This window comes from Lysinibacillus zambalensis, assembly GCF_040183165.1.
Classification (GTDB): domain Bacteria; phylum Bacillota; class Bacilli; order Bacillales_A; family Planococcaceae; genus Lysinibacillus; species Lysinibacillus zambalensis.
This window is the reverse complement of sequence record NZ_JBEGDG010000029.1, coordinates 1-43,276: the sequence shown is the minus strand read 5'-3', so window position 1 is coordinate 43,276 and position 43,276 is coordinate 1. Positions and strand designations below refer to the sequence as shown.

The 43,276-nt window shown below is 37.9% G+C and carries 31 protein-coding genes and 1 riboswitch; of the genes, 18 read left to right on the top strand and 13 right to left on the bottom strand.

What is annotated here, in order from left to right; translation table 11 throughout:
- Positions 1-395: 395 nt before the first annotated feature.
- From ABNX05_RS23540 to ABNX05_RS23530, 3 genes are all read left to right on the top strand, one after another.
- Complete coding sequence (locus tag ABNX05_RS23540; protein ID WP_349661916.1) at positions 396-1,964, top strand: sensor domain-containing diguanylate cyclase; 1,569 nt, start codon at positions 396-398, stop codon at positions 1,962-1,964.
- 209 nt (positions 1,965-2,173) lie between these two features.
- Positions 2,174-2,365: a hypothetical protein gene (locus ABNX05_RS23535; protein WP_349661915.1), complete on the top strand. Its 192-nt coding sequence runs from the start codon at positions 2,174-2,176 to the stop codon at positions 2,363-2,365.
- A gap of 297 nt (positions 2,366-2,662) precedes the next feature.
- Positions 2,663-7,069 (top strand): S-layer homology domain-containing protein, encoded by a 4,407-nt coding sequence (locus ABNX05_RS23530; protein ID WP_349661914.1) that lies wholly within the window; start codon positions 2,663-2,665, stop codon positions 7,067-7,069.
- Positions 7,070-7,136: 67 nt separating this feature from the next.
- Here ABNX05_RS23530 and ABNX05_RS23525 read toward each other — a convergent pair whose 3' ends face one another.
- The 5 genes from ABNX05_RS23525 to ABNX05_RS23505 form a co-directional block, all read right to left on the bottom strand.
- A complete protein-coding gene (locus ABNX05_RS23525) occupies positions 7,137-7,916 on the bottom strand; it encodes an SDR family NAD(P)-dependent oxidoreductase (RefSeq protein WP_349661913.1) in 780 nt (259 codons plus the stop codon).
- A 58-nt stretch (positions 7,917-7,974) separates the two neighbouring features.
- On the bottom strand, positions 7,975-9,261 hold the full coding sequence (locus ABNX05_RS23520) for an MFS transporter (RefSeq protein ID WP_349661912.1): 1,287 nt from the start codon (positions 9,259-9,261) through the stop codon (positions 7,975-7,977).
- Positions 9,262-9,606: 345 nt separating this feature from the next.
- Entirely contained in the window at positions 9,607-10,683 is a 1,077-nt protein-coding gene (locus ABNX05_RS23515; protein WP_349661911.1) for an alcohol dehydrogenase catalytic domain-containing protein, read from the bottom strand.
- 58 nt (positions 10,684-10,741) lie between these two features.
- On the bottom strand, positions 10,742-12,181 hold the full coding sequence (gene aldA, locus ABNX05_RS23510) for an aldehyde dehydrogenase (protein ID WP_349661910.1): 1,440 nt from the start codon (positions 12,179-12,181) through the stop codon (positions 10,742-10,744).
- A 61-nt stretch (positions 12,182-12,242) separates the two neighbouring features.
- Entirely contained in the window at positions 12,243-12,920 is a 678-nt protein-coding gene (locus ABNX05_RS23505; protein WP_349661909.1) for a class II aldolase/adducin family protein, read from the bottom strand.
- A 157-nt stretch (positions 12,921-13,077) separates the two neighbouring features.
- Here ABNX05_RS23505 and ABNX05_RS23500 point away from each other — a divergent pair, with 157 nt between their 5' ends.
- Together ABNX05_RS23500 and ABNX05_RS23495 are read left to right on the top strand one after the other, a co-directional pair.
- Positions 13,078-14,505 (top strand): rhamnulokinase, encoded by a 1,428-nt coding sequence (locus ABNX05_RS23500; protein ID WP_349661908.1) that lies wholly within the window; start codon positions 13,078-13,080, stop codon positions 14,503-14,505.
- A 493-nt stretch (positions 14,506-14,998) separates the two neighbouring features.
- A complete protein-coding gene (locus tag ABNX05_RS23495) occupies positions 14,999-15,754 on the top strand; it encodes a DeoR/GlpR family DNA-binding transcription regulator (RefSeq protein ID WP_349661907.1) in 756 nt (251 codons plus the stop codon).
- A gap of 58 nt (positions 15,755-15,812) precedes the next feature.
- Here ABNX05_RS23495 and ABNX05_RS23490 read toward each other — a convergent pair whose 3' ends face one another.
- From ABNX05_RS23490 to ABNX05_RS23475, 4 genes are all read right to left on the bottom strand, one after another.
- Positions 15,813-17,207, bottom strand: coding sequence for a nucleoside recognition domain-containing protein (locus tag ABNX05_RS23490; RefSeq protein ID WP_349661906.1), 1,395 nt, complete (start codon positions 17,205-17,207; stop codon positions 15,813-15,815).
- Positions 17,179-17,898: a FeoB small GTPase domain-containing protein gene (locus ABNX05_RS23485; protein WP_349661905.1), complete on the bottom strand. Its 720-nt coding sequence runs from the start codon at positions 17,896-17,898 to the stop codon at positions 17,179-17,181. Before ABNX05_RS23485 ends, ABNX05_RS23490 begins: the two co-directional genes overlap by 29 nt.
- A complete protein-coding gene (locus ABNX05_RS23480; protein ID WP_349661904.1) occupies positions 17,895-18,149 on the bottom strand; it encodes a FeoA family protein in 255 nt (84 codons plus the stop codon). Before ABNX05_RS23480 ends, ABNX05_RS23485 begins: the two co-directional genes overlap by 4 nt.
- A 398-nt stretch (positions 18,150-18,547) precedes the next feature.
- Positions 18,548-19,843, bottom strand: coding sequence for a hypothetical protein (locus ABNX05_RS23475; RefSeq protein WP_349661903.1), 1,296 nt, complete (start codon positions 19,841-19,843; stop codon positions 18,548-18,550).
- Positions 19,844-20,252: 409 nt separating this feature from the next.
- Here ABNX05_RS23475 and mntA point away from each other — a divergent pair, with 409 nt between their 5' ends.
- Entirely contained in the window at positions 20,253-20,657 is a 405-nt protein-coding gene (mntA, locus tag ABNX05_RS23470) for a type VII toxin-antitoxin system MntA family adenylyltransferase antitoxin (RefSeq protein WP_349661902.1), read from the top strand.
- A complete protein-coding gene (hepT, locus tag ABNX05_RS23465) occupies positions 20,647-21,054 on the top strand; it encodes a type VII toxin-antitoxin system HepT family RNase toxin (protein WP_349661901.1) in 408 nt (135 codons plus the stop codon). Before mntA ends, hepT begins: the two co-directional genes overlap by 11 nt.
- 13 nt (positions 21,055-21,067) lie before the next feature.
- On the opposite strand, the gene ABNX05_RS23460 is transcribed toward hepT, so the two are convergent.
- Both ABNX05_RS23460 and ABNX05_RS23455 read right to left on the bottom strand, forming a co-directional pair.
- Positions 21,068-21,274, bottom strand: coding sequence for a hypothetical protein (locus ABNX05_RS23460; protein ID WP_349661900.1), 207 nt, complete (start codon positions 21,272-21,274; stop codon positions 21,068-21,070).
- A 207-nt stretch (positions 21,275-21,481) separates the two neighbouring features.
- Positions 21,482-23,386: an S-layer protein gene (locus ABNX05_RS23455; protein ID WP_349661899.1), complete on the bottom strand. Its 1,905-nt coding sequence runs from the start codon at positions 23,384-23,386 to the stop codon at positions 21,482-21,484.
- A gap of 278 nt (positions 23,387-23,664) precedes the next feature.
- On the opposite strand from ABNX05_RS23455, the gene ABNX05_RS23450 reads away from it, so the two are divergent.
- The gene (locus ABNX05_RS23450; RefSeq protein WP_349661898.1) at positions 23,665-24,594 is read left to right on the top strand and encodes an AEC family transporter; all 930 of its coding nucleotides are present in this window, start codon (positions 23,665-23,667) and stop codon (positions 24,592-24,594) included.
- 224 nt (positions 24,595-24,818) lie between these two features.
- Positions 24,819-24,933: riboswitch (TPP riboswitch) on the top strand.
- A 323-nt stretch (positions 24,934-25,256) separates the two neighbouring features.
- Positions 25,257-27,035, top strand: a complete 1,779-nt coding sequence (thiC, locus tag ABNX05_RS23445) for a phosphomethylpyrimidine synthase ThiC (RefSeq protein ID WP_349661897.1) — start codon at positions 25,257-25,259, stop codon at positions 27,033-27,035.
- Between the two features lie 204 nt (positions 27,036-27,239).
- Here the strand turns inward: thiC and ABNX05_RS23440 are convergent, their stop codons facing one another.
- A complete protein-coding gene (locus tag ABNX05_RS23440; RefSeq protein WP_349661896.1) occupies positions 27,240-28,745 on the bottom strand; it encodes a catalase in 1,506 nt (501 codons plus the stop codon).
- A gap of 381 nt (positions 28,746-29,126) precedes the next feature.
- Positions 29,127-30,581, bottom strand: coding sequence for a helix-turn-helix domain-containing protein (locus tag ABNX05_RS23435; protein ID WP_349661895.1), 1,455 nt, complete (start codon positions 30,579-30,581; stop codon positions 29,127-29,129).
- Between the two features lie 256 nt (positions 30,582-30,837).
- Here ABNX05_RS23435 and hutH point away from each other — a divergent pair, with 256 nt between their 5' ends.
- The 9 genes from hutH (at position 30,838) to ABNX05_RS23390 (ending at position 42,850) form a co-directional block, all read left to right on the top strand.
- Positions 30,838-32,352 carry a histidine ammonia-lyase gene (gene hutH / locus ABNX05_RS23430; protein WP_349661894.1) on the top strand — a complete coding sequence of 505 codons (1,515 nt, stop codon included), beginning with the start codon at positions 30,838-30,840 and terminating at the stop codon, positions 32,350-32,352.
- A gap of 105 nt (positions 32,353-32,457) precedes the next feature.
- Positions 32,458-33,786, top strand: coding sequence for a YjiH family protein (locus ABNX05_RS23425; RefSeq protein ID WP_349661893.1), 1,329 nt, complete (start codon positions 32,458-32,460; stop codon positions 33,784-33,786).
- Positions 33,787-33,801: 15 nt separating this feature from the next.
- Positions 33,802-35,472 (top strand): urocanate hydratase, encoded by a 1,671-nt coding sequence (gene hutU, locus ABNX05_RS23420; protein ID WP_349661892.1) that lies wholly within the window; start codon positions 33,802-33,804, stop codon positions 35,470-35,472.
- Positions 35,469-36,755, top strand: a complete 1,287-nt coding sequence (gene hutI, locus ABNX05_RS23415; protein ID WP_349661891.1) for an imidazolonepropionase — start codon at positions 35,469-35,471, stop codon at positions 36,753-36,755. The genes hutU and hutI overlap by 4 nt, the downstream gene beginning before the upstream one ends.
- 191 nt (positions 36,756-36,946) lie before the next feature.
- A complete protein-coding gene (locus ABNX05_RS23410; RefSeq protein ID WP_349661890.1) occupies positions 36,947-37,747 on the top strand; it encodes an NUDIX domain-containing protein in 801 nt (266 codons plus the stop codon).
- A 90-nt stretch (positions 37,748-37,837) separates the two neighbouring features.
- Positions 37,838-38,389 carry a cysteine hydrolase family protein gene (locus ABNX05_RS23405; protein WP_349661889.1) on the top strand — a complete coding sequence of 184 codons (552 nt, stop codon included), beginning with the start codon at positions 37,838-37,840 and terminating at the stop codon, positions 38,387-38,389.
- A gap of 15 nt (positions 38,390-38,404) precedes the next feature.
- Complete coding sequence (locus ABNX05_RS23400) at positions 38,405-39,874, top strand: nicotinate phosphoribosyltransferase (protein WP_349661888.1); 1,470 nt, start codon at positions 38,405-38,407, stop codon at positions 39,872-39,874.
- 27 nt (positions 39,875-39,901) lie between these two features.
- The gene (nadD, locus tag ABNX05_RS23395; protein WP_349661887.1) at positions 39,902-40,516 is read left to right on the top strand and encodes a nicotinate-nucleotide adenylyltransferase; all 615 of its coding nucleotides are present in this window, start codon (positions 39,902-39,904) and stop codon (positions 40,514-40,516) included.
- 486 nt (positions 40,517-41,002) lie between these two features.
- On the top strand, positions 41,003-42,850 hold the full coding sequence (locus ABNX05_RS23390) for an SLC13 family permease (protein WP_349661886.1): 1,848 nt from the start codon (positions 41,003-41,005) through the stop codon (positions 42,848-42,850).
- Positions 42,851-43,276 lie beyond the last annotated feature (426 nt).

Here is a 43,276-nt window from a genome sequence, read left to right as displayed (position 1 = left end):
GGTTTTGGTTTTGTTTGTGCGAAAGCGCAGCGACAGCAACAGCAGGTTTTGGTTTTGTTTGTGCGAAAGCGCAGCGACAGCAACAGCAGGATGTTGGTCAAGAAGGCGTAATCACAGGATGTGATGCTTTTAGCCTTCGTTCTGCTATTGCTAATCTCCAAGGAGTCGCCCAGTCGTAACGAAGATCAACTAATATACAAAGTATAAGTTTTAACAAATGTCATCTTTAGTTTTGGGGTGTAGCCTACTATATTACTTTTGTTATAAGAGGGCCTTGAGAAGGACTATTTTGACAAACATTTTACTTTTGAGGTAAGAAATTTTCTTAATAAGAAATTTTTTGTGTTTTAATAGAATAATAGAAGAAATTATAAATTAGGGGTAAAAGATAGAAAATGAAATCAAAACAGATAAAGCTAAAGTATTTAATCATGGGCGTTGCGATAGCTGCTTTTATCTTAACTGGTATTGGTAGCATTTGGAGTGGATACCGAATGAACGTAGACTCGATTAAAGAGAATACGCTTGAAACGAATCGAGTCTATGCACAAAAACTAGCTACAACCGCTAGTTCTTATCTTGAAGAATCTTTTCAGATATTAGGATATAGCGCCGGTTGGATAAAAACAAAAATGCATGATAACAATGCATTGGTTCAGGAAACTGAACGTTTGAAAATGCAAAATGACATGTTTAACTCTGTGCTGATCACAAATGCAGAAGGTCTTGTATTATCTATTTCACCACCATCTGAAGAGGTACTAGGCGAAGTATTAACATCTGTTGGAGCGAAAGATGCTTTATCTAAAAAGGAACCTCTTGTCTCAAAGCCTTATAAGGGAATAACAGGGCGTCTCCTTATTTTTATATCGTATCCTATATTTTCAGAGACCAATGAATATTTAGGAATGGTAGCTGGGACAATTTATTTAAAAGAACGAAATGTTTTTAATGCATTACTCGGAGAGCATTATTATCATGATGGGTCATATGTGTATGTAGTTGATTCGGATGGGCGCGTTATTTATCATCAGGACCCAAGTCGCGTTAATGATATTGCTATCGATAATAAAGTTGTCCAAGCAGTGATTTCTAGAAAAAATGGGGCTCAGCAAGTATTGAATACTAGAGGAGTAGAAATGCTTGCCGGTTATAGCACCGTACCTTTGACAGACTGGGGAGTAGTTGCCCAACGACCGTTAAATGTAGCATTAGCTCCTTCATTTGATAGAGTACAGGAAGTTGCTATAAAATCCATTCCGCTTATGTTCCTTTCAATTTTAATTGTCCTTTGGGCGGCAGCACGTATTGCAAATCCCTTACAGCAATTAGCTACTTTAACAGAGGAGAGCATGGATTCGAAAAATGTAGAAGGCCTGAAATCTGTACGTAGTTGGTATTTTGAAGCGCATTATCTTAAAAGTGCTCTCATTCGGAGTTTAACATTTTTACAAGGACAGGTGTCGTTTTTTAAAGATCAATCTACGACAGATCCGCTAACAGGTGTAACCAATCGTCGCACAATGGATGCGATGCTAGCGGAGTGGCTTGACAACAAGTTGCCACATGCCCTCATTCTACTTGATTTAGATCATTTTAAAAGTGTGAATGATACGTATGGTCATGCAGTAGGTGATAAGGTTTTACAATTTTTAGCTCAAAATATGAAAGCTGTTGCTCGTGAGGGAGATGTTTGTTGTCGCTACGGTGGTGAGGAATTTGTCATGTTATTGCCAACTACTACTGCTGAGGAAGCGGCACAGGTGGCAGAACAACTACGAGATATGTTGGCGCATACTATAAGTCCTTGTGGTCGTCCAGTTACATTATCTGCAGGTGTTGCCGTGTATCCGCAAATGGCCGACACGACAGAAAAGTTAATTGAGGCAGCGGATAGTGCGCTATATCTTGCAAAACAAGTAGGGCGAAATCAAGTTATGGTAGCAGAGCAGGAAAATAAATAAAAATTTTTTTGGGAATAAGCATACATTTCTAATTTTAGGGTACATGATTAATGCAACGATCATTTGGGCAAGCTATTTTTAAGTCATTCCCCATATGACTTATCAAAACATGTTCAAAATGATACGTAAACTCGGGACACATCTCTCGATCGACTTGACAAGATGCAAGGTTATCCCCCTTTCCCTTATGACATCGCAAGTACGTCTAGATGTATGCCTATATATCGTTAAAAGCCAAGCGAGCACCGATGCTCCTTGGCTTTTTTATGTTAAAGGAAAAGGAATCGAAAAAAGATAAGGGATTGGTTAGTAGTGCAATTTGGATGGCTGAAAGTACAGTGTCTGAGAAAGTTCTTTTGATTCATCACAAAGGTTGGAACAAAACATATGCCATTGTATAAGTTGATTGGAGTGGAGACTGGGCGACTCCTTGGGGATCAGCGTCCCAGATGAGACCCTGGAGCGAGCAACGCGAGTGAAGCGGCTCATCGGACGCCCCCAGGAAAGCGCCCAGTCGGAACGGAAATCAACCTCACGTTATGAGGGGGAACTTTATATTTTTTCTATTTATTGTTAACTATTTTATTCCATAAATTTAGATTTATCTATGAAGGTTCACTATCTACCTGTCGATATAAAGGGTATGATGAAAATGTTAGTTTGAACGTATCAAATACATAGATGAAAGGAAGAGTGGGATGGATAAAACAAAAATCCAAAAAGTGAACAAGGCACTTATAGCAACTGTATTTGCTACTAGTGGGATTGCTGTTGTAGTGCCACCACCACAAAAGGCAGCTGCGGCTTCTTCACCATTTACAGATGTTGACCCATATTCAAGTCATTATGACGACATTTTAAAATTATATAATCAAGGTGCGATTAATGGGTATGCAGACAATACTTTTCGACCAAATCAAAGTGTAACACGTGGTCAGGCGGCAAAAATGCTGGCGACTGTTTTAAAATTAGATTTGAGAAATGTACAAGATCCATATTTAAAAGACGTTCCGAAAAGTAGTGAATATTACAAGTATATAGCTGCTCTACAAAATGCAGGAATCATGTCGGGCTATTCAAATGGAACATTTATGCCTAATGAAGTGATGACACGCGGGCAATTAGCGAAAATTTTAGTGCTTGGCTTTAATTTAGAGGTAGCCTCTAATTACAACAATAGTTTCAAAGATGTAACTAGCGAAACAAGCAACGCTATCTATATCCAAAGTTTAGTAGATTCGAAGATTACGGAAGGGACAACACCTGTCACTTTCTCACCACATAATGCGGTTACACGTGGACAATTCGCATCTTTTATTGTGCGTTCACAAGAGAAAAAAGGGAATGCCACATCTTTCAAAATTACAAATGTTGAAGACGATACTGTCTACATAAATGGCGATCGATACTCAGTACCACAAAGTCTCTCGCATATTTTTAACGAAGATAATGCACCTGTATTAAAAGATGCGCTAATTGAAGGAGACTTTTCAGGTAAAACTATTCGCTCTGTATCAAAGCTTACATTGAATGCAAGTGGGACAAACTCAAGGTCTCTAGTGTTCGATGGCGACCGTAAGTCCTTCGGTGGAACAATCGTTGTTAATGGAAACTATATTGAATTCTCAAATATTACATTGACTGGTACAATGCATGTCAACGAAACGGTACGTCCACCTTTACAATTAGGTTTTTCCTACTATAAGCCATTATCTTTTGGCCGTATAGCAAGCACTAATACTGCATTTATTAACTGGACTAATCCAGATAATCCAAATGATGAAGGCTCATCTAATAACGGCTCGACAACAGATCTTCAAGATTGGGCAGATCAGAATTCCGACAAAAATCCTGATAAAAACAAGCCATTTGAGAACTGGTCTAAAGATAAAGTGACGATGAAAAATGTTGAAAAACATATTGAATTTTATAACAGCACTGTATCACGCTTAGTTGTCGCTCAAAGCGGTACAAAAATCGAAACAAATATGAAGCTACCACGTGTAGACATTATCGGGAATGTTCGTGAATTTGAGATTCAAGGAAATATCGGCACACTAAACCTCGATACAGAAACGAAGCTGACAATTTACGGAGATGGCAACATCGACTGGATTAACTACAATAGCTACACAGATTTAGAGCTATATCTAGATGGTCGCGTAGGTGTTCTGTATGTTGATAATGTATACGGTTGGGTTGATATTGGAGATTACACGTATATTGACAAAGTGATTATACCGAAGGGCGAGGGACCGAATAATATCTTCGACGACTTCTTAGAGGATAAAGATAATATCGGCAATATTGTAGATGAAGATGGTAAACCAGTCGATAAAGACGATATTGATAAGCAAGACCCGGCTGATAAAACAAAACCGATAGTCGACATTACGAATGTAAAAGTTTTAAATGGTAGTGATGTTGAGGTAGACTTCACTTCAGATGAAGTTGGAACTTACTACTATATTGTTCGCGAAAAAGGCGCCGATGCACCAACGAAAAAAGAGATGGTGAATCGCATTTCTACTGACAACGCAGCACATGGAACAAGCGCCGCAGTGAATGGTAAAAACACTATTAAAATCACTAATTTAGGTGAGAAAAAAGAATATATTGTTTACGTGATGGTCGTTGATGGAGCGAAAAATGCTTCTGAGATTGATAAACAAGAATTCCAAATGAAAGATGCATCACCGCCAGTTGTTAAAGACTTAAACGTAAACCCTCTTCATGGCGGAAAACGCGCAGAGTTTACATTTACAGCAAGTGAACCAGGGGAATATTACTACTACGTACGTAAAAAGACGACAGCAGCTGATCCAACAACTGCAGATATTGTTGCTAAACCAACAGGTAAGGGTGAGGCAGTTGCAGGGAAACTTGCAATTACTGATATGCTAACAAATTTAGAGGCTGAAACAGAGTATCAACTTTATGTAGTGATGAAGGATGCCTCAGGTAATTACTCAACAGATAAAGATCTTGCAGTGAAGGTATTTACAACGAAAAAACTTGATAATATCAATCCATTCGTTGACAATAAGAAGCTTGAACCTGCCGCTGGAAAGGAAAATCAATTCTACATTTATTTAAATGAAGCTTTAGACCCTAAAAGCGCACAAAATGTAAATAACTATGATCTATCAGGAACAGTTATCGTCAATATGACAGGTCAGAAAAAAATAAAACCTTCTGCTGTTGAGTATAAGGAAGGTGATAAAAAAGTATTATTAACCATTCCATCAGAAACTGGTTTTGTCTATGGAGATACATTACGTGTAACTGTATTACCGGGTGTTAAGGATTTAGCAGGCAATGAATTTGAAAATGTCAATACTGTTGAAGCTGGTAAGAGTGTTAGAAACTTTGCAGAATATGTGCACGAAAACTATGTTCCGCCAAAGATTCTAGAATTAAATGTTGTTGGTAAACCAGATCAGGATGAAAAATATAAACGAGCTGAGGTAGAATTTAAGCCAAATAAAGCAGGAACATACTATTACATGGTTTTACCTGATACAGTCGAAGACAATGGAGAAACAAAAACATTTGAGCAATATTTAAAAGATAAAGGCATTACGGAGAGAGATTTCTATAATGAATTTGCGACTGAATCATCATTAAAATCAGGCTACTTCCAAATAGGTGGAAAAGATATTTATATTGAAATTGGCTCTGGTCCGGCCGACTTAGAAGATGACACGAAGAAATTCCCGATTGTTATGGATAAAGATAAACTAAATCCATTTATAAGCTATTCGGTTCATATGATATTAAAAGACCGTGGTGGCGAGCTTTCAAAAATAGCTTCTAAAGAAATATTTGGGGACTCCAAAGCACCATTAGTTACCGAATTTGAAGTGAAGTCTGGTACTACTAAAGGTTATGATGATACGAAAGCCACTGTAAGTTTCAATACAGATGAGACAACAAAGCTTCATTACTGGTTCGTACCAAAGAAAAATGCTGATGGAACAGATAATCCGGATGCAAAGCTAACTATTAACACGGCAGCAGAAAGAAAATCATTAGAAGACAAACTTAAATCAAGCCCTTCAGTCACAAAAAGTGGAAAAGGCGCGTCTGGAACTTTAGATATGACAGGAGTTACTTTAACACCACATACCGAATATGTTGTTTATTTAGGTGCACAGGATACGTATGGTAACTTTACAGTTTATAAAGCTAATACAAATGGAAATCACGATGAATCAAATGATGGTTGGATGAAACAAGATTTCTATTCTGATGGCACACCACCACGCTTTGAAATGACAGTTGATAAAGAAAAGAAACGCAATATTGTATATCGTAATCTAGATAGTACGTTTACGATTTCATTCAGTGAAGCCATCATGCGTGATGAAAAAGGCGAGTCTCCAATTAAAGATTTAAGTTTCTTAACAATTACTGACGAGAACGATCAAGATATAACTTCGCAATATGAGGTTGTTAAGTATACACAGGGTACAAAAACAACTGATGAAAGCCAATTAATTATTAAGCCAACTGGCTCAGGTACGGCGGATAAAACATTTACCGTTAAGATGAAAGATGAAGCACGAGATTATATTATTTCAGACTTCGAAGGTAATAAGTTTGATATAAATGACTTTGGTAAGTATGTTTACCCAGGCAAAGATGCATATAACACAATGAGTTATGCTAACTTAACAGGAAATGTTGATGGCGTACCAGCAGAATATAATTCAACAACAATGGATGTTTCTGTAAATATTCTCACACTGCTTGAATTAAACCAAGAATACTTCTATGCGGTTACTATGGCGAATAAAACAACATTAGACCCACAATTAATATTAGATAGTGTTAAAAATAATAAACCAGCTGGTGATGGAATAGTTTCATTTGGTAAAGGATCTATTAAAAAAGCAGCAGATGGTAGCGTAATCTTACCTCTTGTAGCTAACCCAGCTACTAACCCTGGTGGAACTAAGAATGTGTTTAAAACAGGTCAAAGAGTATTCTTATTCACAAAAGATCAGTATGGAAATATTGTTTGGGCTTATCAAAAAGAGACGAATGGTACAGGTCATACCCCACAACAATATGTGGAAATTCAATATACACCTAAGCCATAAAAAAGAAGCAAAGCTAGAGAATTCATATATCGAATTCTCTAGCTTTTTTTACATCAAATATTAACAACTACAACGCAGTATACCCACCATCCACAGTAAACACGCCTCCTGTAACAAAAGAAGAAGCATCTGAAGCTAGGTATAACGCTATACCACCTAGTTCATCCGGTGTCCCAGGTCTGCCCATAGGGGTAAGGCCCATCCAAGTATCAATCATGTCTCCACCTTGTTCAAAATAAGGCTTTGTTAGCTCTGTTTTCATGTATCCTGGAGCAATTGTATTCACTTTGATATTATGCTTTGCCCATTCCATTGCTAAGCTCTTCGTAAGCATAATCACACCTGCTTTTGATGCGTTATAAGAAGATTGGCATTGCGGTGTATTAGCAATGATGCCAGACATAGAGGATATATTTACGATAGATCCTCTTTTTTGATCGAGCATTACTTTGCCCACAGCTTTTGATACTAGAAAAACTCCATTTAAATTGATATTGATGACTTTATTCCAATTTTCAAATGACATCTCTTCGGCTTTTTCATGAATTGTAATGCCGGCGTTATTGAATAAAACATCGATTTTACCGAAATGGTTCAACACCTTCGTTACCATATCATTGACTTGCTTTTCATTGGTTACGTCCATTTTGATCGCAAGAGTGTCTATTCCTTCATCATGCTTGAATTGATCAGCTGTTTTCTGGGCTTCCTCTAAATTTAAATCGGCTATGACAATATGAGAACCAGCTTGTGCTAAAGCAAGAGCCATTGCTTTTCCTAATCCCATTGCTCCTCCAGTTACAATCGATACCTTATCTTTAAGACTAAATCTATTTAAAATACTCATATATTACACTTCCTTTTATTTGATGTTATCGCTTTCATTAATAGGGTTACATCTAAATTTAATGTGCAATTTCGATTGATTGATTGTCATCGGTAGCTGATTTGCTGATGTTTTGATCGACTTTCATGAAGAATGTCAGTATAAAGCCAACTATATATAATACAGTAAGTGTCCATATAGCACCTTCAACACCAGCGATTGGTACAACCGCTGTTACAATTGCTGGGCCAACAAAGTTACTTAAACCTGCTGATAAATTATGCATGGACACTGCTGCACCCTTATGAGACGGTTCAAGGGTAGGGAAAATAGCCGACATTGGTACGAATGCAGCAATGGCAAACCCAAAGAATATAGCTACAAATAATCCAACCCAAATATTTGGTCCAAAGGATATCGGTAAATAGTAAAAAATTAAAGTAGCGATGGCCATACCTATACAACCAAACCATCTTACCTGTCTAACCCATCCAAGTTTATCTCCAAGAATACCCCACATTAGGTTCGTGAAAATAGTTGTTGCATAAACAGCTCCCCAAATACGTAGCCATTCGGACATCGTAAATCCGATTTGTTCTGTAAAAACAATCGGTAGTATAACGACAAAACCAAAGAGCGAGATTTGATTAATAATACGTACAGCTGAAGCGATAACGATTTGTGGGTTTTTTGCGATTGTAATCCCTCTTAGTAATTCTCGCAGTGGTCCTTCATTTGTCGTATTTTGTTTATAACTATTGAAGTCATCTTTTATTAAAAACATCGCCATCAAGCCACCGATAGCAATAAAGAGAATTGCCGACCATAATGTACCCATAAATCCTATTGCAGGAATTGAAAAGCTTGGCAGGTATGTACCGAAAACTCCTACTCCTACAGAATACATACACCAAAACCAACCCATCGCTGAAGCTAATCTTTGTTTTGGAGCAGCGTATGCAATCCAAACTACAAAAGCGTAAATAAACATCGGATAGGCAATTCCGCGTATTCCATACATGATTAGCATCATAGAAAAGTTTTTCTGTTCAAGACCGAATGTTAAAAAGCCAATGTGGAAAATAATCCAAAGTACAAAACCTACGATCATCGTACGACGTGGCCCAACTATCTCTGCCAATACTCCTGAAAGCCACGAAGCTATGGCAACAGTGAGCCCATACACAGTAAAGACTAATGAGGCTTGTTGAGTAGAAAACCCTAAATCAACTATATACTTTGATAAAAATGCTTGTTCAATTCCATCTCCAGTCATAAAGAAAGCAATGGCTATATATCCCCAAATTAACGCTATTGGTAAACCAAAGATTTGCTTTGAAGGAGATGCAGTTAAGCTACGATTCATAATGTTTCCTCCTTAAATCCTTTTTATCATTACGCCTTGATTATTGTCTCACGGTTTTGAGCTGTGCCATAAAACCTGCAGGGGACAGGGGAGTTAGCTATCGTTTTAAGTCGATTTGACTTCAGACAGATTAATTGCCGCGTGACCATTTGAAGTGGCGCTTTAGTTTAATACCTTTAATTTAGTTACCGTCTGTTTACAATAATACTTCTACAATCGTATTTATCCCGCCACCTGTAGGAGGGGGAGTATTCGATGGTAGTCGCTCCGCTATAAAACTATACGAGAATGACAAGGGTTCCTAACCTTTGAATGTATTGTTTTTTCTGGGGACCCATTTTTGATCTACGGTATTAAAATAACTTTTAAAGAGCCGACTCCGCTTTTGACCATTTCAAAGCCTTTCTTAAACTCTTCTAGAGGAAGTTTATGAGTAACTACGCCCTCAGTAGGGAGTGCACCAGATGCAATTCCATTAATAACATTTGGATAACAGTATGGTCCTAAGTGTGCACCTAAAATATCAAGCTCTTTACGATCACCTATAATACTCCAATCGACAGTAACCGGACTTGAAAACACACTAAATTCTACAAAGCGCCCAAGCTTTCGGATGGCATGTAAGCCTTGAATAACACTAGCAGGTGCGCCAGTTGCTTCTATATAAACATCACACCCATAACCCTCTGTCATATTTTTAATTTCCTCCACTACATCTATCTTTGAAGGGTTAAGAACGATATCAGCCCCAAATTGTTTAGCAAGTTCTAATCGATCGTCTCGTATATCTAAAACTACTAATGTACCAGGACTTCGCAATTTAGCTGCTGCTACCATTCCTAGTCCAAGCGTTCCAGCGCCTGAGATGACAACAAAATCACCTATTTGAATATTAGCTCGATTTACTGCATGCATTGAACACGCATACGGTTCGATTAGAATAGCTTTTTCAATAGGTAAATCATGTGGAACTTTATGGTTAATGGCATTCACTGGGAACTTCATATATTCCGCCATTCCGCCATTCACATTGAACTGAAAACCGTATATATCATGCTTTTCACACATCCAGTATTGACCGCGCTTACAATATCGACAAGTATTACAAGGTACAATTTGCTCTGAAATAAGGCGGTCTCCAACAGAAAACTCTGTCACGCCTTTACCTACCTTAACTACCGTTCCTACAAATTCATGCCCTGGGATGACTGGAGTTTTTACATAACTAGGCTGACCATCCTCTCCGCCCCAGAACATAGGGGCGCCATCCCAAGCTTTAACATCACCTGCACAAATACCACAAGCTTCTACCTTAATCAGGATTTCACCTGCTTCTGGAGAAGGTACATCCACAGATTCAAGTAAATATTCGCCGGGACCATGGCATACAACGGCTCTCATTTTACTAGCTACATTTGACATGATTATCCTCCTTTGTTGTTATCTATATTTTCAGAAAACATAATATCTACTACTATATTTAAAGATTACTTTGAAGATAGACAACATGGGTTTGTAAATATTCTTCTAGACCATGTCTTCCATCGGCACCACCGATACCTGACTTTTTCCATCCAGCATGGAAACCTTGTATAGCTTCAAAGTTTTCACGATTAACATACGTTTCTCCAAACTCTAATTCCTTGCTTGCACGAATTGTTACATCTAAGTTTTGTGTGAAAATTGAAGATGTTAGACCGTACTCACAATCATTAGCGAGTTTAAGCGCTTCATCTAAGTTATTGAAAGTAGCAATTGGAAGTACAGGACCGAAAATTTCCTGACGCATAATTTCCATTTCATTATTTACATTTACAAGTACAGTTGGTTCATAATAATAACCCTTTTCTTGTGAAGAGCGCTTACCGCCTGTTAAGATCGTAGCTCCATTAGCAACAGCTTCCTGTACCATTTTCTCTACCGATTCGAGTGCATCTTTACTAGAAAGAGGTCCCATAGCAATCTCTTGATTAATTAATGGGTCTCCATAGGTTACCTCGGACATTGCTTGTGTTATCTTATTTATAAAATCATCTGCTATGTCTTTATGAACATAAACACGTTCTGTGCAGTTACATACTTGTCCTGTATTAATGACACGAGAGGCTACAATTGAACGTACTGCTAAATCTAGGTCCGCATCATCCATCACAATAGCAGGTGCTTTTCCTCCCAATTCCAAAGATACTTTTGTAATATTTTCTGCCGCTGCCCGCATAACAGCAGCACCAGCATTGTAGCTTCCTGTTAAACTCACCATTCCTACCTTTGAATTGCCAGCCAACTCTTGTCCAAGTGTCGTTCCGCTACCTGTTACTATATTGATAACTCCTTTAGGCAAGCCTACTTGATCAATGATCTTTGCAAACTCTAACGCATTATTAGGGGATAAATCACTTGGCTTTAGAACAATCGTATTACCTGTGATTAAAGCAGGTGCTGCTTTACGAGCAATTAAGAAAAATGGGAAATTCCATGGTAAAATACCAGCTATAACGCCAATCGGTTCTTTATGAATAAAAATTTGCTCATTTGGTCGATCACTTTGTACGATTTCTCCTTCATATCGTCTTGCCCAGCCTGCCATATAATCTATATAATCTGCAGTAAAGTTAACCTCTGTTTCAGAAAGGGAAAGAGTCTTTCCCATTTCCTCTGATATTGTGCGCGCTAAAATTGGAGCATTTTCACGTATTTCTTTAGAAATTGCTTGTAAGTACAGTCCTCTCTCAATAGACGGAAGTTTTGCCCAATCCTTTTGTGCTTTCTCAGCGGAATCAATTGCTAGTCGTACATCCTCCACAGTACCTTTAGGAACCTCTGAAATAATTTCTTCCGTTGCTGGATTAATGACTTGTGTTTGCTCACCTGAGCTAGAACTAACAAATCGCCCGTTAATGTACATTTGATATTTTCTCATAATCTTTACATCTCCCTGCAAAATGTATTTTCAAAAATAAAAACTAGTTATTTGTGTATCCCTAGAGATTAGGAAAACGACCAGGAACTTTGAATTTTTCCTCGCGTAATTGAACCAATGTTGTTACTTGTTCTTTTGTTAACTCCTTTGGTTTTCCAATTAATGAAGTTAGATAAAGAAGCTTCGCATAAAATTCCATGGACTCCATTTTGAAATAAGCACTCATTAAGTCGATTCCGCAAGTTAGTGCACCATGATTGGCTAATAAAATGGCATCATGATTTTGAAGGTAAGGAACGATTGAATTAGGTAATTCTTCTGTGGAGGGAGTCCCATATTCTGCTATAGGAACTTCTCCTAAAAAAATAGTTGATTCAGGCATTATTTGTTTATTAAGCGGTATCCCGCAAATTGCGAAGGCAGTGGCATATAAGGGATGAGCATGTACAACTGCTGTTACGTCGGGACGTTCCTCATAAACACGTAAATGCATCTTAATTTCCGAGGATGGCTTTGTGTTTAATGAATTTTCCTCCATTAACTCTCCTTGACTATTAATCTTGCATATCATATCTGGGGTCATAAACCCTTTAGAAACTCCTGTCGGGGTACACAAGAAAGAATTTTCTGAAATTTTAACAGAAATGTTTCCATCATTTGCGGCCCCCATGTCTTTCATATACATTCTTTTTCCTATGTCGCATATTTGTTCTTTTAAAAATTGTTCTGAATTATTCATTACAGTTCTCTCCTTACTAATTTCTAAATCTTAGCTAGATTCTATGTCTTTAATTCTTTCTTGTCAACATAAACAGAAATAAATTTCTTTATTTATGTCTGTTTATGTTGTTTTTGGAGTGGGGTGTGGAGTAAAATGAAATAGGGATGGTGAGAATATGATGACTAAATACAGAAAATGCCTAGCTTTTGATTTTGGTGCATCAAGCGGAAGACTAATAGCGGGGGTTTACGATGGAGAAAAGGTCATTTTAGAAGAGATTTATCGGTTTAAAAATGAACCAGTTACAATAAATAATCATTTACATTGGAATCTTGAACTTTTGTATAAACATATAGTAAGTGGGTTAGAAGTGGCTTCAAAGAATATGGTGGAATTTAATAGTATCGGAATTGATACTTGGGGAGTTGATTACTGTCTTTTAAATAAAGAAGGACAACCTATTCATTGGCCATTCCATTATCGGGATACTAGGACAGAAGGTATTTCTTCAAAATTGCCAATTCAATTTGAAGAATTCTATTCTAAAACGGGCATACAATTTTTACCCTTCAATACAGTTTATCAATTATATGCGGAATTCAAAAATAGCCCAGAGCTAAATCGACAGGCTGAACATTTATTGTTTATGCCGGATTTATTTAATTATTTTTTAACGGGAAACAAAAAGACGGAATATACAATTGCATCCACTAGTCAACTACTGAATGTAGAGGGCAAGCAATGGGACTGTGACATTATTAAGAGATTAGGATTTCCTAAACGCCTTTTTCAGGAAATCATTTTCCCTGGCGAGATTTACGGAATGTTAGATAAAAAACATATGAGAAAAATCGGTATGAGTAATTCAGTTCCGGTGATCTCAGTAGGAAGTCATGATACTGCTAGTGCTGTTGCTGGAATACCAATAGAAAATGAAGATAGTGCTTATTTAATTTGTGGGTCTTGGTCTTTATTAGGACTTGAGATCCAAAATCCTATAGTTAATGAAAAATCTTTGAAAGAGTCTTTTAGTAATGAGGGCGGGGTACTAAATTCGATTAGATTTCTTAAAAATATTAATGGCATGTTTTTATTGCAACAATTAAAAAAGCACTATAATGAAATGTTTACAAGAGAATTAGATTTTGCTGATATTATTAATGCTGCGAAGTTATCGAATAAAAACTTTTCTATTAATCCAAATCATGCTTTATTTTTATCACCGGATAATGTCATGGAAGCTGTCGATGCCTATTGCATTTCTACAAACCAAGGCAAACCTGATAATCTAGGTGAATGGGCAATTGCTATCTATAACGGATTAACACAAGAATTTAACAATCAATTACTTAACCTTGAGAGTATTACTGGTAAAAAAATAAAGCACATTCATATGGTTGGAGGCGGTATTCAGGACGAGTTATTATGCCAAATGACTGCTAATGTAACAAACAAGAAAGTAATAGCCGGTCCTGTTGAATCTAGTGTTCTAGGAAATATAATGATTCAACTATATGCTTTAGGAGAGGTCTCAACTCAGTCAGAAATAAGACAGATCATAAAAAAGTCTGTTTCCTTAAAAGTATATGAACCACAAACTTGAAGGTAGTAAGAGTCAGTAAGTTCTAGCATAGTTCTTCAAAATCAAGTAACGTCCTCCTGCCTATTTTGTTTAGAGATTCACTTTCTCTAACAAAAATATCTACGGAAAATTGAATAGTTTAAAGAGAATACACTTTGAAAAAAGCGAAAATTCACGTATCGTTATTGTTATCTAGTAACACGATAAGGAGTTTTCGCTTTGACCTTTTCATTTTTTTAATCGATACTATACTACTGTTACTAATTTTTGTAATTATCTTCTTTCCTAAGTACAATGTGTTATACAAAGTGAAAAATCATCAGATGTACTAGTGGAATAATTTATTTCTTCTCGGTGGAAAATTGGCGATAGCAATTATAGATCTAATCGAATTTTATCGGTTTTCTAACGGGCAGTAATATCATATTCAAAACGAGATAGTTCCTCCGCTGTTGCTTGGAAATTATCGTCTCGACTTTTAAAGGGGAAAATAAAAGGAAAATGGGGATTTATTATGTTACCAAAAGAACGATTGCAAAAAATAATAGATTTAATCCAAATAGAAAAGAAAGTTTATGTCTCTGAACTAAGTCAAAAATTTTCAGTCACAGAGGAAACCATTCGAAGAGATCTTGAGAAATTAGATAAAAAGGGAATTGTATCAAGAACTTATGGGGGGGCTGTAATAAACCGAAACGGCTCAGAGGATTTACCTTTTAATACAAGGACTTCTCTTAATATAGATTTAAAAAAATCAATCGTTTCGAAAATACATCATCTGATTAAAGATGGAGATAAATTAATGGTTGACCCGAGTTCGACAGCGTTAGAATTAGTCAAAGCATTATATGATAAACAAGATTTAACGTTAATTACTAATTCCATAAAAATATTAAATGAGTTTAGTGATTCACACTTTCAAATTATTTCAACAGGGGGAGAGTTGCGAAAAAAATCACTTTCCTTAGTTGGTCCTGCTGCAGAAGCTACCGTTAATAGATATTTTGCAGATATTCATGTATTTAGCTGCAAGGGGATATCGCTGGAACATGGTATTACAGAATCTAATGAGCCGGAAGCGGAATTGAAAAAAATAATGCTTAAAAATTCTAAAATCAATCTCTTGCTAGTAGATCAGACCAAATTTGATAAATCAGCATTTTTAAAGCTTTTTGATCTTAGTGATATCGATGTTCTTGTAACAGACAAAAAACCATCCACAGAATGGATAGAGAAACTGAAAGCAAATGATGTCCAGCTAATATATTGAAAACATTAGTGTATTCAATAAATAAAAAAGAGGGGCTAATAAACAGCCCCTCCCATCATCACACCCAACCAAACGCTCGAGCAACTGTCGCCGTTAGCCAAGTCGCGCCAATAGCAATAACCGTTGGAATTAAAAATGACATAAATGTCCACTTTGGACTTTTTGTTTCTTTATAAATATTGACTAAAGTCGTTCCGCAAGGGAAGTGTAGCAGTGAGAATAACATCATGTTTAAAGCTGTGAGCCACGTCCAGCCTTGGTCGATAAACACTTGTTTTAGCTTCGATAAATCCTCAATTTCTAGCATAGCTCCTTGCGATAAATACGCCATAATTAAGATAGGGATTACAATTTCATTGGCTGGTAGCCCAAGAATAAATGCAGCCATAATAAAGCCATCCATACCAAGAGCCTGACCAAATGGATCTAAAAAGTTAATGAAATGCATTAGAATACTCGTATTACCAACGTAAATATTAGCGAATACCCAAGTCAAAATAGAGGCAGGCGCTGCAACGACAACAGCTCTTTTTAATACATACCATGCTTTATCAAGACTGGCTCTTAAAATTGTATTCCAGAACTTTGGTCTTCGAAATGGTGGAAGTTCCAAAGTGTAATGGGTAGGTACACCCTTTAATGCGGTTTTAGAAAGAACCCAGGACACAGATAATGTCACAACGACGCCCAACATAACAAATCCTATTAAAATGGCAGCTGTTACAAATGTACCTGCTGCACCTGAAAAACCAGTTACCATAAATAATGATGCTAATAAAATAAGTGTTGGCCATCTTCCGTTGCAAGGAACAAAATTGTTCGTTAAAATGGCTAACATTCGTTCCCGAGGAGATTCTATTATTCTCGTTGACATGATAGCAGCGGCATTACAGCCAAAGCCCATTGCCATTGTTAATGATTGTTTCCCGTGTCCACCAGCTCGTTTGAATAAACGGTCCATATTAAATGCTACACGTGGTAAATAACCGTAGTTTTCTAATAGAGCGAACATAGGGAAGAATATAGCCATTGGCGGCAGCATAACACTAATAACCCATCCTGTACCTCTAAATAGCCCAAGCACTAAAACACCATGTAACCATTCGGGTGCGTGCATCGCTTCAAAAAGAAAGGTTAGCTTACCTTCTAGATAGCCAAATAAGTTTGCTAACATATCTGATGGTACGTTTGCCCCAGCGATAGTAATGTAAAAGACAGTCCCTAGTAAGATAAGCATAATAGGGAATCCCCAAATACGGGATGTGAAAATTTCATCTAATTTATCAGATCTGTACATTGCAGGTTGCTGTGATACTACTTTTTTACATAAAGATTTGCTTTTAGTATAAATATCACTAACGATTTCATCTCGAATATCCTCATTCGAAACCTCGTTCACTTCAGCTAAAATAGCCTTAAGTGAATTATGATTTAACACTGACTGGGACTCCATTCGTTCTCACCTCGTGCTGTTTATTATGATGTTGTAGTTTTAAGATTAATTCCTCATCACCATCAAGTAAGCGAAGGGCAACCCATCTCGATGGATATTTTTCATCAAAATAACCTTCTAATTTCGATTCAATCTTTGTAATGGCTTCCTCTATTTCTTTCGAATATGTCATACGATACGGCGTTGTAACAATTTGCCCCTTCACCAGTTGACTTAACGTATCGAGCAATTGTTGAATCCCTTTTTTATTTCTTGCTGATATTTTGACAACAGGGACTCCTAGCTCACGAGCCAATTTCTTGTCATCAATTCGGATCCCTTTTTTCTCAGCTTCATCGATTAAATTGATACAAATGATAACATTATTCGTCATTTCTAAAACTTGGAGTGCAAGATTTAAATTTCTTTCTAATGATGTTGCATCGAGCACAACGATCGTTGCATCCGGCTGGTCAAAAATAATATAGTCTCTTGCGACTTCTTCATCAGCTGAATTGGAAAATAAAGAATAGGTCCCGGGTAAATCCACGAGTACATATTGCTCTCCGTTATGTTCAAAAGAACCTTCTGCATGAATAACCGTTTTCCCGGGCCAGTTTCCAGTGTGCTGCTTCAATCCCGTTAATGTATTAAACAATGTACTTTTACCGGTATTTGGGTTACCTGCTAAAGCAATTCGATTTATCCTCACTTTGTATTCCTCCTAACAATTTCGCCTAAAATCATAGAGCTTTCATCATTGCGTAATGCAATCGTTGTATTGCTTACACGATAAGCGACAGGATCTCCTAAAGGACTTTTACGTAGAACGAAGATTTCTGCGCCTTTTACAAAGCCTAAATCTAATAATCTCCTTCTTAAAGGACCCTTAATGTTTATTTCTTTTATTAAAAAGCAATCTCCAAACGAGCATTTAGAAAGAGGTATCAATGTTTTTTCCATACGAATTTTTTATTCCTTTCTATAATAATATTTCCCGAACGTCATATTGTTTCTCTAAGGAAACTTTATTAATGATTATGCCTGTTTTATGACAATTGTCAATAGTTTTCTGAAATCTTTTTGAAAGAACGTGATAAAAGAGCGTCCTAATGAAGGAAATGATGGCACATTTATATTGGGCTAAGAAGTGTTGAAAAATGGGGAGTTGTTTAGCATACAAAGCGAGCAAAGTTTTGATGTAAGGATATGAAAAGTTTTTCTTTATGAGGGGTTCGTTATAAGTGTCTATAGATAAGAGGGGATCCGCTTTGAAGAGGCAATAGCGGAGCAAAAAAATATATTAAACCCTCTGCTACTAAAAAGTATCGGCAGAGGGTCATGATTTTTCTATTAGGAGATCACTCTTGGATTAGGAATGAAGCAGAGGAATTTGTTTGAATGAAAGTACGATTTCCTTCTACTGTATAATCAGCTGGTACTGGTTTGCCAAAAGTATTGGTACGAACGATGGAGGCATTCGGTGATAAATTATTAATAATAATTTCCATGTTCGCCTCAAATTCAACTGGTTTATCATTTAATGTTGCCTGGAATGTAATACGATTCGATTTTTTTGTAATGCTAATTTCCATAACACCAGTATCTTCATTAAGAAGAGTTCCTAGTGGTGGAATAATCACAGTCATGTTCGATTTTGTCGTTAAAACGAAGCGATCTGCACTATTTTCCGTGTCTGCAACGTTGATTTTTGCTGTATAGGTATTTTTGTTTTTCGTCATAGCTGTAGTTTTACCTGGTACGGCTGCTATATCCGATGAAATTGGCTTTTTCGACCCGTTCCCTTTAGGTAAATCATATTTTCCATTCACAAAGTCTACTAAAGTCCAGACATTTGGTACAAGCTGCTGCTGCACAGGTGTTAAAGCCTCGAAGGCTGTTTTCGCTGCCTGTACATCTTGAGCAGTAGACGTTTTAGGCGATAAAGCTGCAATAGCGTTTTCTACTTCCTTAGCTGCCGCCTTATCCTTCGCAACAAGCTGTTCAGCATCTACTAACATCTTTTCGATACCAGCAGGTAAATAGACGTATGAATATCTTCGAAGTGCATTAAGCTCAGCTCTAGCGTCCGCTACATCCTGATGGAAGGTAATGCGAGAAGAATTTAATAATTGGATTTTATTGACCACTTGATCGATAGATGTATTGGGCGTGATATAGGATGTCAGTATTTTTTGTGATTCCGGGCTCACAAAGGATTTTTGGGCTGCATTTAACGTATTGTACCAATCTTTCGTTTCCACAACATTTTGGTAGTAATTAATGGAAGTTGATTCCACTGAAGCTAATTTCTCTTCAATTTGGTCAGCAAGCTTACGATACGCAACTTTTGTCTGACGATGATTTGACAGCGTAGAATAATTTGTAACATATTGTTTTTCCGTTTCAGTTAACTTATCGTAGGCTTTATTGGCTGCTTCTAAATTTGTTTGGAACGAAGCTGTTGTATCATTAATATTTGAAATAAGCCAAACAACATTCGAAACGTTAGCGTTGTAGTAATAATAATCGTATATGTAAGCAGTTTTTGAATGGCCAGTAATAGTAGCAGCTGATGCTGACGTAGTAGGTGCAGTATAGATTAGTGAAGGGACCGCAACTAGGGCTAGTAAGGCCAATTTTCTTTTGTTTTTCATAATACGGGAAACCTCCTATTGGTTTTGGATAAGTGTGATGGGTAATATGTAGGTCTTTTACCCTGTGTGAAACCTTTGATTGTCTTGTGAAATGGTTTATTATTTACCTGCCGAAAAGAGTCGTGTCTAGACAGTGATTTCCTAATATATGTTGGTAAACCAATTTTATCATATCTTAGGATTTTTTCATGTATATTTTAAGTGAATAGGTAGATTGATTATGTAATTTTTAAATACTTTGTGTCTTATGTACTTATGAAAAATATGAATGGAAAGCAAGTCCCTTTTTTAAGAGAGAGGGATAGGACCTACCAACTAATGGATAAACTCCCGGAACAGACAGTTAGAAACCTCATACGAAGGGGAGAGTTTGTTATAATGAATTTAATAAGGAGCGGGGGTGTTTTATTTGCAACAAAACTGGCAGAAGGTAGTTGTTGAAAAGCTAGCCTTGGCTGTTAATCCAGCGTTTGTTATTGTTTTTGGTTCTTATGCGAAGGGTTTGGAACGTGAAGATAGTGATTTGGATATTGCATATTTTACAGATAAACCGCTCTCAGGTTATGAACGTTTTCTATTAGCTGGAGAAATTGCGCAGTCTTGTAATGTGGATGTCGATTTAATTGATATGAAATCAATTGATACAGTGTTTGCGGCACAAATTTATTCGAGTGGTAGAATCATTGATTGCCAAGATGAAAGCACCTTTGTGAAGGAACGAATGAAAACTCTATCAATGTATGTGACATTAAATGAACAACGTGCAGGAATTCTGAAAGCAATTGAAGAGAGGGGTAATGTCTATGGCGAATAATGATGTTATTTTAAATAAAATTGCAACAATCGAACGCTGTGTGAACCGTGTTAACGAGGTGTATTGTGATAATCCAGAGAATTTGCAAGACATCACGAAACAGGATAGTATTATTTTGAATATCCAACGTGCGTGTGAAGCTAGTATTGATTTGGCGATGCATATTGTTAGTGAATTAAAGTTTGGTCTGCCTAAAACGAGCCGCGAAGCATTTAAGTATCTTGAGGAAAATGAAATTATTGACCATGCATTGGCTAAAACATTAATGAATATGGTTGGGTTTCGAAATATTGCTGTGCATGATTATCAAGCTATCGATTTAGATATACTTCAAGCAATTATTAAGAATCATTTAAATGATTTTAAAGCCTATACAGAGGCAGTATTGCTTATATAAAAGAAACAACAGGCTATATAGTATAGAAACTTCCTAGCCTGTTGTTATGTAGTGTAAAACGGATAGAATCGTGGAAGTGACGGATAGACTCATCAAAGCGACGGAAAGAACCGCCGAAGCGACGGATAGGCTCATCAAAACGACGGAAAGAACCGCCGAAGCGACGGATAGGCTCATCAAAGCGACGGAAAGAACCGCCGAAGCGACGGATAGAAATCAAAGCGACGGAAAGAACTGCCGAAGCGACGGATAGAAATCGAAGCGACGGATAGACTCATCAAAGCGACGGAAAGAACTGCCGAAGCGACGGATAGACTCATCAAAGCGACGGATAGAACTGTCGAAGCCGACGCCACGATTCCAGAGGTATAATTGATTTTTTGAGTTTGAAAAGGACTTGGCTTAGTGCCAAGTCCTTTCAATTTTTTTATTGTTTACCTGAACTTTGAGCATCTTTATAGATGTCGATCGCCTTGTTTAATTTGTTAATAGCCTCTGTCACTTCGTACGAAGAGGCATAGACGTTACTGGCAACGGATTGAGCGTGTTGAACTGCTTTTTCTAGACTGCGTTTTTCTCTTTCTGTTGTCCATAGTTCATAATAAGGGATATCAGAGCCATCGCCATTCGCAGAAACTTTTACATACTGAACAGAATTAATGAGTGATGTTAACCAAGATTTATCAACGTAATGCCAATGATTCACACCAGATTTATAATTACTCCTATAAGTTGAAATGGCATTATATAAATATTGATAGGCATACGAAATATCCGACTGAGACGATGAGCTATTGTTTGCAATACCTTGTGCGTATGAAACAGCAGAAACTAGAGCGTCTTTTTCACTTTGCGTCGTCCAAACTACATTGTAGGATAATTCAGATCCATTTACAGAAACGGTTACATACTGAACAGAGTTAATAAGTGAAAAAAGGGAAGATCGATCGGCATTATATTGATAAGTGCCATATTTTTGTGCATTCTTATAAATTGTGATGGCGTAGTTCAAATTGCTAATTGCATTTGTAATATCAGACTGTGTTGCATAGTAATTATTTACAACATATTGAGCAGATGAAACGGCAGAGGTTAGAGCATCCTTCTCACTTTGAGTTGTCCAAGGTTCATAAGAAGCTACATCATTACCATTGTTCCAAGAAACCTTTACATACTGAACAGAATTGATCATCGATTGTAGTGAAGACTTATCACCATAAACATATTTTGTTCCGCTTTTTTGCACAGCACGATAAACGTTTAATGCATTTTTGTACTGTGTAATCGCATTGTTTACTTGTTCCTGAGAAGCGTAAGAATTATTAACTACTGTTCTTGCGCTGCTTACGGCTGATTCGAATGTTGTACGTTCAGCCTGCGTTGTCCATTTCTCAGTTACTGAAATGTCATATCCATTAACAGATACTGCAACGTATGGAGGTGAAGCTACTAAATTACTAAGCTCCGTTTTATTTAAAACAGGTAATGTCACAGAGGCTTTTTTATCATCCACCTGCACTTTGTTAATTAGATGCCCCGAATTTAATGCCACCTTTGCCCCATGTTTGACAACCACTTGCTCAATTGTGCCTTTTCCGTAAAGGGTGAAATCTTTCTCAACATCGATAGTTAGTTTATCAACATTGGCCGTTACTTCAAATGCAGTAACTTTACCAACTACGTCGACTTTCGAAATAGATTTGTCAGAAGTCACACTCACTTTAGTACGTTTTAAGTTAATGTTTGGAGATTTAATATCTTTTAAAGAAACATTTAACCAATTACTATTTTTAGTCAATAAAGGTCTAAAAGTAATTGTATCCCCAATAGCAACGTCATCAATTGTAATGGCCTTCTTCACACGATTCGTTACGATAAGCTCCTCTTCAATAGTGACATTTTGAACTTTTACATAATCCGCATTTACAGTTAGGCTTCCATCAATTTGCGCATCGCCGCCATCAAAATTTAACGCTTTATTTTTTGTTCCACCTTTAGTTAGTGTTAGTGATGTAATACTTGTAATTTCACCGTTCTTTACGACAATAGTAGCTGCAGCATTCGCCAATGCAGCATTATTGGATGTGTTTAAGAGGGGCTTCAATGACTTACTAATTTTAAATTGGCCATTGGATGTGCGTACTTTATCATTAGCGATGCTGGTAATAGTAACATTTTGTCCCTTTGTTTTGGCTGCAGCTACTTGCCCGTCGATTTGAACTGAGTGGTTTAAAGATACATCATTAGAAGTGGCATTCGCAGTTGATACAGGCACAATTAAGGTTGCTGTAATAGCGGTAGCCATAAAAGTAGAAAATACTTTATTCTTCATTTCTTGTCGCTCCAATCATTGTATTTAATGGATAATATATCATATATTTCTTCAGTTTAGTGCGCGAATGGGGTATTTTACTATATTAATTTAATGAAATAATAGGCCTTTTTCCTTCAATTATTTTAATAACTCGTAGTTTGAGAGGGTAAATCATCCTTCCAAGAGCCTTTGCTATTGTTTGAACATGATGAAAAAGACAGGATGAGTGAACGCTGAAGTACATTGACCGAGTTTACAAACAGCACTACTATAGGAGAGGAAAGGGGGACAACACTATGGTGTATCTCGGTATGATTTTCTTTCAAATTGTCGCTCCGATTTTAGTGCTTCTAGTACTTGGCGCAGTTTTACAAAGGAAATTTCGTTTTAATTTAAAGGCGCTATCTCAACTTATTACATACTGCTTTATGCCAGCAGCTGTTTTTGTGAATTTATATGAAACGAGTATAGAATTGTCTGTACTTGGGGAAGTTGCGTTTTTTATTCTACTCTTTATCGGAAGCCAAATGGTCCTTAGTCACTTTCTAGCAAAGGGGCTCGGTTTAGTAAAAACAGAGGCTGCGGTGTTTAAAAATAGCGTTGTCCTTATTAATTCAGGCAACTATGGTATTCCAGTTGCCCAAATGATTTTCGTGACTCAGCCGATTGGGGTAGCGATTCAAGTTATTCTCGTTATATTTCAAAATATGACGACGTATACTTACGGCTTGTACAATTTAATTTCTTCAACAAAATCAGGTATGTCAATTTTGAAGGATTTCCTCAAAATGCCTATTATTCATGCACTTATTATTGGCGTTACTATGAACTATTTTAATATCCCTATACCGCAGTTCGTAAAAATTCCGATAGACCATGTGGCAGATGGCTTTATCGCTGTAGCATTAATAACTTTAGGGGCACAGCTATCCCAACTTGAAATAAAATCTATGTTTAATAAGATGGTATACATTAGTTGTTTTACACGATTAATCATAGGGCCTGCCGTAGCATTGCTTATCATTTTTGCTCTTGGTCTTGACGGTGTCGTGGCACAATCACTTTTTATAGCTAGTTCGTTCCCGACATCGCGAAATAGTTCCAGTCTGGCATTAGAATATGACGTAGAATCGGCAACTGCTGCACAAACAGTTTTATTTTCAACGATTGTGAGCTGTATTACAGTGACAATTGTGATTTATGTAGCGGAGTTGTTGTTTACCTAATGGCTAGGTGCTCATTTGATTGTCCATAGTTGATAAAAACTAAAATTGTTCCGATAAAATGAGATTTTGTTCCGATAAATCTTCAAAGCATATGAACTCATCAGATAACGTGAAGTTGTGCGCCAAAGTCTAATCTGACGCTGATTCTTGATGAATGTGCCAAAAATAATCAAATGAAGCTTCCATCTATTAGCAATATCTGCTACACTAGCATCAAACTTAATAGTATTAACTAGGGGAGTCTGATGAGTCAGGCTGAGAGGGAAACGCATAGAGGTTTCTTGACCCTTTGGACCTGATCTGGCTCATACCAGCGTGGGAAAGTTAACCATTATTGCACACTACGTTATTTGCAATAACTATACCTTTACATTCTTAGCCGGATCCAAAATTTTTTTGGATTCGGCTTTTTGTCTTCATTCAGCAGAAGACTCCTATCTTTCCAGGTGATGAAATGTATGCGGTGAAGCTTCCTAACTAGTAGGTGCCCAAACGCCTGCTGAATGAAGACAAGCCTCCGGCGGATGTCACGGATTTTAAAAGGAATGAATTGTGCGGGCACAATTCAAAATCCGGACGCAATTACGCCAAGGCGAAATTGATTTTTGTTGGGTGAGCTAGATTCGGTCCTTATATTAATATAAAAGGGAGCGAAGTAGTTTATGACAACAATTAGCGAAAAGAATATTACGATTATGTCAAGTTTTGAAGGAAGTAAAAAAGTTTACGTAGAAGGTTCTCGACCAGATATTTTAGTGCCAATGCGTGAGATTGCCTTGAGTCCGACGACAGGAAGCTTTGGTGAAGAGGAAAATGCACCAGTGCGTGTTTATGATACGAGTGGCCCGTACACTGAACCTGCACATAAGGTGGATATTACGAAAGGATTGCCAGCTTTACGTAGTGCATGGATCAAAGAACGAGGTGACGTTGAGGAATACGAAGGTCGTACGATCAAGCCAGAAGATAACGGATTCCGCAAAGCTGATGATCCACGAATGAATGAAAATGTGTTTCCGGATTTATCTAGAAGGCCTTTACGTGCGAAAAAAGGCAAAAATGTAACGCAGCTTCACTATGCACGAAAGGGAATTATTACTCCAGAAATGGAGTTTGTAGCGATTCGTGAAAATATGGATCCCGAGTTCGTGCGCTCAGAGATAGCGGCGGGGCGTGCAATTTTGCCATCTAATATTAATCACCCTGAGGCAGAGCCAATGATTATTGGACGCAACTTCCACGTGAAAATTAACGCCAATATTGGAAATTCAGCGGTGTCATCCTCTATTGCAGAAGAGGTAGAAAAAATGACGTGGGCTACACGCTGGGGTGCTGATAACATTATGGATTTATCGACGGGTAAGCATATTCATACGACGCGTGAATGGATTATCCGTAATGCTGCGGTGCCAGTAGGAACGGTGCCGATTTATCAAGCGCTAGAAAAAGTAAATGGTGTGGCAGAGGATTTAACGTGGGAGGTGTATCGTGATACGTTAATCGAACAAGCAGAGCAAGGTGTAGATTACTTCACGATTCATGCAGGGGTATTGCTACGCTATGTGCCATTAACGGCTAATCGTGTAACTGGCATAGTGTCTCGAGGAGGCTCGATTATGGCGCAATGGTGTTTATATCACCATCAAGAGAGCTTCTTATATACTCATTTTGAAGAAATCTGCGAAATTATGAAAACCTATGATGTTGCCTTCTCTTTAGGTGATGGTTTACGTCCTGGTTCTATTGCAGATGCAAATGATGAGGCTCAGTTTGCGGAGCTGGAAACGCTAGGGGAATTAACGCAAATTGCCTGGGAGCATGATGTACAGGTGATGGTAGAAGGACCAGGGCATGTGCCGATGCATCTTATTAAAGAAAATATGGACAAGCAGTTAGAGGTATGTAAGGAAGCTCCTTTCTATACGTTAGGACCACTAACGACAGATATTGCTCCGGGCTATGATCATATTACATCAGCCATTGGAGCTGCAATGATTGGTTGGTATGGTACGGCAATGCTATGTTATGTAACGCCTAAAGAGCATCTTGGCTTACCAAATCGTGATGATGTTCGTGTGGGGGTTATTACGTACAAAATTGCTGCACACGCTGCTGATTTAGCGAAAGGGCATCCGGGGGCACAGCAACGTGATGATGCACTATCTAAGGCACGCTTTGAATTCCGCTGGCGCGATCAATTCAACCTTTCGTTAGATCCAGAGCGTGCAGTCGAATATCATGATGAAACATTGCCAGCAGAAGGAGCAAAAACTGCGCACTTCTGTTCAATGTGCGGACCTAAGTTTTGTAGTATGAAAATCTCACAGGATATTCGTACTTATGCAAAAGAAAAAGATCTAAATACGACTGAAGCTATCCATAAGGGTATGCAGGAAAAGGCGAAGGAATTTAAAAAGGCGGGCAGTCAAATTTATCAATAATTATTAGACTAGGCTCGTGTTTTTCATAGGCACGAGCCTTATTTTGGTTCATCATCAAGAGGGGGCATGTATATAGGTTGATTTCCTTTCCGGTGATGCGCTCTCATTTTGTCATTAAGATAAAAAAACTCCATGTGAGGTCGCCCTTCACATGGAGTAAAAAGTTGGATTTGGATATCAATAATAGTTGGAATATGTGGAGAATTAAACGTTAGTTGGTTGTTTCACGTATGGATTTGTAAGATCCATACCTTCTAATGAAAGACCCATAGCTTTTGCTACACCTTCACCATATGCTGGATCAGCTAAATAGCAGTGAAGAATATGACGACGTTTAATGAACTCTTCAACTGATGCCATATCATTAGCAGTATTTTCGAATAGGCGTTGTTGCTCTTCGGCAGTCATTAGGCGGAATAATTTACCTGGCTGTTCGAAGTAGTTGTTGTCATCTTCACGGAAGTCGTGGATACCAGCATTACCGTCGATACGTAATTCAGGCTCTTTATAGTCTAAATTATGCTCCCATTCACCATAGCTATTTGGTTCATAGCCTAAAGTTGAACCAAGGTTGCCATCGAAACGCATAGCACCGTCGCGGTGGAATGTACGGAATGGGCATTTTGGTGCGTTCACAGGAAGCATGTAGTGGTTCACACCTAAACGATAGCGTTGTGCATCTCCATATGCAAAAATACGAGCCTGTAACATTTTGTCTGGAGAGAAGCTAATACCAGGGATAATGTTAGATGGTGCAAAGGCAGCTTGTTCAACTTCTGCAAAGTAGTTGTCCGCGTTTTTGTTTAACTCGAATTCACCTACAGGAATTAATGGGAAGTCTTTTTTATACCATACCTTTGTTAAGTCAAACGGGTTATATGGTAATTCACGAGCTTGTTCCTCTGTCATAACTTGGATGGACATTTTCCATTTAGGGAAATCGCCATTTTCAATTGCTTCATATAAATCGCGTTGTGAAGATTCGCGGTCATTACTGATTACTTCAGCAGCCTCAGCACCAGTTAAGTTTTTAATCCCTTGCTCTGTACTAAAGTGGAATTTAACCCATACGCGCTCATTTTCTTCATTAATAAAGCTATATGTGTGAGAACCGAAACCATGCATATTGCGGTAACCAGCTGGAATACCACGGTCAGACATTACGATTGTTACTTGGTGAAGCGCCTCAGGTAATGAAGTCCAGAAATCCCAGTTTGAATTAGCGTTTTTCATATTTGTACGTGGGTCACGTTTTACCACGTGATTTAAATCTGTAAAGTGTAAAGGATCACGGAAGAAGAATACAGGTGTATTGTTACCAACTAAATCCCAGTTACCTTCTTCAGTATAGAACTTAAGTGCAAAGCCACGAATATCGCGCTCAGCATCTGCTGCACCACGCTCACCTGCAACTGTAGAGAAGCGTGCGAACATTTCAGTCTTTTTCCCAACCTCTGAGAAAATTTTTGCTTTAGTATATTTAGTAATATCATGCGTTACAGTGAAAGTACCGAATGCACCTGAACCTTTAGCGTGCATACGACGTTCAGGAATAACTTCACGGTTGAAGTTTGCTAATTTTTCAACTAACCATACATCCTGAAGAAGTAGAGGACCACGAGGACCTGCTGACATTGAATCATGGTTGCTTACTACTGGAGAGCCACCTGCTGTTGTAAAACGACGGCTACGATCATTTTTGTTTGTCATATTAGTTTACCTCCTAAAGAAAAATTGTGAGTCAAACTCTTCAACAATAACTATAACAAATGTAAAATAGAATTGCTAGTAAATTATAATTATTATTGTTAAAGAATATTTACATTAAGATACAAACTATAAATATATGCTAGATTTAAAGGGGTTATGACTAACCTTTACCACAAATTAAGTTTTTTTAAACATTTTTGAGGATTATTTAACTTCTTTCAAATGAATTCTTTTGTTTATTTATTCTTATTGAAAATATGATAATTGAAAATAATACTAGATAATGAGATCGCGCGTGTGAAGATAAGCCTTCTCTCTCTACACTTTTGCACAAGTTCTCAGTTAGAACGGAAATGAACTCCACGCTGTTGATATGCCTTTTCAAGTTTTACGATAACGATTAGGCGTAATGCCGATGTGCTGTTTAAAAATTTTAATGAAATAATTTGAATCTTCGAAACCATTTAAATAGGCAATTTCACTAATAGCAAAATCAGTTTCTACTAGCATTTTTGTGGCATTATGAATCCGGACCTGTTGCAGGTAGCGTTTAAGTGGCAAGCCTTGCTTCTTTGAAAAGATCGTACTTAAATAATTGGGACTAATCCCTAATTTATGAGCAACGTAAGGTAAAGATAACCCGCTATCCTGAAATTGTTGGTCGATAATTTCTATGGCCAGTTCTACATAGTCAGCTCGTTTCTCCATACGTGCCTCACGGGCCAATTCAATCAGTTTTTGTGTAAATGATATGATGCCATTTTGAATGGTATAAAATATAGGATGCTCAATAATTAAATGAAAAAGCTGACGATAATTTTGCTCAATTGCAGCTTTCTCATGTAATTTATACTTCAGCATAAAGCGTCGAATTTGTGCTAAGACACTTGTTAGATGTATACGTAAATCATCCTGCTCGTAATAAATTCCTTCATTAAATAGTCGATATAAAAATGCTTTAACAGCTTCAATATTCCCGTCCTCTAAACTGCTTATTAATAATTGTTGCTCTTCGGGTGATAGTAAAGGATCGAAGGGCTGTGTCTTCAGCTGCTTACTCGTATAAAAAATATGCCCATAACCTTCGTAAAAACTTTGACGAAGTGCACGCTTCGTTAATGTATACATATTCTTCATAGTTGTAGGTTCCCCATCGTAAATACCGATATTTAAAGAACTATTACTTATTGATCGCCATTCCTTGATTAATGTACGAGCATCTTTCTCCACAATTTTTAAATCATCTGTTTGGAATAAGCAGACGATTCTATCGGACAAAGGATAAATCTTTATATGATAATAAATAGGCGTTTGCTGAAGCCAGTTGTAAAGTTTTTTTAACATGTCGGAATGCTCTGGCTCGATCATGGTAAAATGTATATTTGTCTCTAAGGAACTTGTTTTACTACCTAGAAATAGTTGATAGTAAAAGGATTCCTCAGTAGCTTCTTGATATACTGTCTTTGCTTTTGGTGTCTGAAGGGAGATAGCAGTGAGTTTTTGCTTTAATATTTCTAAATCAATTGGTTTAACGAAGAGATGTGCGACCTGTAAATCGATTGCCTTCAATGCATTTTTAAATAATGGCTCTGTCGTCATAGCTAAAATAGTCCCTGAATGTTTTTTTAGAGTACGAAAGAGTGCAATTAAACGATTATTCGAGAATAGGTCAATATTCAACAGGATGACCTCGGGCTCAAATTGCTGGATACTTTGAAGTGCTTCATTAATAGTTGTACCTATTTCAATGGTTACATCACCAGGATAATATGTATGTAAAAACCAACTAATGCCTGAAAGTTCAGCGGAGTCCCTGTCAATTAATAACAACCTCATAACAACCAACCTTCCATAAAATTATCTAGTTTCTTAAAAAAATACGATTATATTATTAAAATAACAAAAAATATGAAATAATTCATGTTTTTTCTTTTAAAATTCCCTATTTTCTGAAAAAAGTAGTTAGTACAATGTGATTAGAGTGATTGCTAGCTTTCTTTTTTCGACGAAAGCGAAGTGTCAGCCTCGTTATACTAAGGAAAATTGGATTTAAAGCATTTTTACATAGCTACAATGGGAACGGGGGATGTGTATGAAGTCTAACATCGAACTAGATGGCAAGACATTAACAAGACAGCTAATAAAGGAAATTGTAAACGGTCATGCAACGGTTACGCTATCTGCAGACAGTATGGAACGTATCCGTTTAAGTAGGGAACGAATTGAAAAACGTTTAGCTGAGGGGCAAACCATTTATGGTGTGAATACAGGTTTTGGAAAGCTAAGTAATATAAAGATTGAAGAGGAAGACATTGAGCTTTTACAGTTGAATTTATTACGCTCAGATGCGACAGGTGTTGGTGTACCGTTTCCAACAGATGTTGTACGCGCCATGATGGTTTTACGTGCTAATGCTTTAGCTCGAGGTTTTTCAGGAATTCGTCTAGAAACAGTGCAGTTGTTATTGGATTTTATTAACAAGAGAGTACATCCGATTGTACCGTCTCAAGGTTCAGTTGGTGCAAGTGGGGATTTAGCGCCGTTATCACATTTGGCTTTAGTGCTAGTAGGTGAAGGGAAGGCGGAGTTTAATGGAGAGGTTATGGGCGGTAGTGAGGCGTTACGGCAAGCTGGACTAACGCCGGTGCGACTACAAGCTAAGGAAGGGTTAGCGCTTGTAAATGGTACACAAGCAATGACAGGAATCGGTGTTTTAACCGTGAACGAGGCAGAGCGTATGGGGCTAGCGGCAGATATGGCAGCGAGTTTAACGCTTGAGGCACTGAAAGGGATTACTTCCGCATTTGATCCAGCGCTTTTGGCGGTAAGACCACACCCAGAATTAGAGCTTGTAGGTGGACGAATCCGCAAGTGGCTTGAAGGAAGTAAACGTGTAACAAAGCAAGGTGAAATCCGTATGCAAGATGCCTATTCACTACGTTGTATTCCGCAAGTACATGGTGCTTCATGGCAATCATTTTTCTATGCGGAGGACCGCGTGCAAATTGAGATGAATGCAACGACAGATAATCCGATTGTTTTAGAAAATGGAGAAGTATTGTCTGGGGGACATTTCCACGGTCAACCAATTGCATTGGCGATGGACTTTTTAAAAGTCGGTGTATGTGAGTGGGCGAATATTTCGGAGAGACGTACAGAACGAATGGTTAATCCTCAGCTTAATGAAGGTTTGCCGCCATTTTTAGCGACAAATCCAGGTATTGAATGTGGACTAATGATTGCTCAATATACAGCAGCCTCTATCGTATCTGAAAACAAAGTATTGGCACATCCTTCAAGCGTGGATTCTATACCGACGTCAGGTAACCAAGAGGATCATGTGAGCATGGGGACAACATCAGCTCGCCAAGTACGTCAAATCGTACACAATGCCGCTCGTGTCATTGCAATAGAAATGATTTGTGCATCTCAGGCGATCCATTTAGATAAAGCGGAAGAGCAGTTATCTCCCACAACGCGAAAGTTTTTAGAAAAAGTGCGTGAGTTTTGCCCGCCACTGTTAGCAGATCAACCTATCGGCGATGAAATTGAAGCGCTTTCAGAGTATTTATTAACGAGTGATGTTCTATTAAATGAGTATAAGTAAATTTTAAAGCAATAACTTCCTAGAGAAAATCCAAAAAATCCTTTAACTAGTTTTGACGACTTAGAGATTTCTTTCAGAAAAAGCACTTACATCGGAGGGAGTAGTATGGAATTTCATCAACGAGAGCTGGAGCGAGATTCGCAATTTCGAATCTCCTCCGCTATTAAGATGTTTATCTGTAGTATAGTCGGAATATTCAGCTTTTTTGTATCGTTTGAATGGCGAGGTAAGGATTCCATTTTAATTGATCACATCGTAAGTTTTATTCGCACCGAAGCGCCACTGCTTGTAACTGCATATGTGCTCATAATGCTTGTAGGTGGAGCGATTCATCCATTCCTAACAAAGAAATGGAATAAGTCGACCGTCAATATTGTGATGTCAATCCTTAAAGTGGGCGGTATGATTGCAGGGATTTTGTTAATTTTCAATATAGCACCAGCGTGGCTAGCGGATGAAAGTATTGGACCGTATTTACTGGAGAAGCTTGTTAAGCCGGTAGGCATATTAATTCCGATCGGGTCTTTGTTTTTAGCGCTTCTAGTTAGCTACGGATTGCTTGAATACATCGGTGTTTTAGCACAGCCGTTTATGAAACCTGTTTTTAAAACATCAGGACGTTCAGCAGTGGATGCAGTAGCCTCATTTGTCGGCAGTTATTCGGTTGGATTGCTGTTAACAAACCGTCTTTATATGGAAGGTCGCTACACAGCGAAGGAGGCCGTGATTATTGGAACAGGCTTCTCGACTGTATCTGTCACGTTTATGGTTGTCATTGCGAGTACGTTGGATATGATGCAGCATTGGAATGCGTTTTTCTGGGTGTCACTCGTTGTAACATTCTTGGTCACTGCGTTAACGGTACGCCTTTATCCGATTCGTTCCATGAAGGACGAATACTACGAGGGCGCGACGCCGATGCCAGAAAAGATAGTTAAAAAGGGGCGTTTTAAAGAAGCGTGGCGTCAAGCGATGGAGGCTGTTGATCAAAATCCGCCTATGACTAAAATTTTATGGGCGAATTTAAAGGATGGCTTCATCATGACGATGGGGGTTATGCCATCGATTTTATCGGTTGGTCTTTTAGGACTTGTGCTTGCAACATATACACCTATTTTTGATTGGCTTTCGTATATTTTTGTACCATTCACATATGTACTGCAAATTCCAGAACCATTTTTAGCGGCAAAAGCGCTGTCATTATCGTTAGCAGAAGTATTTTTACCGGCACTTGTTGTCACACAGGCAGCGCTTGTGACGAAATTTATTGTGGCAGTTGTATCAATTTCGGCAATTTTGTTCTTTTCGGCTGTCATACCACTTATTTTATCAACTGAAATTCCGGTGACATTGCGCCAAATTGTAACCATTTGGTTTGTGCGTGTCGTATTAACTTTAATCATCGTAACACCAATAGCATTTTTACTATTTTAAAGGAGCGTGTTTTTTATGGTAGTCAAAACAAATATTCGTGCACCACGTGGGAATGAATTATCTTGTAAAGGTTGGACACAAGAAGCTGCAATGCGTATGTTAATGAACAATCTAGATCCTGAAGTAGCAGAAAATCCGGATGAGCTTATCGTCTATGGTGGAATAGGTAAAGCGGCACGTAATTGGGAGAGTTATGAGCAAATTATCGCGTCATTAAAAGAATTAGAAAATGATGAAACACTTCTTATTCAATCAGGAAAGCCGGTAGCTGTATTCCGTACACATGAACATGCGCCGCGTGTATTAATTGCAAATTCTAATTTAGTACCGTCGTGGGCAAATTGGGAGCACTTCTATGAGTTAGAGGACCGTGATTTAATGATGTACGGTCAAATGACGGCTGGTAGCTGGATTTATATTGGTGCACAAGGCATTTTACAAGGAACATATTTATCATTTGTAGAGGCAGGTAAAAAAGTATTTGGTACAGCGGACTTACGCGGCAAATTCATCCTTACGGGTGGTATGGGTGGCATGAGTGGTGCACAGCCTTTAGCTGGGAAAATGGCTGGTGCTGTTATTTTAGTAGTCGAAGTGGAACGTGCTCGAATTGAACGTAAAATTAAAGAGGGCTACTGTGATTATCTTGTAGAGACAGTTGATGAAGCGATTGAATTAGTCAATAAACTACGTGACAAAAAAGAGCCAGCGTCGATTGGTCTTGTTGGCAACTGTGCAGATGTTAATCGTGAGCTATTGAACCGCGGAATTATCCCTGATTTTGTCACAGACCAAACATCTGCCCATGATCCGATCAATGGCTATGTTCCAAATGGCATGACGTTTGAGGAAGCGCTTGAACTACGTAAAAGTGATGTGAAAACGTATGAACAAAGAGCAAAAGAGACGATGGCTGAGCATGTTCGTACAATGCTTGAATTCCAACAAGCAGGTGCAGAAGTATTCGATTATGGTAATAATATTCGTGCGTATGCCAAAGAGATGGGTGTAACAAATGCCTTTGATTTCCCTGGTTTTGTTCCAGCGTATATTCGTCCTTTATTCTGTGAGGGGAAAGGACCATTCCGTTGGGCTGCACTTTCAGGTAATCCAGAGGACATCTATAAAACAGATGCACTAGCAAAAGAAATGTTTGCTGAAGATGAAGGTCTTGTGAATTGGATTGATATGGCGCAAAAGATGGTGAAATGGCAAGGGTTACCTGCGCGTATATGCTGGTTAGGCTATGGTGATCGTCACCGTTTTGCACTGAAGGTTAATGAAATGGTTGCCAATGGAGAGTTATCAGCACCGATTGTCTTTGGTCGAGATCATCTAGATTCTGGCTCTGTTGCATCACCAAATCGTGAAACAGAGGGCATGCTTGATGGTACTGATGCAGTATCAGATTGGCCAATTTTAAATGCACTTGTTAATACAGCAAGTGGTGCGAGCTGGGTAAGTGTCCATCACGGTGGTGGTGTAGGAATGGGGTATTCGCAACATGCTGGTCAAGTGCTAGTAGCGGATGGTTCTGAGCTAGCTGCTGAGAAGATTGCACGAGTGTTAATTTCGGATCCGGGAATGGGAGTTGTGCGTCACGCGGATGCGGGCTATGAAATTGCTATTAATACAGCGAAAAACAAAGGTGTGCATATACCAATGTTAAAGGATGATGCTAAGTGACTATTTTAATCAAGAATGCCAACGAAGTGATCACGTTAAAAAGTGCCGTACAAGGTCCGCGTACAAAGGAACAAATGCGTGACATTGCAATAGTGGAAAATGGTAGTGTTTTAATGGAGGGAAATAGCATTATAGCGGTAGGTTCACTTACACAGCTAAAAGCGGATTTCCCTGATCTTGTAAAGGTTGCTGAAGTTATTGAAGCCTCAGGTAAGATTGTAATGCCGGGTCTTGTCGATTGTCATACGCATTTAGTTCATGGAGGTACACGTGAACAGGAATTTAATATGCGACTCAATGGTGCCACATACATGGAAATTATGAATGCGGGTGGCGGGATTCATGCTACAACAAAGTGGACACGAGAAACTAGCTTTGGTGATTTATATGTAAAAACGATGAATCATTTAGATGTGTTTTTGAAGCATGGTGTCACAACGGTTGAGGCAAAATCAGGCTATGGCTTGGATTGGGAAACTGAAAAGAAGCAGCTAGAAGTAACAAAGGAATTGCAAGCTACACATGACATTGATGTCGTTAGTACCTTTATGGGGGCGCATGCGGTGCCGCGTGACTATAAAGGACGTGAGGATGAATTTGTAGATCTAGTCATTCATGATATGCTACCGAAAGTAGCTGAGCTAAACCTTGCAGAATTCAATGATGTATTTTGTGAAAAAGGTGTATTTACGCCAGACCAATCACGACGCATTTTAGAGGCAGGGAAAGCGTTGGGGTTAACACCGAAAATTCATGCAGATGAAATTGAGCCTTATGAGGGAGCGGAGCTTGCTGCAGAAGTAGGAGCCATTTCTGCGGAGCACTTATTAGTTGCTTCTGATGAAGGAATACAAAAAATGGCTGAAGCTGGAACGATTGCTGTGTTGCTACCTGGAACAGCATTCTTCTTACGTGCACCATTCGCGAGAGGACGCCTAATGATTGATGAAGGGGTACCTGTAGCTATTTCAACTGACTTTAACCCTGGCTCATCTCCAACGTTGAGTCTGCCATTTATTATGAATTTAGCTTGTATGCATATGGGGATGACACTGGAGGAAGTGTTAACGGCGACAACCGTTAATGCAGCATACGCAATTAATCGTGGACATCAAATTGGCTCCCTTGAAGCGGGCAAACAAGCTGACGTCATCATATTGAATGTTGCAAATTACAAACAATTGCAATATTTCTATGGCATGAATCATACGAATACTGTCATTAAAAATGGGCGAGTTGTCGTACAGGATGGAATTCTGTTGAAAAATCAATTAGTAAATTAAATAATAAAAAAGACATAAATAAGGCAGAAATGCTTTGTTTATGTTTTTTTTATGGAAAGTTGTTCTTCTTATTCTTTTTATAAAAAGAGTTGAAATTGTTAACTGGAAAAGTTATCATGTTATTAAGTAGTAATTCTTGAATTGCAAATTACTGTTCCTGTAAAACATTGAATCAAAGGAGTTATCTTAAAATGACAAAATATCGTTCACAAGAAGAAGTTCTTGCGAATTATGATTCTTCTAACTATATAACACCTGATGGATATACATCAGATATTGCAATTTTTACAATAACATCCGAAAAAGTAGAGGAAAAAGCCCCTCCGATGATGACGCTTAAAATCATGTTGATTAAACGGGCCGAAAAAGATCATGAAGGAAACCCGAATATCGAAGGTGGAAAATGGGCGCTTCCAGGTGGATTTGTAGATGCGATAAAAAGGGAAACCGCCTATATGGCTGCTAAAAGAGAATTGAAGGAGGAAACGAATGTAGATAGTCTACACATTAAGCACTTTGGTGTCTATGATGATATAGATCGTGATCCTCGAGGTTGGATGATTTCAAATGCCTTTTATGCAATCGTTCCGGAAGTATACATTGACCAGCGTCAAGCGAATGACGATGCGGCAGAAGTAGAACTTTTCGATATAAATGAAGTGTTCAAACTCGATTTAGCCTTTGATCATCGGAAAATTATTTCAGACGCTTTAGAATTTATTAAGAAAGATATGATACAAACAACAGTTGCTAAAAATTTTTTACCGGGAGAATTTACATTATCTGAACTACAAAGAGTTTTATTGATAGTGGGAGATGATCCGCGTATTGCAAATGATTCGGTGTTCTTTACAAAAGCGCCCAAGCTACCTTTTATTGAAAAAGTTTTAGATGAAGATGGGAAACCGAAGAAAACGAAAAGAAATTCATTTAGACCATCGCAATTATATTCTTTTAATGACTTCGAAATCGTAGAGTCAATTTATCATTAGGAAAGCATCAGTCTTTCCTAATTAATTTTCAATATACTAATTTGTAATTTATTAATTACTAATTAAATGAGAAATTGGAGTGATGGAATTATGTTAAAGCGTGCATTGATTAATATTGATTATACAGTGGATTTTGTAGCTCGAGATGGAGCCCTAACTTGCGGAAAACCGGGGCAACTATTGGAAGTGGTAAATACACAATTAACAAAGGAATTTATGTCAAATGGTGATTTTATAGTTTTCGCTGTTGATGTTCATGAAAAAGAAGATAGCTATCACCCAGAAACAAAGCTTTTCCCTCCTCACAATATTCGAGGTACGAGGGGTAGAGAACTATATGGCTCTTTAAAAGAACTATATGAAGAAAATAAAGAATTAGATCATGTCTACTATTTGGATAAAACCAGATATTCTGCTTTTGCAGGTACGGATTTAGAGATTAAATTGCGTGAACGAGGCATTACCGAACTGCATTTAATCGGTGTATGTACGGATATTTGCGTTCTTCATACAGCGGTAGATGCCTATAATAAAGGATTTAACATTGTTATTCATAAAGATGCAGTAGCGTCTTTTAATCAAGCAGGGCATGAGTGGGCGTTAGGACATTTCGAGCATTCTCTCGGGGCTACTATTATGTAAACGGAGGAACAGGGTATGAAATATGCGGACGATAGCTACATGTTGCACACGGACTTATACCAAATAAATATGGTGGAAACGTACTGGAATGATGGTACACAAAATCGAACAGCGGTTTTTGAACTATACTTTCGACAACTTCCGTTCAGGAATGGCTATGCGATATTTGCAGGCTTAAAAAAGATAATGGAGTTTATCAAAAACTTTGGTTTTTCTAATAGTGATATTCAATATTTACGCGAGGAAGGAAAATACTCAGAGGAATTTCTTAAATACCTTCAAAATTTAAAATTTACAGGTACTATTTCTGCAATGAGGGAAGGTGAATTAGTATTTGCAAATGAACCTATTTTACGAATTGAAGCCCCTTTGGCAGAAGCTCAGTTAATGGAGACCCCTTTATTGAACATCGTTAATTTCCAAACTCTTATTGCAACGAAGGCTTCGCGCATTAAACAAGTGATTGGAAAGGATATCGCGATGGAATTTGGTACTCGTCGAGCGCATGAATTTGATGCGGCGATTTGGGGAACTCGTGCAGCTTATATTGGTGGATTTTCTGCAACTAGCAATGTCAGAGCTGGAAAATTATTTGGCATCCCTGTCTCAGGTACTCATGCACATGCCATGATACAGGCATATCGTGATGAATACACTGCATTTACAAAGTATGCAAATACGCATAGAGATTGCGTTTTCTTAGTAGATACGTATGATACGTTACGTTCGGGTGTCCCTAATGCAATTCGGGTCGCAATGGAGTTTGGAGATAAAATCAATTTTATAGGAATAAGGCTGGACAGTGGTGATTTAGCGTATCTGTCAAAAAAAGCAAGGGAAATGCTAGATGAAGCTGGCTTCACTGAAGCGAAAATTATAGCATCTAATGATCTGGACGAATACACGATTATCAATTTGAAGTCTCAAGGGGCTAAAATTGATACATGGGGAATCGGAACTAAGCTCATTACAGCGTACGATCAAGCAGCTCTTGGGGGCGTATACAAATTAGTATCTATTGAAGATGAAAACGGGGAAATGGTCGATACCATCAAAATTTCCGGAAATCCTGAAAAAGTAACGACTCCAGGCCGCAAACGTATTTATCGAATTATTAGTACAGACAATGGTCATGCTGAAGGAGATTATATTGCATTGGACTACGAAAACCCGCAAGAGGAAAAACGCTTGAAAATGTTTCACCCTGTTCATACTTATATCAGTAAATTTGTAACGAATTTTACAGCGAAAGAATTACATCAAGACATTGTAGTAAATGGATCTATTCTTTACAAAGAACCAACACTTCAAGAAATTCAAGTATATGTAGAGGAGAATTTACATCTACTATGGAGTGAGTACAAACGAACAATGAATCCAGAAGAGTATCCGGTCGATTTAAGTCAAGCGTGCTGGGATAATAAAATGACAAGAATTAAAGAAATTAAAGAAAAAGTCACGAAGATGATGAATGGGAGAAACTAATAGAGAAGTGGAATGGGGGGTTAGGAAATGGCGAAAATAGGGATTTACGGATCATCATTTGATCCAATTACAAATGTTCACCTTTGGACTGCAAGCACAGTCGCACATCGTTGCAAATTAGATAAAGTGATTTTTTTACCTTGCTCAAACAAACGAAAAGACAAGGAGATAAAAACAAAGAATACGCATCGCTGGAATATGCTGCAGTTGGCTATTGCTAAGGATAAGCGTTTTATTGCAGATTCATATGAAATGGAGCAAGAGGGCTGGAATATTTACACGTATGATACGATGAAATATTTTAGAGAACAACACCCGAATGATGAAATTCATTTTATTATGGGGGCTGATTTATTAGTCGATATTGGTGCTGGGTTGTGGAAAAGGGGAGATGCATTAGTAGCTGAGAATAAATTTATTGTAATGGCAAGGCACGGAATAGATATGTTATCAACAATTAGTCGTTCTCCTATTTTGAGGAATCATGATGATGGAAGATTCCATTTAATTGATAAAGGGTTAGCGATGGAAATTAGCTCTACCTATATTCGAGAAGAATTTGCAATGGGCGGTGAACCAAGATACCTACTCCCTGACGCTTGTTATGACTATATTAAAGAGCATAATCTTTATCAAAAATAAATTTAGGTGTGGCTTATATATGATAGTGGAGTGCGGGATAACACCGCACTTAATTTTTTTTTGGATTATCATCAAAAGTGGAGGGCATTTTGTTAAATCGTATGCTATTTATATAGGTTTGATCTTCGTTCTGTCTGGGCGACACTTTGGAGATTAGCGATAGAGGAGTAAAGGCTAAAACCATTACCTCCTGTGATAACGCCTTCGTGACCAACATCGGTGCTGTGGCCTCGCTTTCACGCAAAAAACATCTGTCTGCTCAAGCGGCTCATCGGACGCCCCTAGCTGGAACGAAAATCAACCTCGCGTTATGTGACGCGACTTTTATTTCGAAAAGATGGTGAACTTTCTCATATTTAGTTCTTGGTAAGATATAATAAATTTAAGTGATAAAGCAAACATGCAAAGTGCTGGAATTACAAAGGGATTTGCGTAATTACCCTCAATAAAACACAATGATCTAATGTTAGAAAGGAATTCTTAGATGTGCAGCTTACATTAACATTTCTTATTTTAGGAGCGACAATTTTTGCATTTGTGACTAATAAAGTACGAGCGGACCTCGTTGCGATTGTGTCACTTCTAGCATTTGTCATTACGGATATTTTAACACCCGCAGAAGCATTAGCTGGTTTTTCAAACTCTGTAGTTTTAATGATTGCAGGGCTGTTTGTCGTGGGCGCAGGTATTTTACGAACAGGGCTTGCAGGGATGGCGGGGCAATTACTGCTAAAGTGGTCAGGTAATAGTGAGTTGAAATTATTTGTATTATTGCTCATTATTGTAGGTTCTGTCGGTGCATTTATGAGTAATACAGGTACTGTAGCTTTGATGATGCCGATAGTTGTCAGTATTGCGATTAGTATGAAAGTAAGTCCGTCAAAATTTTTACTACCACTTTCTTATGTTGCAAGTCTTTCTGGGCTTATGACACTTATTGCTTCACCCACAAATCTTATCGTTAGTCAGTTATTGGTCGATCGTGATTACAATAAGCTAGGGTTTTTCGAAGTAACACCCATCGGTATTGTAGGGATGATTGTTGGTATTACTTATTTAGTACTTGTGCGCAACATTCTTTTACCAAATGAAAAAAGTCGTACAGAAACAAAAGCTGATTATAGACTATCTCCGAAGAAAATTATTAAGCAATATGATTTAAACAATCGTTTGTTTAAAGTGTTTGTGCCAGAGGATTCGTCGATTATTGACGCGACATTAGCGGAATTAAAGCTTCCGGCCAAATATACGCTTTGTATGATGAAAATTCACCGACGATCTCAAGAAGGTATTAATTTTTTACCGGTGACATATCAGGAAATGGCTGGTCCGACAAGTGTGATCCATGCCAAAGATGAATTGTATGTCCAAGGTGAGGAAGAGAATATTCGTCGTTTTGCTTCTGATTATAGTCTGGAGATGCAGGAACTGGCTGAAGGAGAGGCTGATGAATTAGTATCGAAGCATCTTGGTATTGCTGAGGTATTATTAACACCGAATTCTAGTTTTATTAATAAGACCGTAAGCACCCTAGGCTTCCGAGAAAAATATAATCTTAATATAATTGGCATAAATCGTAGAGGTGGCTATAAGCTGCAAGATATGGTGACGCATAAATTAAAATTTGGAGATGCTATTTTAGTACAAGGTGCATGGGATGAAATTTTATTACTTGCAAGGGAAACACAGGATGTCGTTGTTGTCGGTCAGCCAAAGGAGCATGCTAGTGTAGCTGCAGCGACGGGGAAAGCCGGTATTGCAGGTGTCATTATGCTTTTAATGATTGTGCTAATGGCTTTTGAAATTTTCCCTGCTGTTATTTCCGTTATGATTGGCGCCGTATTGATGATATTAACAGGTTGTTTGCGTAATATGGAAGATGCATACAGCAATATGAACTTTGAAAGTATTGTACTTGTAGCTGCAATGCTTCCGATGGCGACTGCTTTGGAAAAAACAGGTGGTATGGCCATCTTATCTGATGGTATTATCAATGCGCTTGGAAACTATGGACCTTACGGAGTACTGATCGGAGTTTATATTTTAACTGCAGTCTTTGGTCAGTTCATTAGCAATACAGCCACTGCTGTATTATTCGCACCGATTGCTATGAATGCTGCAATTGCGATGGAAGCAAGTCCAACGACATTTATGATTGCTGTTGCTGTAGCAGCAAGTATGGCGTTTGTTACTCCGATTGCTTCCCCAACAAATGCGCTAGTTATGACAGCTGGCGGTTATAAGTTTATGGACTTTGTGAAGATTGGAATACCACTACAGATTATTATGTTTATCGTTATGATGCTGGCAATTCCATTTTTCTTCCCATTTTAAAAACTCGGTTTCTATACCGAGTTTTTTATTTATTTTTTATGAAATCTATTAATTTTTTATTGATGGTTATGATAAAATTCTATTTTAGATACTAATAAAAAGTTAAATCAACTTGAGGTGTAGAGTCTAGTGATAATTTTTTGTAAGTATATATAGGAAGTTTCTCAATGAAATGAAAAAGTATAAAATTTTATTAGAAAAAGTGTTGACCTTTTTGAATCAAGAGTGTAATATTATACGAGTCGCTAAGATAACTTCTGAAAAACAATTAAATTAAATAAAATTAGTTGTTGACATCGAGTTTGTAGCGTGTTATTATATAAGAGTTGCTGCTGAAAAAACAGTAACGAAATGAACCTTGAAAACTGAACAAGCAAAACGTAATCAATAAAGTTTTTAGTAACTAACCTTGAGTTGGTGAACGAA

Excerpts from the sequence above, each read along its gene's own strand:
- ABNX05_RS23540 (WP_349661916.1), top strand. The coding sequence starts at position 396 with ATGAAATCAAAACAGATAAAGCTAAAGTATTTAATCATGGGCGTTGCG.
- ABNX05_RS23535 (WP_349661915.1), top strand. The coding sequence starts at position 2,174 with ATGTATGCCTATATATCGTTAAAAGCCAAGCGAGCACCGATGCTCCTT.
- ABNX05_RS23530 (WP_349661914.1), top strand. The coding sequence starts at position 2,663 with ATGGATAAAACAAAAATCCAAAAAGTGAACAAGGCACTTATAGCAACT.
- ABNX05_RS23525 (WP_349661913.1), bottom strand. The coding sequence starts at position 7,916 with ATGAGTATTTTAAATAGATTTAGTCTTAAAGATAAGGTATCGATTGTA.
- ABNX05_RS23520 (WP_349661912.1), bottom strand. The coding sequence starts at position 9,261 with ATGAATCGTAGCTTAACTGCATCTCCTTCAAAGCAAATCTTTGGTTTA.
- ABNX05_RS23515 (WP_349661911.1), bottom strand. The coding sequence starts at position 10,683 with ATGTCAAATGTAGCTAGTAAAATGAGAGCCGTTGTATGCCATGGTCCC.
- aldA (WP_349661910.1), bottom strand. The coding sequence starts at position 12,181 with ATGAGAAAATATCAAATGTACATTAACGGGCGATTTGTTAGTTCTAGC.
- ABNX05_RS23505 (WP_349661909.1), bottom strand. The coding sequence starts at position 12,920 with ATGAATAATTCAGAACAATTTTTAAAAGAACAAATATGCGACATAGGA.
- ABNX05_RS23500 (WP_349661908.1), top strand. The coding sequence starts at position 13,078 with ATGATGACTAAATACAGAAAATGCCTAGCTTTTGATTTTGGTGCATCA.
- ABNX05_RS23495 (WP_349661907.1), top strand. The coding sequence starts at position 14,999 with ATGTTACCAAAAGAACGATTGCAAAAAATAATAGATTTAATCCAAATA.
- ABNX05_RS23490 (WP_349661906.1), bottom strand. The coding sequence starts at position 17,207 with ATGGAGTCCCAGTCAGTGTTAAATCATAATTCACTTAAGGCTATTTTA.
- ABNX05_RS23480 (WP_349661904.1), bottom strand. The coding sequence starts at position 18,149 with ATGGAAAAAACATTGATACCTCTTTCTAAATGCTCGTTTGGAGATTGC.
- ABNX05_RS23475 (WP_349661903.1), bottom strand. The coding sequence starts at position 19,843 with ATGAAAAACAAAAGAAAATTGGCCTTACTAGCCCTAGTTGCGGTCCCT.
- hepT (WP_349661901.1), top strand. The coding sequence starts at position 20,647 with ATGGCGAATAATGATGTTATTTTAAATAAAATTGCAACAATCGAACGC.
- ABNX05_RS23455 (WP_349661899.1), bottom strand. The coding sequence starts at position 23,386 with ATGAAGAATAAAGTATTTTCTACTTTTATGGCTACCGCTATTACAGCA.
- ABNX05_RS23450 (WP_349661898.1), top strand. The coding sequence starts at position 23,665 with ATGGTGTATCTCGGTATGATTTTCTTTCAAATTGTCGCTCCGATTTTA.
- thiC (WP_349661897.1), top strand. The coding sequence starts at position 25,257 with ATGACAACAATTAGCGAAAAGAATATTACGATTATGTCAAGTTTTGAA.
- ABNX05_RS23440 (WP_349661896.1), bottom strand. The coding sequence starts at position 28,745 with ATGACAAACAAAAATGATCGTAGCCGTCGTTTTACAACAGCAGGTGGC.
- ABNX05_RS23435 (WP_349661895.1), bottom strand. The coding sequence starts at position 30,581 with ATGAGGTTGTTATTAATTGACAGGGACTCCGCTGAACTTTCAGGCATT.
- hutH (WP_349661894.1), top strand. The coding sequence starts at position 30,838 with ATGAAGTCTAACATCGAACTAGATGGCAAGACATTAACAAGACAGCTA.
- ABNX05_RS23425 (WP_349661893.1), top strand. The coding sequence starts at position 32,458 with ATGGAATTTCATCAACGAGAGCTGGAGCGAGATTCGCAATTTCGAATC.
- hutU (WP_349661892.1), top strand. The coding sequence starts at position 33,802 with ATGGTAGTCAAAACAAATATTCGTGCACCACGTGGGAATGAATTATCT.
- ABNX05_RS23410 (WP_349661890.1), top strand. The coding sequence starts at position 36,947 with ATGACAAAATATCGTTCACAAGAAGAAGTTCTTGCGAATTATGATTCT.
- ABNX05_RS23405 (WP_349661889.1), top strand. The coding sequence starts at position 37,838 with ATGTTAAAGCGTGCATTGATTAATATTGATTATACAGTGGATTTTGTA.
- ABNX05_RS23400 (WP_349661888.1), top strand. The coding sequence starts at position 38,405 with ATGAAATATGCGGACGATAGCTACATGTTGCACACGGACTTATACCAA.
- nadD (WP_349661887.1), top strand. The coding sequence starts at position 39,902 with ATGGCGAAAATAGGGATTTACGGATCATCATTTGATCCAATTACAAAT.